Here is a 57,671-nt window from a genome sequence, read left to right as displayed (position 1 = left end):
AGAAGGACGGGGAATGCCAATTGATAAAGGAATTTACCTACGAGGATTTTAAAAATAGATTATCGTAAATACGAATTATGAAACTAGAGAATACACCGTCTAAAGATAAATTTTATATGCCTGCAGAGTTTTCAACCCATGAAGGTACTGTGATGATTTGGCCTGTACGACCAGGCTCATGGCCTTATGAGGGGAAGGAAGCGAAGCAGGCATTTGCACAAATTGCCAGAGCTATTGCGGATAGCGAAAAGGTATGGATGCTTGCTGATGAAGAGCATATTTCAGAAGTGCAATCAGAGTTCAATACGGATGTAAATATCATCCCACTTCAGATAAATACGGATGATGCCTGGGCAAGAGATGTTGGACCGACCTGTGTTGTAAATGGCAGTGTGGTGAGAGGTATCGATTGGTGCTTTAATGCCTGGGGCGGAGATTTTGATGGACTTTATGCGCACTGGGATAATGATGATAAAGCTGCAAGGATAATTTGTGATGCCCTTAATATGGATGTGTATGACGCCCACCCATTTGTTCTTGAGGGAGGAAGTATTCATGCTGATGGCGAAGGGACTGTAATTGTTACAGAGAGCTGCCTTTTGAGTAAGGGGCGCAACCCTGATTTATCAAAGCAGGAAATTGAGGATAAGCTTAAAGAATATCTTGGGGCGAAGAAGGTTATCTGGCTTCCTAGTGGAATATATAATGACGAAACAAATGAGCATGTGGATAATATCTGTGCATTCGTTAAGCCTGCAGAAGTAGTGCTTGCATGGACAGATGACGAGAGCGACCCACAGTATGCTATGAGTAAAGCAAACCTTGATGTGCTGGAAAAGGAAACTGATGCAAAGGGACGCAATTTTATAGTTCATAAGCTCCCAATTCCAAAGGCTCCTGTATGCATCACAGCAGAAGAGCTTGAAGGATACGAGTTTGAAGAGGGTGAGGATGTCCGTGAGGTGGGCGAACGCCTGGCAGCAAGTTATGTGAATTTTTATATTTCAAACGGTGGCGTAATTGTGCCACAGTTTGGAGACGAAAATGACTGTGTGGCTGTTGAAATCCTGACAAAGCTTTTCCCAGAGCGCAAGATTTACCCAATATATGCAAGAGCAATAATAGTTGGTGGTGGGAATATCCACTGCATAACGCAACAGATACCAAAAGGAGAAGAGGTATGCGAAATGTTACAGTAGCAGCAATCCAAATGCAATGCACTACAGAAGTTCAAAAAAACATCGCAAAAGCAGACGAAATGCTTCGCAAGGCGGCTTCACAGGGCGCTCAAATTATCCTGCTTCCAGAACTTTTTGAGCGTCAGTATTTTTGTCAGGAGCGTCAATACGAATACTATGCTTTTGCGAAATCAGTTTATGAGAACGATGCAGTTCAACACTTCAAAAAGGTTGCAAAAGAGCTATCAGTAGTTATCCCTGTTAGCTTTTATGAGAAGGATGGAAACGTGCTTTTTAATAGTGTAGCAGTGATTGATGCTGATGGAGAGATTCTTGGAGTATATCGCAAGACTCATATACCAGATGATCATTTCTATCAGGAGAAATTCTATTTTACACCGGGCAATACAGGCTTTAAGGTATGGGATACAAAGTATGGCAAAATCGGCGTTGGAATTTGTTGGGATCAGTGGTTTCCAGAAACAGCCAGAACTATGGCAATTGAGGGAGCTGAGATTTTATTCTACCCTACAGCGATTGGCAGTGAGCCTATTATCGAGTGTGACAGTATGCCTCACTGGAGACGCGCAATGCAGGGGCATGCAGCAGCTAACCTTATGCCAGTAGTGGCGGCAAATCGTATTGGCTTTGAGGAGGTTAAACCATCGAAGGAAAATGGTGGGCAGGAGTCGGCTCTTAATTTCTACGGTTCATCCTTCATGACAGATGAAACAGGAGAGCTTAAAGAGTCAGCCTCAAGGGACAAGGAAGAGATATTAATTCATACCTACGATTTGGATGAGATAGCAATCAATAGATTAAGCTGGGGAATCTTTAGAGACAGACGTCCGGACTGCTATAGGATTATAGCTGAAAAATAGGTGTATTTTACTATTCAAGAACTTCTTCAAAAATATTTGCGCTAAGACACAGATTGAACACAATTAGGCTGTATAATGCAACAAGTTTGTAATAATTTACATAAAAGTTTATAGTATTATGTATGCAACTTATTACAGTGGATAGAGTTAAATTAGAAAGAAAATATGAAGAAGAGAATTTATAGTATTATTTCATTTGCCCTGTTGTTAGTATTGTGTGCAGGTCCTGTTTATAGAACCAAGGCTGAAGAGATTCAGGTACAGCAGATTCCAGTCACTGAGGATGTGATTGTTACAGATAATTTAAATGCTGCTGATACAACGGATGTAAATGCTGAGGCAGATGCTCAGGCAGTATTGGCGCAACAGGTTGCAGCGGTAACAGCCGAGCAGCAGAGTCGCCAGATTGTTTTTATTGGTGATTCACGAACAGTCGGAATGAAGGGAGCAGTTGGAAAGGACAATAATGTCTGGTCAGCAAAGGTTGGCATGGGGCTAACCTGGATGAAGAGTACCGGAGTTCCAGCAGTTGAGTCGGATATTAATGCAAATACAGATGTAGTTATTCTGATGGGTGTAAACGATGTTCGCAGCCTTTCCTATACTAAGAAATATATTTCGTATTTGAATGAAAAGGCAGCAGTGTGGACTGCACTTGGAGCCAATGTATATTATGTTTCTGTTAATCCAATGGTTTTTGAGACAAGCTCATATCCAGGAATCACAAATGAGCTTATTGAAAATTGGAATGCTCGTATGCAGCAGGGGCTAAGCTCTGATATCAGCTATATCGATACATATTCACAGGTGCTCGGTCAGCTGTCATCCAAGGATGGAATCCATTACAATAACAAGAGTTATAAGCTGATTTATTCGCTGATTAATCAGGGAATAATCAACGATAAGGTTTTAAAAGAGTATTATTCGATTTAAAAATATGGGTCTAGTGAGAATGATTATCACTAGGCCCTTTGTTTTTAAATTAATTCACTTATTTCAAGTGTTTCGTGGTATTATAATAGGGCACTTGAGAATTGACCTAAAGATTGTAGGGTAATTGCCTCTGGCAGGGCATTATCCGTTGATACACATATAATAGAGGAGTACTAAAATGTTAGAAATCAAAAACCTTACTTACAGGGTTGATGACGAGGGTGATACCAAAAAGGAAATCATCGACGGCCTCGACCTAACAGTAGAAGATGGCAAGTTCATTGTCATTACAGGCCCAAATGGTGGTGGTAAGTCTACACTTGCAAAGCTTATCATGGGTGTTAATCAGCTTACATCAGGACAGATTATTCTTGACGGTGTTGATATCTCAGAGAAAAATATCACTGAACGAGCAAAAATGGGAATCAGCTTTGCTTTCCAGGCACCAGTTCATTTCAAGGGAATTCGAGTAATCGATTTACTTAGACTTGCAGCTGGAGAGCAGATTTCCGTTGCAGCAGCCTGCGAGTACCTTTCAAAGGTTGGCCTTTGTGCAAAGGATTATGTGGAGCGTGAGGTAAACGCATCACTTTCAGGTGGAGAGCTTAAGCGTATCGAAATCGCTACAGTTCTTGCTCGTGGCACAAAGCTTTCTATCTTTGATGAGCCAGAGGCTGGTATCGATCTTTGGAGCTTCCAGAACCTTATCAAGGTTTTTGAAAATATGAGAAAGACAGTTAACGGTACCATTATTGTTATCTCCCATCAGGAGCGTATTCTTAACATCGCTGACGAGATTGTTGTTATCGAAAACGGCAAGGTTAAGAAGCAGGGACCTAAGGATGAAATCCTTCCAGAGCTTCTTGGTACAGATTCCGCAGCAAGCATTGCCTGCGAGAAGTTAGGAGGTGACCAGTAATGGCTCTTGATGCAATTCAGAAGAATATATTACACGAGGTTGCTGACTTAGATAGCATTCCACAGGGCGCTTACAATATTCGTGCCAACGGAACTAGCGCTGGTCGCAATACTACAGCAAACATCGACATTGTTTCAAAGGAAGATAAGCCAGGTATTGATATAATCGTTAAGGCTGGCACAAAGGGCGAAAGCGTTCATATCCCAGTTGTTCTTTCAGAGAGCGGCCTTAAGGATATGGTTTACAATGATTTTTATATTGGCGAAGACGCAGATGTTACTATCGTAGCTGGTTGTGGTATTCACAACTGCGGAGATCAGGATTCTCAGCACGATGGTATTCATACATTCCACGTTGGAAAGAATGCCAGAGTTAAATATGTTGAAAAGCACTACGGCGAGGGCGACGGTAAGGGCGCTCGTATCCTTAATCCTGTTACAGAGGTTTACCAGGAGGAAGGCAGCTACGTAGAGATGGAGATGGTGCAGATTAAGGGAGTTGATTCTACAGTCCGCACAAATCTTGCTGAGCTTAAGAAGGGTGCTACTCTTCTTATTCATGAGGCTCTTATGACTCATGGTTCACAGACAGCTACTTCAGATTATAAGGTAGCTCTTAACGGTGAAGGCTCTAGCGCAGACGTTGTTTCACGTTCTGTTGCAAAGGATGATTCAGAGCAGATTTTTGAGGTTTCAATCGAAGGTAACACAGCTTGTAACGGACATGCAGCCTGCGATGCTATCATCATGGGCAATGCACACGTTGTAGCTATTCCAAAGCTTGACGCTAAAAATGTAGATGCTGCTCTTATTCACGAGGCAGCCATCGGAAAGATTGCTGGAGATCAGCTTATCAAGCTTATGTCTCTTGGACTCACAGAGGAAGAAGCTGAGGAGCAGATTGTAGCAGGATTCTTAAGATAGGCTTCTCCTTGAGGGCGAGAGAGGTCCAGTGGACCTCTGCCCCGAGCCGACCGGAGCGGCAGCGGAGAAGAAGCTGTCACCGAAGGTGACAGATGAGGTGTATATGTGGCTTCCCTTTGCGGGGAAGCCTTTTTTATGTCTTTTTTGTGAAATTTTTCCCACCATTATTGTACTGTCTATTTACGAGAACTATAATCAGCCTTAGAGAGGGTCCGTTGGGACATGTTAAAGAATGGGGGTGAATTATTGTATGATTAGCTTTCTAGTTTGTTTAGCAGTACTCATTGGTGGCTATTTTGTTTATGGCAGAATTGTGGAAGGGGTTTATGGTCCAGACGACAGAGAAACTCCTGCGGTGCGAATCAATGATGGAGTTGATTTCGTAGTAATGCCAAAATGGAAGTTGTTCCTTATTCAGCTTTTAAATATAGCTGGACTTGGACCAATTTACGGTGCATTGGCAGGCGCACAGTGGGGCACCTCAGTGTTCCTTTGGATTACTCTTGGTACCATCCTTGCGGGTGGCGTTCATGACTTTTCAGTAGGATTTATGAGTATGCGTCACGATGGTGCGAGTGTATCAGAGCTTACTGGAATGTATCTTGGAAATATTATGAAGACTATCATGCGTATTTTCAGCGTAGTTCTTCTTGTAATGGTAGGTACAGTATTTGCAGTAGGACCAGCAGGTCTTATTTCGCTTTTGATTGGCAATCAGGGTGGCTCAGGTCTTTTAACTAATACATATTTCTGGCTTGCAATTATATTGCTATATTACTTCATAGCAACATTTATTCCAATCGATAAGATTATTGGAAAGCTTTATCCAATATTTGGTATTTGCCTGATAGTCATGGCTGTTGGTGTTGCAATTGGTATCTTTACTCACGGCTATACTATTCCAGAAATTGAATTCGCAAATCTTCATCCATCAACTACACCTATCTGGCCAATGATGTTTGTATCAGTTGCCTGTGGTGCTATTTCAGGCTTTCACGCCACACAGTCACCTTTGATGGCTCGTTGCTGTAGCACAGAAAAGGAAAGCCACATGGTATTTTATGGTGCTATGGTAAGTGAAGGTGTCATCGCACTTATATGGGCAGCAGCTGGTTCAGCTGTTTATGCGAGAACTGGTGGATTGACTGTAGGATTAACAGAGATGCTTGCAAATGGTCAGGCAACCTGCGTATATGATATATGTACAAAGACAATGGGCGGTGTTGGCATCGTGCTTGCAATGCTTGGAGTTATAGCTTGTCCAATCACTTCAGGTGATACAGCATTCCGTTCTGCAAGACTTGTTATTGCAGACTGGTTCAAGATTGAGCAGAAGCATTATCTCAAGAGATTATATATTTGTGTACCTCTTTTAGTAGCAGGCGCATTAATTAGTCAGTTAAATTATGGTGTAATCTGGAGATACTTCAGCTGGTCGAACCAGACACTTGCTATGATAGCTCTTTGGACAGCTTCAATGTATCTGTTCCAAAATGAGAAGAAATACATTATTACATTGGTGCCAGCCGTATTTATGTCAGCTGTTTCTGTAACCTATTTCTTCTGCGCACCAGAGTGCTTACACTTATCAACGACAATTGCTTACCCAGTTGGAATAATTGCAGCATTTGTATTCCTGGGATTATTTATTCATGCAACAGCAAAGCATCATAGTCCCTCTAAAAACTTTCATTTGATGCATCATGCATAAGGAACAGGAAGTGGATTTTTCTACTGAAAAAGAGTCTATGTTGCTTTGTGTCTAATCTAAGATTTTAATATTTAAAGTTTGTGTATTTTGGTTTTTAGCCCTCCAAACGTGCTACTATTACGATAGTCATCTTTGGAGGGTTTTCTATGGCTATTGCACCTATTAGTGGAATAAGTTCATATGATCAGGTGGGAACTATTCAACCCATGAACTATGCTGTTGAGAACACAGCAGGTTTTTCTGATGTGTACAATGCTGAGACTACCAAGCAGACTGCTGGAGTCAATGGCACACATCCTGTCCAGTACCCGAATGCAAGGGTAGAAGAGGTTGAAGAAGCTGCGGATCCGGCGGCACTTCAGCAAAAGACACTTCAGGCAGCAAGTTCCTTTAATGATATTGCTGCAAAATTCATGAATACCACAGGTTATAGCATGAAAGGTGTTGGCAATACATATAACATGTCAGGAAGTAGATTTGATGCGTATGCATAAATATAGGTTGTAAAAGGAATCTATTAGAGAAATAATTAATAAAAGGAGTCGAGCAATTCGGCTCCTTTTGTGCTATTATAAGGATATTGTGGAATATTTTTCGAAGATGGGAGGTAGACATGAGTAAGGTATTAATCTTTATGGCAGAGGGACACGAGGAAATCGAGGCCCTTACAGTAGTAGATTTACTTAGACGTGCAGGAATAGAGATAGAGACTGTTTCCATTACAGGAGATAAGAAGGTAAAGGGAAGCCATGGAATCACAACTCTTTGTGATAAGTTTATTGAAAATGTAAATTTTGAGGAGGCAGACATGCTGGTACTTCCAGGTGGAATGCCAGGTACTCTGAATCTTGGCTTGTGTGAGCCTCTTATGGATCAGATTCATGGATTTAACACTTCTGGAAAGAAGCTTGCTGCAATTTGTGCTGCACCTACAGTTTTTGGAAAGGCAGGACTTTTGGAAGGCAAGAAGGCTACCTGCTATCCAGGAATGGAGGGCGATTTAATCGGAGCAAAGGTTTCTGCAGATTCTGTATGCCATGATGGAAATATTATTACAAGCCGAGGCTTGGGAACAGCTATTCCATTTGCTCTTGAGATTATCAAGACTTTCCAAGGGGAAGAGGCAGCAGAAAAGATTGCAAAATCTGTAGTATATAAATAAAAGGAGTATAGTATGAGATTAGGAATTATTGGTGCAATGCAGATGGAGATTGAGAATCTTCAACCATCCATCAAGAATTCGGTAAAGGAGACAATCAGTGGCATTTCATTCGTTAAGGGTGAAATCGACGGTATTGAAGTAGTTGCCGCAGTCAGTGGTGTAGGCAAGGTTTTTGCAGCAGTTTGTACAGAGATTATGATTCTTCATTTTGGTGTAGATCATGTGATTAATATCGGTGTGGCAGGCTCTCTTGTAAAGGATTTAAAGGTTCTTGACGTAGCAGTGGCAACCTCAGCTGTTCAGCATGATATGAACACAAGCGCTCTTGGAGATCCACTTGGTCTTGTTTCAGGAATCAATGTGATTAATTTCGAGGCAGATAAGGAGCTCAACGAGGTAGTATGTCAGGCTCTTACAGATATGGGTATTGCTCACGAAACAGGAGTAATTGCTTCTGGTGATTTATTTGTAGATACAGATAAACAGCGTAACAAGATTCACATGAACTTCAACGCTATGGCTGCAGATATGGAAGGCGGAAGTATTGCACATGTATGCTATATTAATAATGTGCCTTTCACACTTATTCGTTCTATCTCAGACGCAGATGGAAGTGCAATGGACTATAACACGTTTGCTGGAAAGGCAGCACAGCAGTCGATTGCAATTGTTTTAGAGGTTATCGAAAGACTCAAATAGATTTGGAATTAATAGGAGGAATAAAATGGATTTAATACCAAGTTTTTCAGTTGATCACAGAGAAATCGTCCCAGGTATCTTCATTAGCCGACAGGATGAAGTTGGAGGTAGCGTTATCACAACCTACGATATTAGAGTTACCAAACCTAACAGGGAGCCATTTGTTGATGTGGCTGCAATGCACACACTTGAGCATATCATTGCTACATTTCTTCGCAATGACCCTGATTGGAAGGATGAAGTAATTTACTGGGGACCAATGGGCTGCCTTACAGGATTTTACCTTATCTTAAAGGGCGGTCGCGCACCTAAGGAGATTCACGATCTTCTTCTTAGAGCATTCAAGTCTGTAGCAGATGCAGACAGTGTGCCAGGAACAAATGAGGAGAACTGTGGAAACTACCTTATGCACAATCTATGGCTTGCTAAGATGCATGCTGAAAAGTTTGCTAAGTACCTTGAGGAGAATGCAAACAATGATGCAATCTTTGAGTATCCAAAGTCTGATAGACTTGTTACTGATGATGGTCGTCAGTTCTTTGATTCATAAAATAGTTATCCTTGGGAGACCTGATTTTGTCGGGTTTCCCTTTATTTTTGTCAGGTTGACATGTCTAACTGAATTACTTAAAATTAAAGAAGTTTTTTAAGCAAATATGAGGAGATGAAGAGTATGTATATGGATGATTACAAGCGTTGGCTCGAGGCAGATCTTGAGGATTGTGATCTTAAGCCAGAGCTTAACAAAATCAACGGAAATGATGAAGAAATTAAGGACAGATTCGCTGTAGCACTTGCTTTCGGTACAGCAGGTCTTCGTGGTGTGCTTGGTGCAGGTACAAACAGAATGAATATCTATGTTGTTCGTCAGGCTACACAGGGCCTTGCAAACTGGGTTAAGACTCAGGGTGGCAACCAGACAGTTGCAATCAGCTACGACTCACGTCTTAAGAGTGATGTTTTCGCAAAGACAGCAGCTGGTGTTCTTGCAGCTAACGGCATCAATGTTCGTATTTACGATGCACTTATGCCAGTTCCAGCTCTTTCATTTGCTACTCGTTACTACAAGTGCAACGCTGGTATCATGGTTACAGCTTCTCACAACCCAGCTAAGTACAATGGATACAAGGCTTATGGTCCAGACGGATGCCAGATGACAGATGATGCAGCAGCTATCGTTTATGCTGAGATTCAGAAGACTGATGTGCTCACAGGCGCAAAGGTTATGTCATTTGCAGAGGGTGTTGAGAAGGGACTTATCAAGTTTGTTGGAGACGATTGCAAGGATGCTTTCTATGCAGCAATCGAGGAGCGTCAGGTTCGTCCAGGTCTTTGCAAGACAGCAGGTCTCAAGCTTGTTTATAGCCCACTCAACGGTTCAGGCTTAGTTCCAGTTACACGCGTTCTTAACGACATTGGTATCACAGATATCACAATCGTTCCAGAGCAGGAATATCCAAACGGCTACTTCACAACCTGTAGCTATCCAAACCCAGAAATCTTTGATGCGCTTAAGCTTGGTCTTGAGCTTGCTAAGGCTGAGGGTGCAGATCTTATGCTTGCTACAGATCCAGATGCAGACCGTGTAGGTATCGCTATGAAGTGTCCAGATGGAAGCTACGAGCTTGTTTCTGGTAACGAGGTTGGCGTACTACTTCTTGATTATATTGCAGCAGGTCGTATCGAAAAGGGCACAATGCCAAAGAATCCTGTAGCAGTTAAGTCGATTGTTTCTACACCGCTTGCAGATGCAGTTGCTGAGCATTATGGTGTTGAGCTTCGTTCAGTTCTTACAGGATTTAAGTGGATTGGTGATCAGATTGCCGGTCTTGAGGCTGATGGAGAGGTTGATAGATTTATCTTCGGTTTCGAGGAGTCATACGGATACCTTGCAGGCCCTTATGTACGTGATAAGGATGCTGTTATCGGTTCAATGCTTATCTGCGAGATGGCTGCTTACTATCGCAGCATCGGAAGCTCACTTAAGCAGCGTCTTGAAGAGATTTATGCAGAGTATGGCCGTTACCTCAACAAGGTAGACTCATTTGAGTTCCCAGGTCTTTCAGGTATGGACACAATGGCTGGTATCATGAACTCACTTCGTGAAAACCCACCAGCAGAGTTTGCAGGCATCAAGGTTTCTAAGGTTACAGACTACAAGAACACAGCTGAGACAGGACTTCCTTCAGCAAATGTTCTTATCTATGGTCTTGAGAATGGATGCACAGTAGTTGTTCGTCCTTCTGGTACCGAGCCAAAGATTAAGACTTACTTCACTACAAAGGGTAAGGATCTTGCAGAGGCAGAGGCAATGAAGGATAAGCTTGCAGAGGCTTTGAAGCCAGTATTAAGCTAATGAATGAATTAGACGAGAGATATACAACTTCAGAGGATGCTATAATTGAGTCCTTCTTCCTGCTCAGCAGGGAGAAGGACTTTGAAAAAATCTCAGTTGCGGATGTGGTGAAGAAGTCTGGAATTGTGCGAAGCACGTTTTATAATCATTATGAAAATGTGCCAGCACTTATTGCGGCAGCAGAGGACCGGACAATAGATGATATATTTAAGCTTATGGAGAGCTTTCATCCGAAAGATGATCATCAGCTTTGCCACTCCTATTTTTTGGCAATTTGCAATTACACCAGGGAAAATCATTTCCTTGCCAGTATTTTGCACAGCCCTCGAGGCGACAGTTTCCTTGAAAAGGCAATGATGATGTTTCATAGATATGTGGCAGAGGCCAGTGAAGGTGGTTCTGTGACCATCAAAAATAAGCAGCTGTTTTCGTATATGATTGCCAGTACTATAGGACTTACACTTGGCATTCTTCATAAATGGACAGCAGAACACTGCGAAACACCTGCTGAAGAAATTGCTGATATATTAACTCGAATTTTCTTAAATGGAATACTTCCGTTTATGGAAGGCGGATTAGATTCATAAGAGTCTAATCCGTCTTTTCATTTTATCAAACAGTATTTTGAAATATGTTTGATATCTTTTGGTCACTTCTAAAAGAAATGTCCATTAAGTCATAACCCCTATGGAACTTGTAAATTTATTGTGATATTTTCATTGGCAAAGTTAAACAACAGTTTATTGAACTAGGCAATGAAAGGGAAAGTTATGAAAAAATACGCATTAACGCCAGCTCAAAATCTTCATTACAGATGGATTCGTAAATACGGTACGCAACAGGTGTCAGGACTTAGTATTGTTGCATCGCTAAAGGCTGATTTAGATTTTAAGCTCCTTGAAAAATGCATAAAAATGGAAATTCTGAGATATGGATGCATGAGGGTACAGTTTACGAAGGCCGACGCCCAGGGCAACATCAGACAGTACATAACAGATAATGTGCAAAAACAGATTCAGATTAAAGATTTATCTGACCTGACCATGGAGAAAGCTGATGGAGTAATGCAAGCCTGGGCATACGAGACTTTTGATGGTAGCGATATTCCAATGTTTGAAATCTTTATGATGAAGTTGCCTGAGGGTTACAACGGATTCTTCCTGCACATGGATCATCGACTTATAGATTCCTGTGGAGTGGTTGTCCTAACCAATGATATTATGTCTCTCTACACTCATTTTAGATTTGGAGCTGATATGCCAATTGACTTGGCTGATTATGAAACTGTTTTACAGAATGATTTGGCTAAGCAGGAAAATGTGAAGCGTTTCACAAGAGATAAGAAGTTTTGGGATGACCTTTTAGATAAATGGGGAGAACCATTATATTCAGATATTCAGGGACCAATGGTGCTAGATAGAGCAAGGAAGCTTCACAACAATCAAAACCTCAGAGCTGCAGATATAGAGCTGAAGGATTTGTTCGTAGCAGTAAAGGATTACAGGCTGGATGGGGATGCCACAAAAAGGCTGATTGATTTTTGCCAGAACAATCAGCTTTCTATGACAAATCTTCTTCTATTAGGAATGAGAACCTATTTATCAAAAATGAATAACGGGCAGCAGGATATTTCCATCCAAAATTTCATCTCGAGACGCTCCACTAGGGATGAATGGACCTCGGGAGGAAGCAGAACGATAATGTTTCCTTGCAGAACCTGTATAAGGCCGGAAACGTCCTTTATGGATGCCGCATATATAATCCAGAACATGCAAAATCAGATTTATATGCATAGCAATTATGATCCTCAGCTGATTTACGATGAGATAAAGAAACGCTATGGCACTCCTGAGAATACAACCTATGAAAGCTGTTATCTCACCTATCAGCCGCTTCCTGTTAAAATGGAAAACCCATACCTGAAGGATATACCGATGCACAGCAAATGGTTTGCAAACGGCGCGGCCACTAAGAAGATGTATCTTACAGTTTCCTATACAGAGGATGGTGGAATGAATTTTTCTTATCACTATCAGACAGCGGATCTAAACGAAAAGCATGTGGAGCTGTTTAACTACTACTTGATGAAAATTATTTTTGAGGGAGTTGAAAAACCAGATATAAAGATAGGAGAGCTGTTATGTCATTAGAAAGAAAATTTAAAGAACTTATTTCACAGTATTGTCAGGCTACACCAGAGGCACTAACAGATAACATCAGATTTCGTGAGGATTTGGATTTCAGTTCACTTGATTTTATGTCTTTCTTGGGCGAGCTGGAGGATGAATTTGATGTTGAACTTCAGCAGGAGCAGGTAGTTCAAATACGCACAGTCGGAGAGGCGCTTTCAATGCTTCAGGATTTGCAGGAGGTGAGCTAACTATGATTAGACATTTGCTAAGAGTAATATGGTTTAGATTAGCGATTTCATTCCATACACTACAGGAGGTTTCTTAGCCATGAATAATTTACGCACCCTTTGGGATGATACTGCAACCAGCTTCAGTGCACTGCCTGCAGTTCGCTGGCTTGAAAAGAGAAATATTTCTGAGGCCAGCTACGGTAAGCTTGATGAAATGGTTAGATGTATAAGGCAGGGTCTTGTCAGCAATGGATTTACTGATTCACATATAGGACTCATTGGAGAGAGTAGCCTACAGTGGATAGCAAGCTACTTAGGTATTGTAACTGGTCAAAATGTGGCGGTTCCTCTTGATGCCCTTCTTCCAGCTGATGATTTAATTGATTTATTGAACCGAGCTGGGGTAGAAGTTCTTTTCCTTAGCCCAAAACTGATAGCTTTGGCTGAGCCTATATTAATTGGCTGTCATAAGCTTAAGCAGATATGGTTGCTTCAGGATTCCTATGAACTTACTATTCCTAATGCAAAAATTGGAGCACTGCCAGAACTGATTGACCTTGGAAAAGGAAAGGATGACGTTCAAGGAGCGGCGGAAGATTCTGTAGGCACAATAATTTATACATCTGGAACCACTGGAAAAAGTAAGGGAGTAATGCTTACACAACGCAATCTATTTGAAAATGTAAGGAATGTTGACTATGTAGTGGACCCAGGTTGTGTAATGATGAGCGTTTTACCAATTCATCACGCATACTGTCTGGTGATGGATTGGCTTAAAGGCTTTTCCTTGGGAGCTATTGTATGTATTAATGATTCACTTATGCATATGGTTAGAAATATAAGCATTTTTAAGCCTAGAGTTATGCTTATGGTTCCATTAATGATTGAGTCAATTTATAAGCGACTGAGAACACTTGGAGATACTCCAGAGGACATAGTCTATGAAACTGTTTTTGGCGGAAATCTGAAAATAATTTTCACAGGTGGAGCTCATTTGGACCCATTTTATATCCATGAGTTTGAGAAGTACGGTATCGATATATTGGAAGGCTATGGAATGTCAGAGTGCTCGCCAGTCATTACCACTAACACGGTGGATTGTCATAAGGCTGGATCAATAGGTAAGCCTCTTGCGAACGTGCAGATAAAATTCCAGGACGGCGAAATTCTGGTAAAGGGCTCCAGTGTTATGAAAGGATACTATGAGATGCCGGAGGAAACAAGTGAGGCATTTACCGAAGATGGATGGCTTCACACAGGTGATAAGGGTTATCTGGACGAGGAAGGATATCTATTCATCAATGGACGAGTTAAGAATTTGATCATTATGTCAAACGGGGAGAACATTTCTCCTGAAGAAATCGAAAACAAACTGGGATTGAATCCATTGGTGGGAGAGGTTATAGTAACCGGAAATGGAACTGGGCTGACAGCAAGTATTTACCCGGATCAGGATGAGATTTTTTCCAGAGGTGTTTCCCCTGAGACCGTTGAGAAACTTTTGCAGGAGTTTATCGACAGTTACAACAGTTCACAACCAAGTTATCGACATATCACATGCCTAGATGTTAGGACAGAACCATTCATCAGAAACACCACAGGAAAAATAAAAAGAACAGCTATAGCATAGAGTAGAGTGAACAGGCTAAAATCAATGAGATTTTAGCCTGTTTTCTTTTGGGTATGTTATGATATGAATAGAATTGGGTTGAAAATATCATGGGGGCAAAAATGGAAACAAAGCTTACGGTAATTGTGGATAATATTCCAAAGGATGAATTGTTGCAGGGTGAGTGGGGATTAAGTATTCTCATTGAATATGGTGAACTGAAAATATTATTGGATACGGGAAAGTCTGAGCTTTTTGCAGAGAATCTTAAGACACTTGGATTTGATATAAAGGATATTGACTATGGAGTGCTGAGCCATGCTCACTATGACCATGCAAATGGAATTCCAAAATTCATGCAGGAGAATTCTAAGGCAAAGTTTTATCTTAGAAAGGCGGTTGACGCAAACTGCTACCATCTTAAATTATTTGGAGCAAGGTATAATGGGATACCTAAAGATTTGTTGACTGATTATGCCAATCGAATTGAATTTCTTGAAGGAGATTATGAGCTCTGCAATGGAGTGTATCTAATACCCCATAAAACTAAGGGACTATCTTGGATTGGACGTCGAGAGATGATGTATAGAAAGACTGCTCATGGCTGGAAAGCAGATGATTTCTCTCATGAGCAGAGCCTAGTTTTGGATACTGATAAAGGGCTTGTAATTCTTAATAGTTGTTCCCATGGTGGGGTACTGAACATCATAAATGAAGTTAAAAGTACATTTCCAAATCAAAAGGTCTATGGCTATATTGGTGGTATGCATTTGTTTAATAAGAGTGAGAGGCATGTACGGAAAGTTGCCAAAGAACTAAAGGAATCGGAAGTGGAATATATTTGTACAGGGCACTGCACCAAGAATAGAGCGTTTGAGATATTGAAGGAGGAATTGGGAGATAGAGTGCAGCAGATGAGAGTCGGATTAGAAATAAAGATTTAGGCTGGGAAAGCTGACTGATGAGGTGGATAATTATTATCTACCTCTTTTTTTATTTCATTTAAGGGGGAAAAAGGGTTGACAGAAAACTTATATGGTGATATGGTTAATTACACAAGTAATTAACCGATGAACTAAAGGAGGTGAGTCACTTGCTTGATAATTTAGGGGAAGATAAATCAATTTATTTGCAGATAAGCGAAATGATAGAGGACGAAATCCTTCGAGGAATAGTAAATGAAGAGGAGCAGGTTCCCAGTACCACGGAGCTTTCAAAGTTTTACAAGATTAACCCAGCCACGGCGGCGAAGGGAATCAACATATTGGTAGACAAGGAGATTCTTTACAAGAAGCGAGGTATTGGTATGTTTGTACAAACGGGGGCAAAGGAAAGGATTATGGAAGCAAGGAAGGAAAGCTTCTATGACACTTTCGTTAAAAAGATAATTACAGAAGCAAAGCTTATCGGAATTAGTAAGGAAGACTTAAAGAAAATGATAGATTCAAGCAAAGAGATGTAATCATCAAATATAAAGGAGGCATTATGGGAACATTATCAGGTAAAAATATAGTAAAAAAATATGGGAAGGATACAGTTCTTAAGAATGTAAATGTTGAAATCGAAACTGGTAAGATTTACGGATTAATCGGTAGAAACGGTGCAGGAAAGACAACTCTTCTTTCAATTCTCACAGCACAGAATCCAGCCACAGAGGGAACAGTTACTTTGGATGGCCAGCCAGTGTGGGAAAACGAGGAGGCACTTTCACATATCTGCTACTCGAGAGAGATTTCTCAGGTCACAATGTTTGGTCCTAATACATTGAAGGTTAAGGATTATCTTTCTACAGCAAAGTCCTTCTATAGAAATTGGGATGAGGATTATGCAAGGGAATTAGTTGAGGCTTTCAACATCAATCCTAAGAAGCGTGTAAGCAAGCTTTCAAAAGGAATGCTTTCAGCAGTTACTATTATCATCGCTCTTGCCAGCAAGGCAGATATTACAATTCTTGATGAGCCAGTCGCAGGTCTCGATGTGGTTGCAAGAGAGCAGTTCTACAAGCTTGTAATTGAGGAATATGCAAACACAGGAAGAACATTTATCATCAGTACTCATATTATTGAAGAAGCAGCAAGCTTATTTGAGAAGGTAATCATCATCGATGATGGTGAGATTAAATTCGAGGAGAACACAGAGGAACTCCTTGCAAGAGCGTATCGTGTCAGCGGAGAGATAGAGGCTGTTGAGAAGGCAGTTGATGGCTTAAAGGTTTATCATCCAGAGAGCATTGGACGCAACAAGGTTGTCACAGTTCTTGCTGATGAGCCAGCAGTTGATTTTGGAGAGGCCGTTCAGGTTGAGCCAGTTCCACTTCAGAATCTTTTCTATGCAATGTGCGTAGACGAAAGAAAGGAGGCTTAAGAAATGAGCGAACTTTCTAAAAGATCAGCAAAGTACTTCTTTATTCAGGGACTTAAGATGATGCTGTTAATCTTAGGTATTCAGGCGATTCTTTGTGTTGAGTGGGCGCTAATGGCAGAAGATACTGCCAGTATGCTGGAACAGATTACAAGAATGTCATTGATGTGCGGAATAATGTTTATGATACTCTTTAATCTTATCTATGCAGTATATGGGCCTAACTGGCTTGATAGCCTGGTTCTTTCTATGGGAGCACGTCGTAAGGACGTATTTGTTGGAGAAATAATTAAGCAGTTCACATTTATTATCTTAAACACAATTATTTACTTAACAATTGCAGTTACAACAGATAATAAAAGATGGATACCAATTATTTTTATATCAGCAGTTGTTGCAGCTTTAACTGGTGCAATTGGTCAGGTGATCGGATACAAGATAAAGAAGTACGGTAAAGTATATCTGGTTATTATCGGTCTTATCGCAGGATGCTTCGGAGCTTTCGCATCTGTTACTACATTTTTAGATATAGATGTTTTGGAATCTTTTAACATGAGCACAGGATTGATAATAGCTCTGGCATTGGTACTGTTTGGATTATTTGAATTCTGGGCATATAAGCTGGGACAGAAGTGTATGGTTATGTAGGAGGGTTTATGAGTAGAAATATAAAAGCTATGGCTCAACTGAAGAAGAATACCGAGCTATATAATTTATTTATCATAATAGGTATTCTTGTTCTGGACGTAATACTATATGGTATTTTTCGTGTTACAGGAGTATCAGATGGTGAGTCTGCTAGTGAGTATATTTCAATGATGTATGGAATGACAGTTGGAATATTCTGCTCGGTTGTTGTGTTTATTAAGCTGTTTATGATGGTTGATGAAGTAACCAGAGGACTGTGCTTTGGAATGACAAGGCGCACACTTTTCACTTATAGCAGAATTGTAGATTTATTAGAAATCCTGATAGTTGCGGTGGTTTCAATTCTAGTTTTGAGAAGTATGAGTGCAGCACTGATTCTAAAAATAGCATTTGCTTTTTATGGATTATTAATGCTGATAGAAGGATTGGCTGGGAACAATATTCTTCGATATGGAAAGGCAGCTTACTGGGTATTCTACATAGCATTTATGTGCTTATTCCTTGGAGCACCACGTTTGATTGGAGTGATTCCGGGAGCAGTAGATTTCGTAGCAACTGTAGTAGAGATGTTTATAAATCCATTCTACAATCAGGGCATTGTATGGGCATCAATTTTGGGATTCATTGCTATTGGCGTAATCATTAATTGGTATACATTTAGAAAACTGGCAGTTAACACAAACTTATAGAGAGGGCAGAATATATGGAGACTAGAACAGTAGACAAAGTAGAATTAATAAAACTTATTATCGTATTTGCGATAGAGATAATCGTTGAATTAGCAGTATCATTTGCATTGCCAAAACTTGGAAACACTTCAGTGCTTGTTAGCACATTGGTTTTAGATGCACTTTTAATACTTGTTACTTTAATTTACACCTTCAAAAAGGGTGACAAGTTAGAGGCCTATGGCTTTAAGAAGATTAAGGTAAGCACATTCTTCTTTACAGTTTTACTCACGTTTGTATCAGCACCAATGTATATGTTTGCAAATGTTTTATCACAGCTTTTTGTACCAAACATCCTGGTGCAGAACATGGACAGCATTTTTGGAGATTCAATGGGCTTGCCACTTTTGGCAATAGTAGTGGTTGCTCCAATCTGTGAGGAGATTGTAATGCGAGGCTTCTTCCATAACCGCTTGAAAAATGTAATGCCATTCGGTGCTGCTGCAGTACTTTCTGGATTTATGTTTGGAGCACTTCATTTGAACCTTAATCAGTTTTGTTATGCATGGGTCCTTGGAGTATTATTCGCATATGCGAATAGAGCCAGTGGCAGCACAATTACTTCAGTTATTATGCATATGCTTACAAATGGCTTCAATATGGCTATAATGATAGCTGCAAATTATGCTTTAAAAATAATTGGCACAGATCTTGCAACTGCTTCAGAGGCAGCAAGAACTAATGGGACATCGGCATGGGTTAATGTAGTCGTCTATGGAATTCTTGCAGTTATTTCATTCTTCTTAAGTAGAAAGATTATTAGAGCCATTGCAAAGAGAGAAAACAACTAACCACCTTCCCCTTTACGGGGAAGGCTTTTTTTATTTTATTTTAAAGAGTACTTTGGGTATAATAGATATATATATTAATATTTATAATTTAGTTTTAATGGAGATTAAAGAATGACTAAGCCTAAGAAAAATGGACGGGTGGAGTTTTTACGTTTTATTTTTGCTTTAGCTATTTTGTTTTTTCATATCCATAAGAGATTTGCAGATGGTGGTGTGATTGAAATTGGTAACACTGGTTTCAATTTCTTCTCCAGAGGGTATATTGGGGTTGAGTTTTTCTTCCTGGTTTCAGGCTACTTGCTTGCCGCAGGAGCATATGCCAAGCGGGAGCAGTCTACGGAGTTTATAGGTACCGAGACAGCGCTGATGATGAAGAAAAAGTTCTGGAACATTTTCCCATATCATCTGTTTGCAATCATTCTTACAATTATCGCAAATGCGTATTTCTTAGAGAAGACGGCAATTGACAGGTATCATTATGTTATTGATTCCTGGGCTTCCATTTTCTTTTTGCAGGTATTTGGTTTTGACAGCAATTGGGTTAACAAGCTGACCTGGTACATTGATGTTTGGCTTATGGTTACATTTATTTTTTACCCATTGCTGCGCAAGCACTATGATATTTTTGTAAAGATAATATGCCCGCTACTGGCACTGTTCATCTTGGGATATATGGCTCATGAGTATGACAGCGTTGCAGGTGTTGATGGTTGGACAGGAATGTTTTATAAGTGCTTCCTGAGAGGACTTTCTGAAATGTCACTTGGATGTTGTACCTACAGTCTGACTCGTCAGTTTTCACGATATAATTTCTCCAAGGCGGGGAAGATTTTATTGGCCATACTTGAGGTTGTCTGCTATCTGATTGCTTTCAACTATGCCTGCACAGAGGTTGATGTAAACTATAGCTACCCAGTTATTTTCGTGCTTTGGGTAGGAGTAACACTTTCATTTTCTGATATTAACCCATGCCATGAGACTTTCGACAAGCCTATATTCGGATGGTTAGGTAAAGTCAGTCTCATGATTTATCTGAATCAGTTTTATGCTATTCGATTAGTTCAGGAGCTTATGGCTGATTCAAGTTTTGCAGTCAAAGCGGTAATGTGTACAGTAATCACATTTGCGGGGGCGTTTGCCTGCGACAAGGTGGTTGGATGGTTCAACAAAAATAAGCCATTCAGCAAGCTGATTTTTAACGATTCCAGGGGAGAATAAATTGGTTTTCAGCTCATTAATATTTTGCACAGTGTTTCTGCCACTTTGCCTTTTAGTTTACTATGGTGTTCCAAAGGTATTATGTGGTGGAACCGAGGGCAGAATCATTGTATCTAATTATATATTGCTGGTATTCAGCCTGATATTTTATGCCTTTGGAGGGGTGAAATATCTATTGCTGATTGCTCTGGTTATTCTTGTGAACTGGGGCGCCGGATTCTTGTGTTCTAAGGAAAGTCATGGGGATGGCCTTAGGCGAGTGGGGCTCATAGGGGCAATTCTTTGCGATATGGGACTGCTTTTTTTCTTTAAGTATTTCAACCTTTTTGTCGCTACAATTGAAAATTTGTTTTATGCTGGTGAACTCACTGATGCAGAAAGAACAGCAGGGGTATTATCTGGAACTGGTACAGGAGCTCTTGGAATTCCAGAGATTATACTTCCAGTTGGAATTTCATTTTTTACATTTCAGGCATTGTCTTATGTAATTGATGTCTACAAAGATGATGTAGATGTTCAGACAAATCCATTTTATTTTGCGCTATATATTTCTTGCTTTCCTCAGCTGATAGCAGGCCCGATTGTACATTACAAGGACATTGCGGGACAGCTTACAGACAGAAGTGTCGGTTCTTATGAGTTTGCAGAGGGAATAAAGCGATTCTGTTTTGGCCTGAGCAAGAAGGTACTGATTGCAAATACATTAGCGTCTGTGGTAGATAAGATCTGGGATATGGATATATCACAGCTAGATTGCACGGTAGCATGGCTTGGCGCTTTTTGCTATTCCTTCCAAATATATTTTGATTTTAGTGGATATTCGGATATGGCAATTGGACTTGGAAAGATGTTTGGCTTTGACTTCAAGGAAAACTTTAATCATCCATACAGATCTGAATCAATCCGGGAGTTTTGGAGACGCTGGCACATTTCACTTTCCACCTGGTTTAGGGATTATGTATATATTCCATTAGGCGGAAGCAGATGTTCTGCGGTGAAGATGTATTTCAATATCTTTGTAGTATTTCTTCTTACAGGAATCTGGCACGGAGCAAACTGGACCTTTCTGGTTTGGGGAGTAGTGTATGGCATACTTTTGATTCTTGAAAGATTGTTTTTGGGAAAGCTTCTTGAGAAGAATCCAATTAAGTTCTTCAATAGATTGCTGATTTTTATTATAGTAACGTTGCTTTGGGTAGTGTTTAGAGCCAATACGATTATGGCTGCAGCTACTTACATTTCAAGAATGTTTGTGGGTGGATTTAGACCACTGAATCTACTTAATTATCTGTCTGGAATGAGTGTGATTACCTTTGTGTTTGCATGCTTGTTTGGAGGATTTGTTCAGGCTCACATGAGTGTGAAGGCAGTGAAAGGAAACGCCTTTGTTTGTCTGGGTCTGCTTTTGTTGAGCTTGCTGTTTTTGGTGAACAACACCTATAATCCATTTATTTATTATCAATTCTAGAGGCGTGCCCATGAATTTCACTAATGTTAAAAACCGCATATTCATCCTGGTGTTCCTTGCCATCCTTGTTTTTCCATGGGTAGGAGGTAGTGCGCTGAGTTTATCAAATCATGAGTTGTTTAATAAGCTTTCAATCGTCGAAACCGAGAAACGTGAAATGCAGGAGATAGATTGGGGCAACCTGTTGAATACAGGTGAGAGTGTTTCAGGCTATATTGATGACAGAATTCCATTTAGATACACTCTGATTTCATGGTATAAGGCACTTAACGATGCAATAGAGGAAAAATATCAGGTGGTAGCCACAGCAGTTGGTCAGAAGTTCTATAGTGCCAAGGCGGAAGAAAAGAAGACTGTGGTGGACAGAGGAGAAACTAATAAGCCAATTGTACCTGGGGAAGAGGTTCAGGCTCCTGCAGCGGAAGAAGCAGAAAATGAATTCTATTTCCCACTTCATACTTATCAGGACATAATTATCGGCCGTGGTGGTTGGCTATTCCTGTATGGTGAGAATGAAATCGAATGCTATCAGGGAACAAATATATTAAGTGAAGATGATACAGTCCATTATATAAATCTGGTGAATCAGTTGAATTCGATTTGCCAGGCCAAGGGGAAGGAGCTTTATGTTTATATTGCGCCTAATAAATCCTCTGTGTACCCTCAGTATATGCCGACAGTGGAAATAGCAACCAGCTATCGTAGAATTCAGCAGCTTTACGAGAGAATGCAGTATGAGGCAACCGCTCCATTTATTTATCCTCTATTGGAGGAGATGGAGGCTTCCAACAATTATCAGATTTACTACAAATATGATAGTCACTGGAATTATCTGGGAGCTTTGTATGGCACAAATGCTCTTTATGCAAGGATGGGAGTTGAGCAAACAGATCCAACTCAGTGGATTACAGGTACGCAGGATGCTGAGAAGTATGAGCTTTATACCTACATGGGTATACCGGATTCTATGGTAAGTCATGATGACGTAGAGCAGACTGTGGATTATCGTCCTGAGATTACTGTTGAAGGTCTGAACTTGGAAAAGATGATTTGCCGCACTACAAGCAACGGAGCAAATCAAAAGAAGCTGTGCCTAATCGGCGACAGCTTCCGTGTAAATATGATGCCATATCTCTCCAAAGACTTCACGAACTGCACCTTCGCACACCGCGACTACATGGGCGAAATCCATGGAGACATTAAGAACGCCGATATCATCGTCATCGAAGCTGTAGAGCGCTACGACTACGAAGCCTTCCACACGATACAGCGTGTTATAAATGTCTTGAGTAACTAAGTCTATTAGATTAATACATGACAGATATAAGAGTTAGCTTTGAGCTGACTCTTATTTTTTTAACTAAATGGAAACATTGTAGTTTCTATTTTTGATTATTCTTTTGATGTTGAAAGTCTTTTATTCTTTAATCATCAAATAGATGAGTGAGGAACAAATAAGTGTACGATTTAGTAAATGCATATTTGGAAAATGGATTACGTATAGTGTTACATAGGATACCTCAAACCAGAACTACATCATGTGGTTTGTGGGTGAAACAAGGTAGTAGCTATGAGACTGATGATAATAATGGATTATCTCACCTTACAGAGCACTTGGCATTAAATCCTCACAATAGACTGAATAACAAATATCAAAACTTGATGGAAGAAGCTGCCGCAGAGGGAGTTATATATAATGCGGCAACTACGAAGGAGTATACCTGTTACTATTTCACAGGTTTAAGTAGAACGTTGGGTACGTGTTTACAGGCACTAGGATGTATTGCTAAAGAAAATCGAGAATTTGATTTAGATTTTTTTGAGAATGAAAAAAGTGTAGTAGAACAGGAAGCTATAGGTTTCTATTCTGCTTTTCAGCAAATAAAGGAACGAACCAGTTCGGCTCTATGGGGAAATACTGGAACTGGAAAAATAATAATGGGTGATATCCAAAATATAAGAAATGCAAAGAGAGAGCAAGTTGCAAGTATTATGGATAAAGCATATATACCTAATAATTCAGTTTTGGTTGTAATTGGAGATATTAAATATGCTGAGCTCTTAAATCAAATAGAAGATATTTTTTCTGATTGGGAGACTAAAAAGTTATTGATTCATGAGCAGGCAGTTGAAAGTACACCTGGTGTATATATAAACAAGGGACAGGGGGTAAGTGCAGTCTTATCACTAGGATTTAGAACAACAGGATACAGTGATTATAATAGACCGTCTATTGAGATGGCAGTAAGATTGCTTGGTCAAAGCGGGTTACACGCCAGAATGATAGAGGAAATTCGAATGAAACGTGGATTGTCATATAACTTAGGTGGATTCGATAGTTTTTATAGTAAGAGAGGTACCATAGGTTTTATGGCCGTCAGTGAAAAGAAAAATATAGTTGAAATTGCAAAAATTATGACTGCTGTTTTAAATGAGGCAAATGAAAAGGGTTTTTCCGAATATGAAATAGAAAATGAAAAGAAAGCAATGGAAACAATGTTGCTTTTATCGGTAGACAATATAACAGATCATTTAAGATGCATAGGAAAATGTGCTGTTATGGATAAAGATTTTTATATCGAAAATGAGGTTCGAGCGATTAGAGACATAACCAACGAAATGGTGAATGAAACATCAAGAAAGGTGTTTAATATGGATAATCTAGGCCTAGCTTGTATAGGCGAAGTAGATGTTGATGAGTTAGTAGAGAATGTACAAATAACTAGTTTAGTCAGCTAGAAAAATGGGAGAAGAGAATGAGTAGTCCAGAATTATCATGCATTTATGAAATGAATATGTTTCAAGAGGATAAAGAATTAAATGAAGATATTTTATCCGGTAGAGCCTTTGATGTTTTATTGACATTATTGGATTCAAAACAAACAAGTGAGAACATTTCTCGTAGATTGAAGATGCCAAATTTTTCAACACAAATGTATTTAAATCGCTTGGTATTAGCAGGTATTGTAACCGAAAAGAAAACTCAGTTAACAAATGGTCTACTTGAAAAAGAATATTCATTAGTATCTAAAGATTTATCAATTATTAATGATTTGAGCAAGAGTAAGTCTAGTAAGCAATGTGAAAATGAGCTTACAGCCCATCATTTTGCTGTAATGACAAAACAAGCAATCAAATGTGCAGGAACTCATAAAAACAAACCATATCAGATAGGCTCATATTTTATGAAAGTAAAATTAGAGGATATGGAAGCGTTCAAGCATGAGATAGATGCACTTTTTGATAAATTTAGGGCCTTGGAAGATACAGAACAAACTCAAACATACAGTTTGTTTACAGTTATGGCACCGTATGAGGAGGGAGGTGAATTAAGTGAGTAGTGAAACGGAAAATACGAATATGACCATTGTTCAAGATGGCGAAGTGCCAATTCAGATTTTAAACACAGAAGTAAATCCAAGCGAGCAAGAGGAGAATAACGGTATCAGTTATATTATTTCATTTGATTAGGAGGAAAAAATGATGAGAGATTATGAATTTAGTAAGGAAATGGTAGATGTAGTTGATGGTAAGGTAGTGATCAGTTCTGAGGAACTTGCAAATGCTATCCAGGCTGGAGAGATCGATTTGGTATCTGAGGATGAGGCTGGATGGAATATTATCTGCCAGATTTCAAGCACAAAGTTATAAGATGCACGATGAGGGAGCATAAAATGGATAAAGATACTAAAGAGATAGTAAATGATGTGAAGATTGACGCTGAGGAGATGGCAAACTTTATTCAGGGAACGGTTGATCTGAATGCGGAAGAATCAGCAGCGATGTTGTGTATATGTCGTGGTATCGGAAAAATATAATTAGAAAGGGAGAAAAAAATAATGAACAGATATGAAATCGCAGAGAATGCGGAAGTGGTAGATGGAAAGGTAGTAATTAGTTCTGAGGAACTTGCAAATGCTATTCAGGCTGGAGAGATTGATTTGGTATCTGAGGATGAAGCAGGGTTTAACATTATCTGCCAGATTTCCGGTTCAAAATTATAAAAAGTAGTAGAAACTAAAATTTTTAAACTGTGTCATACGAGCAATTGTATGGCACAGTTATTGAGGATAATACAATATGAAACTATCTAACTATGTGATTGATCAAGAAGTATGTGATGGTAATAGGATTTTATATAACGTAGCTAGTAGACGATACTATGCATATAGTAAAGAAGAGCAAGACTATATAAAAGAGTTATTGAAAAATATTAATAAAGAAAACTATACCCTCAAGGAAGCAGAAACTATTAAGAGCATGTATTCTAAGGGGATAATAATAGATGATAACATAGACGAGTTAGATGTCTTGGAGTATGAGGAAAAAAAATGTACTTGTAGAGATAGCATCTTAAGGCTGACGGTATATTTGACAAATGCTTGTAATTTTAGATGCACCTATTGTCAGCAGGAACATATCAATAAGAATATAGATGACCAGACAGTTAATAGTGTGATTCTTTATTTAATTAGGGAATCTAAGAAAAGGCGTAATATCAATATTAATTGGTTTGGAGGAGAGCCGCTATTACAATATGAAACAATTATCAAAATACTAAAGAAAGTGTTACCTGTTGCTCAAGAAAATGGGTGCGTGATTATTTCATCAGTAGTAACAAATGGATATTTGTTGGATGAAGCTAAAGCGAGGGAGCTCTATGAATTAGGAGTAAAGACTATGCAAATTACAGTTGATGGTAATAAAGCAAGTCACGACAGTCGAAGAGTATTGGTAAATGGACAGGGAACGTATGATAGAGTTTTATCAGGGGTAGAGTCTGCTTCGAGGAATGGAATAAAGGTCATTCTGCGAATGAACATTAATAAAGATAATCTTAATAATCAGACTCAAATTTTAGAAGATATAGACCCTCCTTTAAGAAAGAACATCCATATAAGCATAGCTAATATTTTTCAGGAGAACGAGAAAGTTAGTTCATTTGAAATAAAGATGTATGCATATTCATTAGGGTATAAAAATTGTGAACGATATAATAATTTTTATGGTTGTCAATCTTGTGGGCACAATGCTGTAGCAATAAATACCGATGGAAAAATACTTTTTTGTACAAACTGTGAAGGCGACGATGAGGTTGGTTATTTAAAAGATGATGGAAGGTTGATATATAAAAATAGGCAGTTATATGAGCAGCGATTAGATAAGTCTTTAATAAAGAATGTAGAATGTAGAAAATGTAAAGAATTACCTCTTTGTTTAGGCGGATGTAGGTATTATAATGCGTTTGCGGATGATGGAACATGTAGAGGAAAAAGAGCTGACGGCATGAGTTTGGAAGAAGTTGCATATTTGGATTATTACTATGATACATGTAACAAAAGGGAGGCATAGAATGGAGAAGCAACATTCGTATAAAGATGTTTTATCACAAAAAGAATATTTAAAAATGATGCTCGCAGCGTTGATAAATAGATTTGGAGATTCCATAGATGCAATTGCAAGTACCTGGATAGTTTATCAACTTACAAATTCTGCAGCATGGTCAGCTTTGATATTTGGAATTAATAATCTACCTACGGTTTTAATAACACCTTTTGCAGGAACGTGGGTTGAGGGACGAAACAAAAAGATAATAATGATTGTGACAGATATTATTAGGGCAATTGTTGTAGCTATGGTTGCTTCATTATTTCTTGCGGGATTGCTTAGACCATGGATGTTATTAGTATCTAATATTCTAATTTCGACTGTAGAAGCTTTCAGAGGGCCTGCAGATACAGCTTTGACACCTAAAGTTCTTGATGAAGAATTATATGAATATGGCATGTCTCTTCATAGTTCACTTTCTCAAATAGTTCAATTGGTAGGTATGGGATGTGCTGCTGGAATAATTGCATTAATAGGAATATCTGGAGCTCTATATATTGATATGGGTACCTTTATTATATCTAGTATCATTATTCTTTTTGTAAATATTAAAAATGATGAACTGGTAAAAAAGACTTTTCATATTAGTGGATATGTAGAGGATTTTAAGGATGGAATAAGATATGTGTCCAAGGAAAATGTAATTGTTTTCTTTTTACTATATACAGTCTTCATAAATGCTATTTTAGTTCCTATAAATGGTTTGCAGGCACCATTGGCAGATACGGTACTGCATAATGGGGTAGAAATACTATCAATTTTATCGGTTTCGGTTTCGCTGGGAATGTTGAGTGGCTCGATTACTTACCCTCATATATCTAAGTTCGTATCAAATAAAGGAATAAATGTAATTAATGGTCTTATAATAGGTTTATTCTATATATTAATAATATGTGCTAAACCACTATATTCCAATAGTTTAACTACTTGTTTGGTTGTAGCTATATTATCATTTGTTCTTGGTCTTGGAGTAGCTTATGGTAATTGTATGATGAATATAGTTTTTATGAAAAAAGTCGACAAGAAATATATAGCTCGCGCAGTTGCAATAGCTACATCAGTTGGAGTAGCGGCAATGCCAGTTGTATCATTTTGTATAAGTGTGTTAGCATCTGTAGTAAATGTAGAAGTCATATTTATAGTTGCGGGGCTTTTGGATTTTGTGGTAGTTTATTGTTTATCAAAGAATAATGCATTAGATGAAGATGATGCAGAAGAAATATTATTGGCGAATGATTAGTCATATTAAGGGGGAATTTATGATGAAAAGTGTGAAGGTAAAAGTAGTAGTATTGTTGTTACTTGTAATTGCAACGTTTGAATTACTGATGGTTCAACCTGCAAAGTATAACCAAGAATTTAAAATGGGGGCTGTTGAGGATTCAGTTGATCTAAATGAGGATAGGGATTTTATTATTAGAGCATAGCTAAAAAAACAAGCGCATTAGGCGCTTGTTTTTTTAAATATTAATGTTTGTAAGTTTATAAATGTCTTTTTTAAAATGATTTATAATCTCTAAGTCATTACAAATATATGAGTTCCCGATACTTGCTTTTGAATAGAAAATGAGCGAATCATCTTGACCAAGATTAGCTTTTGCCAATGCATAATAATACAATGCAAAATTTAAGCTATATGGATCAAAGTATTGTAGTTGATTATTCATGCTATCAATGAAAAAGATAGTTTCATTGAACAGCTTATTAATATCTAAAAAGATTAAGAATAAGCAAATAGTTGATTCGTGACATCTAGAGAAAAGCTTATTATTTAAAGGTGGTTTATCCGTATTGGATAGTAGCTTGTGGAAAGCGGTGTGGGTATGGAATATATCTGGAGCTGGATAAATGCATTTAAGAAGACCGTTAATGATGTTATATTCACTCCAAGATAAGATATAATTGTTAATATTCTCAAAATTAAAATCAATATATGTAAGTTTTATTGCATCGTAAAGAAGAGTATATGCTTCGTTTTTATCTTCGCATAACTGGGCTTCAAAACAGTATGCTTGCTGGAGAACGAGTTTGTTATTGATTTTGTTGGCAAAGGCGGCAAACTCTGAAACAGATTTTTTTAGCTGTTTTATATTATTAAGATGACCAGAAACAAAAATATTTGATTTAAGTCTATAATATTGTGTTTCTTCATCATTTCCGTAGAAGGTAAAATCCTTTTCGTTAACACCTAGTCTTCCTAGTAAAGCTTCTATAACATAAATGCTAGGAGATAAATCATTGTTTTCAATTTTAGAAAGCATAGATTTACTACAGATACCATTGCATAGTTTATCGATTGATATGCCTTGGGTTTTACGAAGATGATTAATGAGCCTTCCAATAGTTATAACATCTTTATCATAAATGTTATAAAGTCCATCAGATAAAATCATCTCACTAAAAGACAATTCAGGGAACATTTTTTTAAACACGTGATATCTTGATAAAATGGAAGCGTTTGAGAAGGTTCTTTGTGCATAGTCGACTACCCTATTTACAAAGGCGCATTTTTTAAATGTAGCAGCGGCAATAAAGTATTCAAATTTTGGCGAGAATTCTTTGCTGTTGCTATTTTTTAATGAAATAAGCTCAGCTAAAATGAACAGTTCATAGGACAAAAAAGCATCAATATTTTCAGAGTAATATATATCTAGTGCTTTATTTATCCAATCAGAGGCGTTTGAATAATCGCCTGTAAAATAAAAATATTTACCATAGGTTATAGCATGAATATATTCTATTTCTCTATTATGCTGGTTTCGCGTTTGGGAGGGAAAATTTCTGATAAAAGTATTAATCTCCGATAAGAGAACTACTGATGAGTCAAACTCCTTACAGTCAATTAGAATACTAATAATCAAAAGAAATCCCTTGTATTCTACATAGGATAGAGAAATATCTCGAATATCAAAAACACTAATACTAGGTTTTGTTATTCTCAATGCATTCTCTATGATAGATAATAGTGTTTGAGAGTCAGCATAACAGTTACTATATTGTAGCCAACAATATAGTAACATGGTTTGTTGACGATAGAATTTATTATCTGCATAATTGATATTTATAATTTCTTGAATATGAGAATATGCAGTATCTAACTGATGATGTGTTATGTCATTGTAGGTTTCCTTGATAAGTCGAAAACAGTTGTAATCATCAATATTCTTAAAGGTAGGAAGGACCTCTCGAGGGGAGCCAGTTTTCTCCATTAGTAATGAAAATGTAGATGGACTAACACCGAGCTTACCGTTTTCTATTTTACTAAGTGCAACAGTGGAACATATATCCTCTGATAAAGCTTCTTGAGTCAAGCCAGCTCTTTGGCGAGCCTCCTTTATTATTTGTCCAGCGCTTAGAATACTCATGATTCAGTGATTTAAACTCCTAATATATGAATATAAGACTAATTTTAGTATATGTGTATTAGGGGTTCAATAGTTAAGTTTAAAGTAAAAGCTTGATTAATGGCGCTTATATGCAGGCATAAGCTGTAGCTTGTGAAGATTAGCCACATGCTTCTTGTCAATGGATGCACGCACATCTGCAGGAATGTCAGCGTTTGAGTCTGAGATGTATTCATCGAGCTGTGCGTACTTAAAGCCAAGCTTGTCCTCGTCACTCATTCCGGAGAGACCATCAGATGGAGTTTTGTGAACAAGCTGCTCTGGCAGTCCAAGGTATTCTCCAATCTGAAGAACCTCTGTAACTGTGAAATCCTGAAGAAGTGAAACATCTCCAGCTGCATCGCCGTACTTTGTTGAGTAGCCAACGTAGTCTTCTGAGGCATTGCAGGTGTTTACAACAAATGATGTTACAGGCTGACCCTGAGCAACAGCATAAAGTGTAGACATGCGAAGTCTAGGAGCAAGATTGATTTTAAGATCCTTTGTAACTTCAAATTTCTCTGCTTTCTCAAAGGTTGAAATAGCAGCATTGTAATAGTCTGTAATTGGTACGATTTCGTTAGGAATGCCAAGGAAATTTACGAGGAGCTTTGCGTCATCCAAATCACTCATCTCACCATTTGGCATAATGATTCCAACTACTCTGTCAGCACCAAGAGCTTCCTTTAAAATTGCAGCAGTAACAGAAGAATCCTTTCCACCTGAAATACCAATGACTGCACGAGTGTTGTCACCGAACTTATTGAACCACTCTCTAGTGTATTCGATTAATTGTTTAGTCTGTTTTTCTACATCAAATTCTCTCATTTTTAATGCCTTTCTATAAAAAATAGATGCTCTACGAGGTTCGAAGAACGTCTTTATTGTGCAAGTATTTTATATCAACTCATGAATATTAGAAATGATATCACGAGCTAACAATCCCTTTATACCAACTTTCTTTGCGGCGATTGTACCTGCCTTTCCATGAACATAGCAACCAGCCACGGCGGCGTCCTCAGCGTCCATTTCCTGACCCAGTAAAGCACCGATAATGCCAGCTAAAACATCACCGCTACCTGGTGTGGCAAGGGCTTCATTTCCACTGGTGCAATAATATACACCTGATTCACTGGTAATAACCTCTGTGTGATTTTTCAGCACAACAATGCAATTATGCTCCTTTGCAAAGTTAGAAGCAATATTTTCCATGTCATAATTAATTTCAGATACAGGAATGCCACATAGACGCTCCATTTCCTTCAGGTGCGGAGTAAGAATGACAGGCACAACAGCTGAAAGCTCATCTAAAATGCTCAGGTCTTTTGCCAGAACATTCAGTCCGTCTGCATCGATAACAACAGGGACAGTGGCGGTCTTGCTCAAGGTCTTCAAAATTGAAGAAGCAGCCTTTGCGGTGCCAAGACCTGGACCTACAACTATTGCATCAGCCCAACTAATATCTGGAATCAGAGATACTTCATCATAATTCGTATATGCGGTATACATTGCCTCAGGCAGGCAGCTTTGAATAGTGCCAATGTTGTTATAGTGGGTGTATATTTTCACTAAACCTGAGCCGGAGCATAGGGCCGCTAATGCAGCTAGATAACAGGCGCCATAAATCTTGTCGCTACCAGCAATAATAAGGACCTTACCGCATGTTCCCTTATTGGCGATGGTTGGTCTCCAAGGAATGGTATCAAGTACAGTATCGTCAAGAAGCTTCGCAGTACTATTATCTTTACAATATATTCCCACATCGGTAACAATGATTTCTCCGGTAGCTTCTTTGCAGTCTCCAAGCACCAAGCCCTTTTTCATATAGGCAAAGGTGACAGTGATAGTGGCATTTACGCCAGCATCACCTAATAGTTTTCCACTGTCGGTATCAAATCCAGAAGGGATATCCACTGCTATGACAGGTTTATTCGACTGATTTATATATTGGCAGGCAGATTTGTAATTGCCATCCAGGCCGCGAGTGAGACCTATTCCGAACATGGCATCCACTATAAGGTCGCATTCTGAAAAAAAGCTGGAGAATTCTTTCGGGCTTATACTATCCCTATTTTTAATGTAGGAAAGCTCCACTCCGTAGTTTTTGGCAATCGAAAGCTCCTGCTTTAGACTCTCTGAAAATTTTTTAGACTCTCCAATGATTAATACCTTGGTACAGAATCCTTTATTATGGAGAATTCGCGCGACAGCAACACCGTCACCACCATTATTTCCGGGGCCACAGATAACACCGATGTTGTTACATTTCTCAAAACGACTGAGAATGACATCGCAAACACTTATGGCTGCTCGTTCCATGAGCACAAGTGATGGAACTCCCATTTTTTCAATTGTAGAATTGTCGCATGCCCGCATTTCAGCGGCAGAAAGTAGCAGCTTCATAACAGATTCCCTCAAAAATGACTTCTTAAATAAATCGTGCTATAATACATCTTACTAATGTCAATTATAGAATAGTCAACTTGTTTTTAATAGGAGAAATATTTTGAAGAAGAAGATAGTAATTGGACTTTGGATATCTCTTGTAGTTTTGGTTATTGCCTTTGGAAGCCTTGTGGTTTATCAGAACAAATTAGAGGCAGAGGCTAGAGCAGAGGCTGAGCGCATTGAGCAGGAGCAGATTAAAATGCAGGAAGAGGAAGCTGCGCAGGCTGCTAAGCTAAAGGAGAAAGAGAAGAAGGTTGTGGAGCCTGAAAAGGAAAAATATACTTTCACAGATTTCGAGGCTACCTACTATGCACAGTCGAAAGCAATTGTGCGTGAGGAGCCTTACGATACAGCCGAGGTAATTGGTACACTTTCTCTTGACCAGTATGTGAGCATTGTTGGAAAGTGCAAGCAGACTGACTATTACAAGATGAAGATAAATGGGGATTATGGATACATCGCTTTTGACGATGTTTCTAAAGATTACATAGATATTCCACTCCCTACATCAAGCACAAAGAGTGTTCCTACAGCGACAAAGGACATTTTATTTATCGGGAATTCCATCACCATGTATCCTGCTACCAAGGACTGGTGGGGTTCAGGCTGGGGATGCGGAGCCACTGCTCCAGAGAATGACTATGTTCATCAGACTGTAGCCGCAAAGGGTTACGGATCTTATGATTACATGTCACTTCGTGCATGGGAGTTCTCAAGCACAAGAAACTACGAGCTTGACGATTTGGATCCATACATCACAAATTATCAGTATGGAACAATTGTTATTGAGCTGGGAGAAAATGTAAAAGGTCACGAGAATCATTTCAAGGAAGACCTTACAGATATGATTAAGTACATCAAGACCTACAATCCTAATGCAAGAATTGTGATGCTGGACAATTTCTGGCCTTACAAGAGCATTATCAGCACAAAGAAGGCAGTTGCCTCTGAGCAGGGCATCACCTATGTAAGCCTTTCGGATATTCAGGGTGTGCAGGAGTACATGTTGCAGCAGGGTGACGAGTTTACCACACCTGACGGCACCGTATATACGATTGGCTCGTTCCTTGCAGGCCACCCCAACGATGCTGGTTTCGCAGCCATCGCACAGAGGTTAATCGCTGCACTTTAGTCCGGATGTTACGCCCACATCCTCATTTAACCTCCAAACACTTCTACTACTAAGTTTAGCTTACCCTTACGAGAAAGCCCGCCCTCGGATACGAGGGTGAATTTACCGAAGCCGCGTACGGATATGGTGTCGCCTGCAGCGAGCACCTTGTCGTTGTTTTCTACGATGCGTCCGTTGACGGAGACTTTCTTTTCGGTGAAGTAAGGAATGGTGTCCTTGCGGCTCAGGTTGTAGACACGGGCAATGACAGCATCAGCGCGAGGCGAAGCTACCTGAATAGTCATTTCCTTCAGGGCAGCACGCTTATAGGACTCAGGTAATTCTGAGATGGAGCATTTTACGGAGTTGCGTCCTACAGATACGAAATTTTCAAGAAGATAATCGGCGGTAGACTCGTCGGCATAGATATAAGCATCCATGCCATCCACGAAGATATCGCCGAATTTTTTTCGATCAATTCCAAGGCTCATGAGGGAGCCCAAGTAATCACGGTGGGTATATTCCTTAGCAAACTTCTTTGCAAGTGGCTCTACCTTGATGCATTTGATAGGAAATTCAACATCGTAACCAAAGTCTGACTCACTTCCAAAGCGCACCATTTTCCTCTCGCAGTTTTCATAGCCACCAAACAAATCATAACTGATTGGTGCAAAGGCTTTATTCCTTGCGGCCTGGTACAAAATATCCTGCTGGCTCAGACTGAGAAAGTCGCTGAAAGTATAGATATTATTTTTATAAGCTCTGTTGGAAAGCTCGATTAATCTTTTGAATAAAAGCTGTTCGTCGTCGTTCATAATAAATCCTTTCTGTGAGTTTTAATTATACGTGAAATAATGTAAAATAGCATCTAGTTGAACAATACTTAGGAGATAATGTTATGGGTTACAATGTTGATAAAATTTTTGAGGATGTTGCCTATCTGAGCAAGGTTCATAGCAAGAAGGAGTACGAGGCTCACACAAATAAATTCAAAGAAGAACGCTATGGAGAGCTTGCAGCACTTGTTAATGCTTCCGATTTGGAGAGTGAGTGTAAAGCTTTTTGCGAGGATGTTTTTACAGCATTCAAGAAGCTTGGTAGAGTACGTGGCGCTGACCAGATGAATCTTAATTACTTTATGATTTATTACGTATTTCCTACAATCCTTTCTGAGGAAAATGGTGCAGCTATCTGCGATACCTTAAAGGATGTATGGAACAGCCGCTTTAAATGCAATATCAGCTATACAGATTATGACAGCCTGATGGAAGGCTTTCAGACTAAAATTTTTGGAATACCAATTGGAAAGAACTAACTAGAAATGAAAAAGATTTTAATGATTGGTACAGGTGGTACCATTGCTTCAAAGCAGACAGATGCAGGACTTAAGCCAGGACTTACAGCTGAGGATGTCCTTGCATATATACCTGAGGTTGAAAAGGTTTGTCAGGTTGAAACACTTCAGGTGATGAATATTGATAGTAGTAATATGACCCCAGCCCATTGGAAGCATATCGTAAAGGCGATAGAGGACAATTACGAGAATTACGATGGATTTGTTGTTTGTCACGGTACGGATACATTGGCATACACAGCAGCTGCTTTAAGCTATATGATTCAAAACAGCGCGAAGCCAATCGTTGTTACAGGCTCTCAGAAGCCTATCAGCAAGGATGTTACAGATGCCAAGACCAATCTTTTAGATTCCTTTATTTATGCCAGTGATGATGTTTCTCAGAATGTTAGCATCGTATTTGACGGCAAGGTAATCTGTGGAACACGCGCGAAGAAGGAAAGAGCCAAGAGCTATAATGCTTTTTCAAGCATTAATTTCCCATATCTTGCAGTGATTCAGGATGGGGTGATAGTGCGATATATTCCAGAGGTTCCAGTGCGGGGGATTCCTAGCTTCTATTATGAGATGTCAGATAAGGTTACTCTTCTGAAACTATACCCTGGAATGAAACCAGATATTCTCAGCTATCTGTTTGAGAATTACGATATCATTGTTATCGAAAGCTTTGGAGTAGGCGGTATGCCAGAGACATTGATGGATACCTTCTATGAGGAAATGGAAAAATGGAAGGACACTGACAAGCTTGCGGTTATGACTACTCAAGTTGCTAACGAGGGCAGCAATATGACTGTCTACGAGGTTGGCAGACAGGTGAAGCAGGACTTCCACATGATAGAATCCTACGATATGACTCTTGAGGCTACAATGACAAAGCTTATGTGGCTTCGCGGAATGAACTACAGCAACAAGCGTTTGAGAGAGACATTCTACACCGAGATTAACAGAGATATCTTATTTAAGAAGAAATAATGAGAGGCTCTTGCGTCAATTAATGGAATGATTGGGCAAGAGCTATTTTTGAAAGAATGGAGAGGCTTATGAAAACAGTTGCACTATATGACGAGGATGCTTTTTTACGAGAGTTTGATGCCAAGGTTTTGTCCTGCGAACAGGTGGGGCAGAACAGCTATAAGGTTATATTGGACCAGACACTTTTCTTCCCAGAGCAGGGAGGACAGACTAGTGACTATGGCTTACTGGGCGAAGGACGAGTGACAGATGTTCAGGTGGAGAATGATAAGATTGTTCACTACTGCGATATCGTATATACGGTAGGAGAGGTGGTACACGGAACAATTGACTGGCATCATAGATTTGGAAATATGCAACAGCATACGGGTGAGCATATTTTTACAGGTTTGGCTCACAATATTTATGGCGCTGAGAATGTGGGCTTTCATCTCAGTGAAAACACGGTGACTCTTGATTTAAATATTGAGTTGTCTACAGAACAGGTCCGTTTGCTGGAACACTCAGCCAATGAATTGATAGCAGCAGATGTAAGTGTCAAAGCGTATTATCCTGATGCAGCAACTCTTGAGGCAACCAGTTATCGCAGTAAGAAAGAGATTGATGGTGCTGTCAGATTGGTGGAAATTGATGGGACTGATATCTGCGCTTGCTGTGCGCCTCATGTTAAATCAACCGGACAGGTAGGAATACTTAAGGTATTATCCTTTGAAAAATATAAGGGTGGAACAAGAGTCTATATTCTATGTGGTTTGAGAGCACTGGAGGACTACAATCATCGAATGGAAATACTGTCGGAGTCCTACCAGTCATTGAACTGCCGTGAGGAACAGGTGCCAGAGAAAATAAAGTCATTGCTTGAGGATAACAAGCAGTTGAAATATCGTATATCTGAAGTAAAAGCAAAAATCCTTATGGAGAGAATAGAAAGATATCCAACAGACCTTGTGGATGTGACAATATTCACAGAGGATTTGGATGCCAAGAATATGCGTGATGGTGTTAATGCACTAATGGAGAAGCACTCAGGATTATGTTCGATCTTTTCAGGTGATGATGACAATGGCTACAATTTTGTTATCGGAAGTACCACCAGAGATTGCAGCGCAATAGCAGTTGGACTGAGAGAGCTGCTTGGCGCTAAGGGTGGTGGTAGCAAGCAAATGGCCCAGGGATCTGTAAATGCTACAAGAAGTGCTATTGAACAAACTTTGTAATAATGGTGTAACACATGTAACAAAAACGACAATAATGTGTTATACTAAGTAACGGTACTAAAATATAGCACAGAAAAAGGGAAGAATATGGAAGATTTAAGAGAAAGATTATTGGATTTTGTTGATTGGGTGGTTGATCGTCATTACGACCTTAAGGATTTTCTAAGTGAACATCCTAGCGTGAAGAGATGGCTTATTGAAGGCGTATGCTGCGTGGCTGCAGGTATTCTGGTTGGAGTTATCACCTTTAATGTTCTCAATCATGAAAAGAAGTCATTGGCTGTTACTGAGGAGAATGCGGCAGCTCCAGTTGCCGAGGAAACTACAGGTGAGGAAGACATTGCAGCAGGCTCAGCAGTGGAAGGTACTACGGATGATTACAGCGATGTTGTAATTGAAGTGGTTGATCCAGGAGACTATGTTGGAGATTTAGCCAACTGGTCAAACGAGCAGATTGCAGCAGCAATTTCAGAAAGAGCAAGCTATCTTGAAGGGAATAAATATTGGAATGCAGTTCAAAGCTACTGGGAGTCAAAGGGTATCTCGGGTGATGCACGTTACTGCAAGTATCTTGCTGATACAGCAAATACAGTTTATTCTGCAGAGGATTTTCAGGGGCTTGCGCCAGAGGTTATTCATATTATAAAGAATGAAATGTACGCAAGACATGGTTATTCATTCAAGAATCCTGATTTATATAATTACTTTATGGGACAGATTTGGTATAGCCCATCGGTTATGCCTGCAGACTTCTCAGAAAAGACTTTTACAGAAACTGAAGTAAAAAACTTGGATTTATTGAATTCTCTTGATACAATGTAATCACGCAAAAACCAAGTGATTTTTTAAGGAGTTTAATAATGGAACATATCAGTTACACACCTAGCGGCGTATGCGCTAGACAGATTGATTTTGATCTTGAAAATGGCAAGCTTCACAACGTAAAGTTTACCGGTGGTTGTGATGGAAACACAAAGGCTATCGCAAAGCTTTTAGAGGGCGCTGATGCAGCAAACACTGTATCAATCCTCAAAGGAAACCTTTGTGGTGTGAAAGGCACCAGCTGCGCTGATCAGCTCGCGCGAGGCATCGAAGCAGCCATACACTAAGTGGTAAAAATATAGAGCCTGTAGCCGTAACTACAGGCTCTTAATATTTTTACCAACATAAACTGTCGTCGAAGTCTTCAAGTGAAGGATCAACCGGTTCTTCTTTTAATATCGTTCGCATATAGCGATTTACTTCGGTGCGCATATCTCTGCGGGTTCCATCCAATGGAACCATCAGGTTGTGATTAACCCAAATCCAATGGATGCCACGTTTTCGGGCTTCCTGTTCAAAGAGTCCTGTGTAGCCCGACATGGCCTTACAGCCGATATGAACATACATGATAACCATATCTACATTCATCTGTTCGCAGATTCTAAACAGGTCTTCGACACCTGTTTCATAGCCACCATTTGAGCGGCTTCTCATAATCATATTCTCGTAAAGATAACCTAAATCAAGAAGCGCCTGATGCTTGTCATTAGTGCTTACCATCTCTGTAGACACGCAGCAGAGCATATCGTTAATAGGGACGATACCCCAACAGTTCATAAGCCAGTTAGGAAATGCCGTGTAGTAGGCTGCCTGAACGCCCCAGAGGATGGCGCGGTGACGATATTCCTTGCAGGCCATTTCTTTATTTTGATATGCCTTTGTAGCAAGTGCGGTAATCTTTTTGCTGGTCTCTAGGAAGATAGGGCTGCGTCCACCTGCTGCCATGTATTCACCATATCTGTAGAAACCAAGTGTTGCACCTAAGAGCTGTGGATATGGAGACTTGTTAATTTCAAGCCATTCTAGGAATTCTCTGGTTTCCTTATTGAATCTATCCATATTTTCAAAGAGATAGTCCCAATCATATTTCTCCCCAGTGTGTTCCTCGATGAAATGGATGGCATTAAGGATTTCGTCGGCCGCATATTCCTGAACGCTGTCCTGACGATGACGGATTGGAGCGTAGAGCTGGAAGGTTGGTATGCCCATGCTTCGAGCCATTAGACCTCCGCCCATCAGGCTACCGTCACAGGTGGTGTTGCACTGGATGGCGCAGGCACCAATCTTTGGGAAATCATCTTCTAAAGCAGCACCAAGCTCAGCAGCAGGCATAGGACAAACATCACCAGGCACCCCGTATTCGTGGGTCTTGTCCACGTAGTGCATTACGCCGTCCTGACACATGAAGGAGCTTGTGTAGATAGCAGGGACCTCATAGCTCACCCATTTCAAATTGCGAAAGCCGCCCATAAGGGTGCTCATCATATTTTCATCGAAGATGACCATCTTCTTGGAAAGCTCTGTGTCATTTCCGATTTCAGGATCTGCTCTGAAGATTTCCGTAAGAGAAATTGTCATGTCGATGATGATAAGACCAATTCCTTCGTGAGCAAGACGAAGGGCAGTACCTCGAAGTCCCTCAGTGTGACGGTCCATGAAATCAGGAACTGCCAGATAGTTGCTCATCCATCGATATCGGAAGAAGCCTTTAAAATTGTTAGGCTTCATTATAAATTTTGCTAATATAAATAAGTAGTAGAGCCAGCGGGTGTAATCATACCAGGTGTCTTTCAGGCCACGCCACTCGCGACGTCTCCTTGGTCGTTTACCTGAGTAGAGTGTTGTTCCAAGTGGCTCACTTCCAAATGCTTTTCCCATTATTCAAGCCCTCCGTTCTCTTGCATTGCTGAATGCTTATCAGCAAGTTTTTTTATTTCAACACGTTCAACGAAGGCTTGAATTCTAGTGCGAAGCTGGCCAGAAGAACGAACTGAATAAGGACGATCTACGGAAAGCACTGGATATCCATATTCTTCATCCATAACATGAAATGCAGCTGCACGCTCGTAGCCCCAGTAATCACAGAATTTAATCTGCTCGTAGATAAGACCATCAGCATTATATTCCTTAGCAAGCTGATTAACATATTCTCTGCGCTCCATAACCTTTTCCTGATTGAAAAATCTTGGACACTTTCCCCATTGAAGATAGGTGCGACAGATTTGAGTCAGCACATCCTCATCATCGTTTAAGATGATGTCCTGTCTGCCAGGTAATGAACCAAAGCAGTATCTGTCGGCTACTACGAGAGCCCCGCATTCTTCAGCAAGCTGGATAAATTCAGGATCATCAATCTCAGAGCCAACCATTACAACACGAATACGATACTTTGAAGCATCGTCAGGCTCTCGGGTCTTGAGTTCTTCGAGAGTCTCCCCCAGCTTTTCCTTTATCAGATACTTCGGGCAACAGTAGCTTGCCAGGCAAAGTACTGCAAACTCATATCCAGTAATTCTAGGAGATTCATATTTACGATAATCTCCAATGGCAGTTAAAAGTCTGCTGATTTCATTTTGTTCTTCAACAGCTTTTCTTAAAGCTGCATCTGAGATATCAATTCCAAAATGTTCATGAAGTGGTTCGAGAACACGGATGCGCATCTGCTTTACATAATGCTTCAGAGCAGTTTCGTCATCCTTCATAGGGACATCAGAATAAGTAACAAAAAAGTTTTCCTTATTAATTAAATTGAGATGTTCAATATTCTCTACGCAGCGATTCATCTGTGCACAGGCATCTGGAGCAAGTATGCAATCAAGAAAATTGAAGCCGCCTTCGATTGCGCGTTCAAGATAAGCGCGGCAAGCCTCACATAAGGTTGAGCTCATATAGTAGGTTCCCATCTCAATAGAGCCTGTACGTGGAGCTCTTAGGCGTACGGAAAAGCAGCCCTGTAAATTAAGTAATGGCTCTGGAATCTGAAAGCATACATGACCTATGGCTTTGTTGCCGTCTGCTTGACCTTGACGTGCTAGATCGTTGTAGGATTCTTCCAGAAGCTTTTCAAAGTAGTATAAGTGTTTTAAGTCCTTCAAATTATTATTCCCCTCATATAATTGTGGTTTAAACCTCGTTTTTAATTCTACCATAACTTGCATAACTGACAAAGAAAAGATTTAGTATATTTTTATAAATAATCGCTAAATATTGCGCTTCTGTTGTCTAACTAACACAAAATGTGCTATTATTCAGTAAGGGTGGAGGATAATATTATGGTAGTAAATAATGTTTTGTTTAAAACTCATCTAAATTATCAAATTCAGGCCAGCATTGATGAGCAGAAGGATGATAATCTGGATGTCAATGATGTTAAGCATATTGATTTGCATAGATGCACTTTTGCTGATTTCAAGCAGGCGATGATTTATGTCAGGGAGAATAATTCTGATTTTAACTTCAGTGATTTCACCTTAGATGCAGTGAAGCCTGCTCCAGTTGATTTTAGCGAGGACAAGAAATATGATTTTGTTGAGCTGACAGATTATGCAAAGCATACGGCTATTACAATAGGAAATATGTCGTTGTTTAATGAGCTGCAAAAGGTAGCCAGTGCAGCAGAACGGTTTAATTACAACGTTTCAAGTGCTTCCGATAAGAAGATTCCAGGGATTGTATCCTTTGAGGATTATGACAGATTTGACGTAATAGAGCCTACGGATATCTTTCAGGAATTGGGTAGCTGCGTTATTGGAGGGGGCAACTCAGAGGCGATTAAGCTAACTGCAACATTTCATGACAGTAGTACTGAGGAACACCCAATTATCTCTGTGAGAGCTTTCGACCTTGGCACAAGCACTTACCTTCCTAATAGAGACATTATTGCACTTGACACGATTTATATGCCAAATGCATCTATTATGGAAGTATTTGCATTCATGAGCTACAGGGATTACAAGAACAACACATTCAATCATTCTTTTGACAAGCTGTTGTTTAGTGGACGTATATCGGTTGATTCGCTTGAGGATATGTATTCTCTTCATTATGATATATCACAATGGAAACTCGATTAAATTTGATTAGTTTCGAGCGGAATTGATTAAAAATGTGCAAAATAATTATAAAATAGTGAACAAATTGTGAAAACTATGTAGAATATAACAATTGAAGAAAATACTTTTAGCCTGTAAGATATACATCGTTGTTTAGGAAATGAATTGTTTTTTAGTTTAAGGAAAGGACAAACGATGTTAAATCTTATTATTCTTGTAGTATTTTCTGCAGTTACATTATTTTTCGTATACTTTATCGCTGTTAATGCAAGCTATGCAAAGAGATCAGCTAAGCTTGAGGATTCACATTGCTTGGTTAGAGCCGTTGGAGCAATCATTATGAGTGTTGCTGTAATCGTAGCTCTTTGGGTTGAAGCAGGATTTGTTCATTTCTTCGGTTAATAGCTTTTTATATATTGGATATTTAGACACCCCTTGTGGGTGTCTTTTTTTATGCCAACTACCGTCTTTATTTGTGGCGATTTTTTGTGCCTCACTTCTTGAAATAATCCCCAGTTTTCGGGTTATACCACACTCTATTAGTACTATTTCGCAAACCAGTGGCAATATACTCAAAAGTACTCAGCTATTTGATTATTTTGTCCTGTATAATTCGTTATATTTTTGTAATTTATGCTAATTCACACAATTGCTATAACGTGATATAGTTTTGAACACTGTGTTACGGACAGTTTATAGGTTTTATATACAAAAGGAAGGAAAATCAATGGAAGAGAAGTTTCTTTATTCAGACAGAAATGAACAGGTTAAAAGAATCAACCGCGTGTTAATATTTACATATGGTATTTATTTCACATTATTAACAACTGTTGTAGTCATTGCATACCTGCGTGGCTTCAGAACACTTGGCTATTTACTCATGACACTTGGTCTTGAGATTGGATCATTGGTAGGGCTATCAACAATCTACGCCAAGAAGCCAAATTCAGAAAAGCTAAGATGGATTGCTCTTGTTGTACTTACATTAGTAGGTATTAGCGGATGCTATGCTTTCACAAGCTATTATCTTCGCTTTGCAATGGTAGGACCATTGGTTCCATTCGTTCTATATTATGATAAGAAGTTTTCAAGAATTTCTGGATTGACTGTTGGGATTATACAGATTGGAACATTTATTGCTAGATGCTACGGACCATCAGCTTACACAACAGAGGAGGCTATCGATTGTGCAGCTGGTATAGGTTGTGTGTTTGCAGTTGTAGCTTTGTGCGTATATTTGGAAAGCATTCTTGAAAGATTCCAGGGAGATACAATTGGATTAATTCAGTATCGTGCAGATATGCAGGCTGAAATGCTTGAAGAGGTTATGAATGTCGCTGAGGAAGTAAGATTTGGTGTTGGCCGTGCAATGGACAATATGAACGTGCTCGATGAAACTACTACAACAATGAGCAATGCTATGGATGATATTTCAAGCAGTACTCTTTCAAATGCTGAAAACATCCAGGAACAGACTGTGATGACACAGAACATCCAGGACCTTATAGAGGAAACTGTTGCCCGTGCGGAGGAGATGGTTGCTATCGCTTCAGAGGCTACAGATATCAACAAAGACAATTATGATATGATGATTGAGCTGAAGGCAAAGGCTGAAGACATTACTACTATTAATAATCAGGTTGGCATTGCAATGCAGAATCTTGTTGCAAAGGGTGAGGAGATGAAGCAGATTACAGATGTAATTCTTGCAATCAGCACACAGACAAACCTTCTTGCACTTAATGCTTCTATCGAGGCAGCACGAGCTGGCGAATACGGAAAGGGATTCTCAGTTGTTGCAAATGAGATTCGTGATCTTGCAGAGAAGACAAAGGTTGCAACAGAAGATATCACAAAGATGATAGTAGAGCTTGGAAACAATGCGCAGGATGCCGAGACAGCAGTTACCAGTGCCTGTGTTGCATCAACAGCTCAGGGTGAGTTGATTGAGCAGGCAGCTGCAAGCTTTGTAAAGATGAATGAGAATGTTGAAAATCTTACAGCAAACATCTCAGGTGTTGAGGAGATGGTGGAAAACCTTGCCACTTCAAACAACAAGATTGTGGATAACATATCTCATCTTTCGGCTACAACTGAAGAGGTTACTGCAGCTGCAGCTCAGGCCGCTGAAATCTCTTGCAACAACAAGAACCTCTCGAACAACACAAGAGAACTTCTCGAAAAGGTTCAGAATACAGCGGCTGCGCTTGATAAATACAACTCAGGAATCACTGCAGAACCTGAGCATGTTCACAGTGACAATATAATAAAGTTTGCTTAAATATCTTTAGTCCACTGGTTACGGCTACAAGCCTTAGAGTCTCTTCCTTCGTCTACATGCCTCATACAGAGACCTAAGAGCTTGATGCCTACCAGTTCACTTAATAATTCATTAGATAATATGGACTAATTTGTATTTTTCGTCGAGGACGAGGATATCGGCGCGAGCCCCTACTTCGAGGGAACCGATGAGTGGATATGCTCCGATGCTTCGCGCAGGTGTTGCCGTAGCCGCGGTAATTGCATCCTCGGGAGTGATTCCGAATACTATTGCTTTTAGCATACAATCAAATAAGTTAGTAGCAGAACCGGCAATTGTGCCATCCTCCAGGGTGGCAAGATTGCCTTTTTTTATTACATGCTGTTTTCCTAATTCGTAGTCGCCATCAGGCATTCCGGTGGCTTCCATGGAGTCGCTGATTAGTGCAATGCGTTCAGCACCAAAGAGCTTGAAGAATGTGCGAATCATGGCAGGATGAATATGTATGCCATCACAGATTAGCTCGATAATAACATTTTCATTTTCAATGGCAGCACCTATAACACCAGGCTCACGATGGTTGAAAGGTGGCATACCATTGCACAGGTGAGTTACATGATTGAATCCAGATTTAAAAGCACGGTCTGCTTCATCGTAGCTTGCAGCAGTGTGCCCAACGGAAATAGCGACTGCATCTTTTAGCTCACGGATGAATTCTTCAGAGCCTGGTTCCTCAGGGGCTAAAGTAACGAGCTTGATTAGGTTGCCAGATGCAGTATTACATTCATTGAAAAAGGCAGTATCTGGGCAGGTAATATACTTGCCATTTTGCGCGCCTTTTTTTGAGTCAGATATAAATGGCCCTTCCATATTTATACCTGCAATGCTGGCAAGTTCCTCAGATGGCTCAATTTCTGTTGCGGTTTTGAAAATATCCAAGAGCATTTCTTTTGAAAGGGTCATAGAGGTAGGGCAGTAGCTTGTGATGCCACAGGACTTTTCATATTTTAATATTTCCCTCAGGCCATCTGCTGAAGCGTCACAAAAATCATGACCCACAGCGCCGTGAGAATGAATATCTACAAGTCCAGGAATAATAAATTTCCCATATGCGTCAAATACCCTGCCATCGGAACTCGCAGCAGAAAGGTCTTCTGTAATTATTCCATCTGCGATAAGCAAATCTTTTTTTTGAAAGCTTCTGTCAGGGCAAAATACATTTCCATTTTTTATAATCATAGGATATGACCTCCAGAGGTGATTTTGTGTTTCTGTAATATTATTGCAAGAGCAGCCTCATCTGCAACTACAGTCACATTGTTGTGAAGCTGAAGGATAGAGCCGGGACATGATGGTGTGATAGGCCCGTAAAAAGCATCGTACATAGCCTGCGCCTTTGCTTCGCCTGAGGCAATCAGCAAAATGCTTTTTGCCTGCATAATATTTTTAATACCCATTGTATAAGCATATTTTGGTACATCTTCAATTGAATCAAAAAATCTGGAATTGGCCTGAATGGTATTCGCGGTAAGAGCTACGCAGTGAGTACTCTTATCAAAGTTGTTTCCGGGTTCGTTAAAGCCAATATGACCATTTCCTCCTATGCCAAGAAGCTGTAAATCGATGCCACCCAGGTTTTGAAGGACAGTATCGTATCTTGCACATTCTATCGCCGCATCGAACTCCAGACCGTTTGGAATATTTATATTATCAGAAGGGATGTTTACATGATTAAATAGATTGGTATACATGTAGTGGGCGTAGCTCTGTGGATTGTCAGCGGCCAGACCCTTATATTCATCCAGGTTTACAGTACGGATCTCAGAAAAATCCAAATCGCCCTTTTCATACCATTCAATAAGCTGCTTATATGTACCGATAGGAGAGGCACCTGTAGCCAGGCCTATGACTGCATCAGGCTTCATAATAATCTGTGCTGAGATAATGTTAGCAGCTTTTCTACTTAATTCATTATAGTCCTTAGCCCTGTAAATTCGCATGGTTCGCCCTCCTTTATATTATATTTTCATTATAGCATTTTTCAGTGTGACATTATTGTGATAATTCAATCGTTAAATGATATAATTGTATTATCATTTAACGAAGGGAGATAGAGTATTATGATGAAGTATTTACAAAAAATCGGTAAATCACTGATGCTACCAGTAGCAGTACTGCCTGCTGCTGGTATTCTTTATGGAATCGGCTATTGGATTGATCCAACAGGCTGGGGTGCTAATAGCATCATAGCAGCATTCTTAATCAAAGCTGCTTCTGCTATTATTGATCAGATTCCAATTCTTTTCGCAGTAGGTGTTGCTGTTGGTATGGCAAAGGACCATGACGGTACAAGCGCATTGTCAGGTCTTGTTTCTTTCCTTATGATAACAACGATGCTTAGCACAGGTGCTGTTGCAATGTATCGTGGAGTCGATGCATCAGAGGTTCCAGCAGCATTTGGTAAAATTAGCAATGCCTTTATAGGTATCCTTGCTGGTATCATCGGTTCCAGCTGTTACAACCGGTTTAAAAGTACTCAGCTTCCAGATTGGCTGGCGTTCTTCAGCGGCAAGCGGTGCGTTGCCATTGTAACTGCTCTCGCGTCATGCGTGGCCTCGTTAGTGCTTTATTTCATTTGGCCACTTATCTTTGCAGGATTCGTAGCATTTGCTACAGCAATCATCGGTCTTGGACCTGTAGGAGCAGGAATTTATGCAATGCTTAATAGAGCATTGATTCCACTTGGATTACATCACGCATTGAACGCAGTATTCTGGTTTGATACAGCAGGTATTAATGACCTTGGTCTTTTCTGGTCAGGTGCTGATGGAGCAGTAAAGGGTGTAACTGGTCAGTATATGACAGGCTTCTTCCCTGTAATGATGTTTGGTCTTCCAGCAGGTGCTCTTGCTATGTATCACACAGCAAAGGATTCTAAGAAGAAGGTTGCAGCTTCACTCCTTTTTGCTGGAGCTTTAGCTTCATTCTTTACTGGAATTACAGAGCCACTTGAGTTTTCATTTATGTTCCTTGCTCCAGGGCTTTATCTTGTACATGCAGTCCTTACAGGTATTTCTGCAGCCGTTTGTACTTTGCTTCCATTCAGATTAGGCTTCAATTTCTCAGCTGGATTAGTTGACTGGATACTTAGTTTTAAGGCTCCAATGGCAGTAAATCCATTACTGTTAATTCCAGTAGGCCTTGTCTTTGCAGTAATTTACTATGTCTTATTCAGATTCGTAATTACGAAGTTTGATCTCAAGACTCCAGGTAGAGAGGATGACGAAGAGGATGAAGTAAATATCGAAATCGGAAATTCTGATTTTGCAGCAATGGCTGCTACAATCCTTGAGGGATTAGGAGGAAAAGGAAATATCACTGAGCTTGACTATTGCGCAACCAGAGTTAGAGTAGAAATAGCAGACTATACTGCAGTTGATGAAAAGAAAATCAAGAGCGCAGGCGTACCTGGTATCGTACGACCATCAAAGAACACAGTTCAGGTTGTTGTAGGACCTAAGGTACAGTTTGTGTTTGATGAGATTAAAAAGTTGATGAAATAAAGCAAATCTTAAATAATTATAAATTATTAGCACTCTCGGTTGCAGAGTGCTAATTTTTATGTTACAACGTAATTAGTAAGGAGGTTGAGGTTATGAACATCCAGAAATTTACACAGAAATCCATAGAGGCCATTAATGGCTGTGAAAAGATAGCGATGGAGTATGGCAATCAGGAGCTGGAGCAGGAGCATTTGTTGATGGCACTGATGCGTCAGGAGAATGGTCTGATTCCTTCACTGATTAGTAAGATGGAGATTGACACTACTCAATTCGTAAATGCGATAGACAGTGCCCTTCAGGCAAGAGTAAAGGTTCAGGGCGGTCAGCTGAGAGTGGGACAGAATTTGAATTATGTTCTTACGTATGCTGAGGATGAAGCTAAGGCAATGCGAGATAGCTATGTTTCGGTTGAGCATCTGATGCTTGCAATGATAAAGAAGCCTAGCACTCCAATTAAAAATATTTTTAAGCAGTTTGGAATTACAAGAAATGCATTCCTTACAGTGCTTGCAACAGTTCGAGGAAATCAAACCGTAAATACGGATAATCCTGAGGCAACCTACGATACACTTGAGAAGTATGGATATGATTTGGTGGAGCGTGCTCGCGAGAATAAGCTTGATCCAGTAATTGGACGTGATGAGGAAATCAGAAATGTAATTCGAATTCTTAGTCGAAAGACCAAAAATAATCCAGTGCTTATTGGTGAGCCTGGTGTTGGTAAGACAGCTGTAGTAGAGGGATTAGCCCAGCGTATAGTTCGTGGTGATGTTCCAGATGCCTTAAAGAACAAAAAGGTATTCTCACTTGAAATTGGCTCAATGATTGCAGGTGCAAAATATCAGGGTGAATTCGAAGAGAGATTAAAGGCTGTTCTTGATGAGATTAAGAATTCTGACGGTGAGATAATCCTCTTCATCGATGAGCTCCATACCATCATTGGCGCAGGTAAAAATGGAAGTGGTGGACTTGATGCTGGAAATATGTTAAAGCCTATGCTTGCCCGCGGTGAGCTTCACTGTATCGGTGCTACAACACTCGATGAATACCGTGAATACATTGAAAAGGATGCTGCTTTGGAGCGTCGATTCCAGCCAGTCATGGTGGACGAGCCAACAGTGGAAGATACCATCTCAATCCTTCGTGGACTTAAAGAAAGATACGAAGTATTCCATGGCGTAAAGATTACAGATGGTGCTCTTGTTTCAGCAGCCACACTTTCAAATAGATATATTTCAGACAGATTCCTTCCTGATAAGGCAATTGACCTTGTGGATGAGGCCTGTGCACTTATAAAGACAGAGCTTGATTCAATGCCAGCAGAGCTTGATGAGATGAATCGTCGAGTAATGCAGCTTGAAATTGAAGAGGCTGCACTTAAGCGTGAAACAGATAAGCTTTCTCAGGATAGATTAGCTGATCTTCAAAAGGAGCTTTCAGAACTTCGCGACGAGTATAGCACAAAGAAAGCCGCTTGGGACAATGAGAAAAAGCTGGTGGAGGATGTGGCAAAGGTCAAAGAAGAGCTTGAGGAAGTTCAGGGTCAAATAAAAATTGCTCAACAGAAGTATGATTTGGAGGAGGCTGCAAAGCTTCAGTATGGTCGTTTGCCAGAGCTTCAGGCAAAGCTTGATGAGGCAGAGAATCGATTGAAGGAGCGTGATGCAAATCTTGTTCATGAAAATGTTTCTGAGGAAGAGATTGCAAGAATAATATCACGATGGACAGGAATTCCTGTTTCAAAGCTGAACGAATCAGAGCGTAATAAGACATTGCATCTTGATGAGGAATTACATAAACGTGTTATGGGACAGGATGATGCTGTTAAGCTAGTATCAGAAGCCATCATCCGTTCAAAGGCAGGTATCAAAGACCCTAGCAAGCCAATTGGTTCCTTCTTGTTCCTGGGACCAACCGGTGTTGGTAAGACAGAATTGGCTAAGACTCTTGCCCAGGCACTTTTTGATGACGAAAATGCAATGGTGCGTCTTGATATGTCCGAATACATGGAAAAGTTTAGCGTAAGTCGACTTATTGGAGCACCTCCAGGATACGTAGGTTACGATGAGGGCGGCCAGCTTACAGAGGCAGTTCGCCGTAAACCATATTCGGTAGTATTATTTGATGAGGTTGAGAAGGCTCATCCTGATGTGTTCAATGTTCTACTTCAGGTACTTGATGACGGACGAATCACCGATTCACAGGGACGTACTGTAGACTTCAAGAATACAATTATTATTCTGACGAGTAATATTGGTTCTCAGTATCTGCTTGAGGGTATTGATGAAAATACAGGAGCCATCACCAAAGAGACTGAGGATATGGTAATGAATGATTTGAGAAATTCCTTCAGACCAGAATTCCTGAATCGACTTGATGAGACTATCATGTTCAAGCCTCTCACAAAGAATAACATTGGTGGAATAGTTGACCTGATTATGAAGGAACTCAATGAACGACTTGCAGACAGACAGCTTAGAATTGAGCTTACACCAGCTGCGAAGCAGTTTGTAATTGATGCAGGCTATGACCCAGTCTATGGTGCCCGCCCACTAAAGCGATACATCCAAAAGAATGTTGAAACCATGGCTGCGAAGATTATATTGGGTGGAGACATCCACGAAGGCAGCGTAATCACAATCGATTGCGACGGTGAATCGTTAAAAGTAGGCTCGTATTCGTAACGGGCTGGGCATGAAAATAGACTTCAGTGGATAAATACACTGAAGTCTATTTTTGTGTATAAATAGACAAAAATTGATAAATTTCGCGCAACTTTTAGTAAGTTGCGGAATTGTTAAGTAAGTTACAATAATATTACTTGAGGGAGTGAGGAGTTAAGAAAAATAGCAAAAATTCTTATTCTAAATTATGGGGGAATAATACAAATGAAAAGAAAAATGCTCAAGAGCTTTGCGGCAAAGCTCCTTGCTGTTGCATGTGCATTTACTATGCTTGCATCAGCAACAACCCTCGATGCTAAGGCAGCCGAGGCAACCCTCCTGAACACCTATGGAAGCACATATGGTTATTCAGGAACCTGTATCAATCTCTATCAGCTTAGAGATTCTAGTCAGCTTTCTATTTTAAAGAAGCACTACAATTCTATTACTCTCGAAAATGAGATGAAGCCAGATGCATTACTTGGCGGCTCAGCAAGACTTATCTCAGTGAGCCAGGCTAAGAATCAGGGCTACTACATCCCAGATAATTACAGAGAGTCTTACGTACCTCAGATTAACTTCAACACAGTTGATGAGGTTATGAAAATCTGTTACAACAATGGTCTCAAGATGAGAGCTCATACATTAGTATGGCACTCACAGACACCTTCATGGTTCTTCAGAAACAACTTCTCAGGAAACAGTGGATTTGTAAATTCATCAACAATGGATGCCCGTCTTGAAATGTACGTGAAGACAGTTATGAATCACGTTTACACAAATCAGTACGGCAGCGTTGTTTATGCTTGGGATGTTGCAAATGAAATTCTTCATGCACAGAACTCAGGTTGGGAAGCAGTTTACGGTAGCAACAAGACAAATGCTACATACGTAAAGAAGGCTTTCAACTTCGCTTATGAAACACTTGAGTACTTCAAGCTTACAGATTCTGTAAAGCTTTTCTACAATGATTACAACACTTACATGGAAGTTAACGATGTAATTAAGCTTGTTAACTACATCAACCAGGGCAAGAAGGTCTGCGCAGGCGTTGGTATGCAGTCACACCTTGGAACAGGCTTCCCTTCAGTTGATTATTACACAACAGCACTTAAGTCATTCTTAAATGCAGGCTTTGAAGTTCAGATTACAGAGCTTGATGTTACAAACAAGGGTGATAGCGATATGGCAAACTACTGCTACAACCTCTTCAAGAACATCAACTCAGCTAAGAAGAATGGTGGAAAGATTACTGGTATTACATGGTGGGGTCTTTCAGATCAGACAACATGGATCAACAACTCTAAGCCACTCCTTTTCTCTAGACCAGGCGTAACTAAGCCAGCTTACGATAAGGTTATCCAGGCTTACACAGAGGTAATTGGTCAGCCAGGCTCACAGAAGCCAACACCAACACCTACTCCAGTTGTAACACCTACACCAACTCCAACACCATCACAGAACGTAGATAGCAATTCTACAGCAAACATCTCTGATGGATGGTATTACCTCAAGAATACACTTTCGCAGAAGTACCTTACAGTTGAAGGCAACACAGCAAAGGCTGTTACAAACGTTTGCATCAGCAAGGGTACAGGCGTAGATGGCCAGAAGTGGTATGTTGAAAACAGAGGAAATGGATATATCACATTAAAGTCAGGTCTTGGCAACTTCATGCTTGATGTTGCAAATGGTGTTGATGAGGATGGCGCTAACCTCCAGATTTATGATGGATATGCAGGAAACGCTCAGCAGTTTATCGTAAAGAATACAAACAAGAGCGGTGTTTACACAATCGCTACAAAGGCTTCAAACGGAACAAAGTATGTTGATGTTTATGAGCACAAGACAGCTGATGGCACAAACGTATGCCAGTGGACATATTATGGAAATCCAAATCAGCAGTGGCAGTTCGAAAAGGTCGGTTCTTCACAGCCAACACCAACACCAACTCCACAGCCAACAGCTCAGCCAACTCCTACACCTACACCAGTTCCAACACAGCAGCCAACACAGTCTGCTTCAGGCTTAACAGCTAAGGTTACAATCAACAGCTGGGGCTCAGGATATACAGCAACTGTTAAGGTCTCAAACAACACAGGAAAGTCTGTTAACGGTTGGACATTAAAGCTCAAGAAGAGCGAGGTTAAGATTGACTCAAGCTGGAGCGTAAATGTTAAGGAGTCAGGTGATTACTATGTAATCACTCCAATGGATTGGAACTCTACAATCGCAAATGGACAGAGCGCTGAATTTGGATTTAATGGCGTAGGCAGCGCAAGCGACAACATCTACGTTGACGTTCAGTAATTTGTAAATAAAATCCTATCTCCCTCAAGTAACTATTAAACCAACAAACATTGCTGGCAATATTATTGATTGCCAGCAATAATCTTATAACTGAAAATAATGATGAGGGATTTTATGAACAAAATAATTAAGAGAATGTTAGGGTTAGCATTAACCGCAGTTCTTTTAGTGGGAGCTACCGAAACTGTTTCAGCGGCGACAGTTGTAAACGGTAGCTATGTAAAGGGTGATAATGAGAACAATCCTCTTGTTACCCAAAACTATGGCGCAGACCCTGCAGTATTGGTTTACAACAACAGAATATACGTATACACAACAAACGATAGCCAGGAATATGAGGCTACTCGTGCAAAAAATACATATGGAAAAATCAATCAGTTGAACTGCTATTCTTCAACAGATATGGTTAACTGGACTGATCATGGTCAGATTAACGTTGCAGGAAGCAATGGCGCAGCTAAGTGGGCAAGTAATTCATGGGCCCCAACTGTATGCTGCAAGAAGATTAATGGCAAGGATAAGTTCTTCATTTACTTTGCTAATAATGCTAGCTCAATCGGCGTACTTACAGCAGATAGCCCAACAGGTCCATGGAAGGATCCAATTGGTCGTGCGTTTATCACAAAGTCTACTCCAAATTGCAATGTAGAGTGGCTCTTTGATCCAGCTGTACTCGTAGACAGCGATGGAACAGGATACCTCTACTTTGGTGGTGGTGTTCCTTCGGGACAGGCTGCACATCCAAAGACAGCCAGAGTTATCAAGCTTGGTAACGATATGATTAGCACATCAGGCACAGCTGCTATGATTGATGCTCCATACCTCTTTGAGGATTCAGGAATTAACAAGATTGGTAACACATACTACTATTCATACTGCACAAACTGGAACTGCAGCAATGGATATAGAAATGCTACAATTCATGTAATGACGAGCTCAAACCCAATGGGACCATTCACACATCAGGGTGAGATTATGGCAAACCCAGGCTCATTCTTCAGGGGTTCAGATGGAAACAACCATCACCAGATTTTTGAGTTCAAGGGAAATTACTACATTGCTTACCATACAATGACAGTGCAGAATGCAGTAATGAGCAACCTCGGCTACAGAACAACTCAGATTGATAAGGTCAATGTTTCAAATGGAAGAATCCAGACAATCAAGCAGACAATGTCTGGCGTTTCTATGAATCCTTCAGTTGACCCATATAGCTGGGTTGAGGCTGAAACAATGTTTACACAGGCAGGCATCAAGGTTAAGGGTAACGGCGATGGAACAGCATGGGTAACAGATATCAACAACAACGATTTCACAAAGGTTAAGGGTGTTCAGTTCTCTAAGGGTGTTTCTTCAATCACAGCTACAGTACAGAGCTCAGGAAGCGGAAGCATCGAGGTAAGAGAAGGCTCACAGAGTGGTTCATTACTTGGAACAATCAATATTTCAAACACAAATGGTTCTTTCAAGGATTTCACAGCTAATGTAAAGAATGTTAGTGGTTCAAAGGATATCGTATTTGTATTCAAGGGTTCATTTGGATTTGATAGATGGAAGGCTAATACAACAGGAAGTGGTGAGGCTACACCAACTCCAACACCTACACCAACTCCAACTCCAAGCCAGAACGTAGATAGCAATTCTATAGCAAACATTGCAGATGGTTGGTATTATCTCAAGAATACACTTTCACAGAAGTACCTTACAGTTGAAGGCAACACAGCAAAGGCTGTTACAAACGTTTGCATTAGCAAGGGTACAGGCGTAGATGGCCAGAAGTGGTATGTTCAGAACAGAGGAAATGGATATATTTCACTTAAGTCAGGTCTTGGTGAGTTCATGCTTGACGTAGCTATGGGTGCTGATGAGGATGGTGCAAACCTTCAGATTTACAACGCATATGCTCATGATCCACAGCAGTTCATGGTAAAGAACACAAACAAGAGTGGTGTTTATACAATTGCTACAAAGATTTCTAAAGAAACAAAGTATGTAGATGTATACGAGCACAAAACAGCTGATGGCACAAATGTATGCCAGTGGACATATTATGGAAATCCAAATCAGCAGTGGCAGTTCGAGCCAGTTAATGGTTCTTCACAGGCACAGCCAACACCAACACCTACTCCAACAACAACAACAGCTCCACAGCCTACACCTACACCAAAACCACAGCCAACTCCTACACCAGCTACAGCTTCAGGCTTAAAGGCTACAGCTACTATTAACAGCTGGGGAAGCGGATACACAGCTTCTATCAAGGTATCCAATGATACAGGAAAGACTGTCAACGGTTGGACATTAAAGCTCAAGAAGAGCGAGGTAAAGATTGATTCAAGCTGGAGTGTAAATGTAAAAGAGTCTGGTGAGTATTATGTAATCACTCCAATGGATTGGAATTCTACTATTGCAAATGGCGCAAGCACAGAGTTCGGATTTAATGGAACAGGTAGCGTTGTAAATAACATTTATATTGATATTCAGTAATTTTTGATGCTCAGTAATTAGCGCTAAAAATGATTAGTGTCTTTAGCTTTGGCTGGAGACACTAATTTTTTGTGTTAACAGGTGTCTTGTCAGTAGACTATACATGTGCTATATTTGTGTAAATTGACACTTCATAAGTCGGCAAATGCTGACGGCTTTCTGTAATAGGGAAGCCTTTGTAAAAGGAGAAATATGTTATGGAGACACTTGTTGAAGAGATTCAAAGACTAAAAAAAGAGAAGAATGCTGTGATTCTTGCTCACTATTATGTGAATGACGAGGTCCAGGAAATTGCAGACTACATTGGTGACAGCTACTATCTGGCTAAGGTGGCTGTGGGATTGAAGGAGAGTACAATCGTATTTGCCGGTGTAAAATTTATGGGAGAATCAGCAAAGATTTTAAATCCTGAAAAGACAGTGCTTATGCCTGATGCAAAGGCTGACTGTCCAATGGCTCATATGGCGGAGATTGAGCGTATTGAAGAGGTTAGAAAAGAGTATGAGGACCTTGCTGTTGTTTGCTACATCAACTCAACAGCAGAGTTGAAAATGCATTCAGATGTCTGTGTTACAAGTTCAAATGCAATGAAAATTGTAAAGGCCTTACCTAACAAGAATATCTTTTTCATTCCAGATGAGAACCTGGGAAGATATATTGCAAGTAAGGTTCCTGAAAAGAACTTTATTTTTAATGATGGCTACTGTCATGTTCACAAGGCAGTTACCCCAGATATGATTAAGTGTGCGAAGGAATCACATCCTGATGCAAAGGTATTGATTCATCCAGAGTGTACATTGGATGTACTTGAGCTCGCTGATTATATCGGAAGTACCTCTGGCATCATCGACTATGCGACGGAAAGCGATGCCAAGGAGTTTATTATTTCTACAGAGCTTGGAGTACTTTACCAGTTAAAGAAGAATAATCCGGATAAGCAGTTCTTTGCAGCAGGCTCTGTACAGATTTGTCCTAACATGAAGAAGGTAACATTGGAGAAGGTGCGTGACTGTCTTCGTGATGGAAGTGGAGTTGTGGAACTTGATGATGAGAAACGAGAGCGTGCGCTCGCTCCACTTCAGCGGATGCTAGAACTTGCTAAATAGGGGATTTAGATAGATGGATAAGAAATATGATGTAATTATAGTTGGAAGCGGTGTGGCAGGTTTATTCTGTGCACTAAGCTTACCAAGGGAAAAGAAAATCCTTATAATTTCAAAGGATGCATTAGATGGATGCGATAGCTTCTTGGCTCAGGGAGGCATCTGTGTATTAAGAGATGAAGATGATTATGATGCATACTTTGAAGATACAATGCGTGCAGGTCATTATGAAAATCGAAAAGAGTCTGTAGAGATAATGATTAGAAGCTCTCAGGAGATAATCAGCGACCTTGTGGGCTATGGTGTTGAATTCGAAAAGAAGGATGGGCAGTTCGTATATACGAAGGAAGGGGCTCATTCAAATAATAGAATTTTGTTCCATGCTGACATCACTGGGAAGGAAATTACAAGCAAGCTTCTTGCCAGAGCGCAGGAACGTGACAATATCACTATGATGGCTCACACTACCATGGTTGATTGGGTCTGCAAGGATAATGTTTGCTATGGAATTGTTGTGGCGGACATGGATGGAAAGACCACAGCAATTGAGGGTGATGTGACAGTACTTGCCTGTGGTGGACTTGGTGGTGT

Annotated in this window: 56 protein-coding genes and 1 pseudogene (2 of these 57 cut by a window edge); 49 read left to right on the top strand and 8 right to left on the bottom strand. The window is 40.0% G+C overall.

Annotation, left to right across the window (positions count from 1 at the left end):
• The 34 genes and pseudogenes from nspC to FXF36_RS16285 form a co-directional block, all read left to right on the top strand.
• Positions 1 to 2: pseudogene (gene nspC, locus FXF36_RS08550) on the top strand (carboxynorspermidine decarboxylase); its annotated part reaches 1,078 nt to the left of the window's first position; the annotation flags it as partial.
• A gap of 75 nt (positions 3 to 77) precedes the next feature.
• On the top strand, positions 78 to 1,199 hold the full coding sequence (aguA, locus tag FXF36_RS08545; protein WP_151623358.1) for an agmatine deiminase: 1,122 nt from the start codon (positions 78 to 80) through the stop codon (positions 1,197 to 1,199).
• Positions 1,181 to 2,059 carry an N-carbamoylputrescine amidase gene (gene aguB, locus FXF36_RS08540; RefSeq protein WP_151623357.1) on the top strand — a complete coding sequence of 293 codons (879 nt, stop codon included), beginning with the start codon at positions 1,181 to 1,183 and terminating at the stop codon, positions 2,057 to 2,059. Before aguA ends, aguB begins: the two co-directional genes overlap by 19 nt.
• Before the next feature lie 165 nt (positions 2,060 to 2,224).
• Positions 2,225 to 2,992 (top strand): SGNH/GDSL hydrolase family protein, encoded by a 768-nt coding sequence (locus FXF36_RS08535; protein WP_151623356.1) that lies wholly within the window; start codon positions 2,225 to 2,227, stop codon positions 2,990 to 2,992.
• Between the two features lie 178 nt (positions 2,993 to 3,170).
• Positions 3,171 to 3,911, top strand: coding sequence for an ABC transporter ATP-binding protein (locus FXF36_RS08530; RefSeq protein ID WP_151623355.1), 741 nt, complete (start codon positions 3,171 to 3,173; stop codon positions 3,909 to 3,911).
• Positions 3,911 to 4,834, top strand: a complete 924-nt coding sequence (locus FXF36_RS08525) for a SufB/SufD family protein (protein ID WP_151623354.1) — start codon at positions 3,911 to 3,913, stop codon at positions 4,832 to 4,834. The genes FXF36_RS08530 and FXF36_RS08525 overlap by 1 nt, the downstream gene beginning before the upstream one ends.
• Before the next feature lie 250 nt (positions 4,835 to 5,084).
• Entirely contained in the window at positions 5,085 to 6,545 is a 1,461-nt protein-coding gene (locus FXF36_RS08520; RefSeq protein ID WP_151623353.1) for a carbon starvation CstA family protein, read from the top strand.
• A 146-nt stretch (positions 6,546 to 6,691) separates the two neighbouring features.
• Complete coding sequence (locus FXF36_RS08515; protein WP_151623352.1) at positions 6,692 to 7,039, top strand: hypothetical protein; 348 nt, start codon at positions 6,692 to 6,694, stop codon at positions 7,037 to 7,039.
• A gap of 119 nt (positions 7,040 to 7,158) precedes the next feature.
• A complete protein-coding gene (locus tag FXF36_RS08510; RefSeq protein WP_151623351.1) occupies positions 7,159 to 7,707 on the top strand; it encodes a DJ-1 family glyoxalase III in 549 nt (182 codons plus the stop codon).
• A gap of 12 nt (positions 7,708 to 7,719) precedes the next feature.
• Complete coding sequence (locus tag FXF36_RS08505; protein WP_151623350.1) at positions 7,720 to 8,406, top strand: 5'-methylthioadenosine/adenosylhomocysteine nucleosidase; 687 nt, start codon at positions 7,720 to 7,722, stop codon at positions 8,404 to 8,406.
• 25 nt (positions 8,407 to 8,431) lie between these two features.
• Positions 8,432 to 8,956, top strand: a complete 525-nt coding sequence (locus FXF36_RS08500; protein ID WP_151623349.1) for an S-ribosylhomocysteine lyase — start codon at positions 8,432 to 8,434, stop codon at positions 8,954 to 8,956.
• A gap of 123 nt (positions 8,957 to 9,079) precedes the next feature.
• On the top strand, positions 9,080 to 10,762 hold the full coding sequence (locus FXF36_RS08495; protein ID WP_151623348.1) for a phospho-sugar mutase: 1,683 nt from the start codon (positions 9,080 to 9,082) through the stop codon (positions 10,760 to 10,762).
• A complete protein-coding gene (locus FXF36_RS08490; protein ID WP_151623347.1) occupies positions 10,762 to 11,349 on the top strand; it encodes a TetR/AcrR family transcriptional regulator in 588 nt (195 codons plus the stop codon). The genes FXF36_RS08495 and FXF36_RS08490 overlap by 1 nt, the downstream gene beginning before the upstream one ends.
• A gap of 183 nt (positions 11,350 to 11,532) precedes the next feature.
• Positions 11,533 to 12,912 (top strand): condensation domain-containing protein, encoded by a 1,380-nt coding sequence (locus tag FXF36_RS08485; RefSeq protein ID WP_151623346.1) that lies wholly within the window; start codon positions 11,533 to 11,535, stop codon positions 12,910 to 12,912.
• The gene (locus FXF36_RS08480; RefSeq protein WP_151623345.1) at positions 12,903 to 13,142 is read left to right on the top strand and encodes an acyl carrier protein; all 240 of its coding nucleotides are present in this window, start codon (positions 12,903 to 12,905) and stop codon (positions 13,140 to 13,142) included. Before FXF36_RS08485 ends, FXF36_RS08480 begins: the two co-directional genes overlap by 10 nt.
• A 79-nt stretch (positions 13,143 to 13,221) precedes the next feature.
• Complete coding sequence (locus FXF36_RS08475) at positions 13,222 to 14,754, top strand: AMP-binding protein (protein WP_151623344.1); 1,533 nt, start codon at positions 13,222 to 13,224, stop codon at positions 14,752 to 14,754.
• A gap of 101 nt (positions 14,755 to 14,855) precedes the next feature.
• Positions 14,856 to 15,677 (top strand): MBL fold metallo-hydrolase, encoded by an 822-nt coding sequence (locus FXF36_RS08470; RefSeq protein WP_151623343.1) that lies wholly within the window; start codon positions 14,856 to 14,858, stop codon positions 15,675 to 15,677.
• A 149-nt stretch (positions 15,678 to 15,826) separates the two neighbouring features.
• Entirely contained in the window at positions 15,827 to 16,195 is a 369-nt protein-coding gene (locus tag FXF36_RS08465; protein WP_151623342.1) for a GntR family transcriptional regulator, read from the top strand.
• 23 nt (positions 16,196 to 16,218) lie between these two features.
• Positions 16,219 to 17,097 carry an ABC transporter ATP-binding protein gene (locus FXF36_RS08460; protein ID WP_151623341.1) on the top strand — a complete coding sequence of 293 codons (879 nt, stop codon included), beginning with the start codon at positions 16,219 to 16,221 and terminating at the stop codon, positions 17,095 to 17,097.
• A 3-nt stretch (positions 17,098 to 17,100) separates the two neighbouring features.
• Positions 17,101 to 17,742 (top strand): hypothetical protein, encoded by a 642-nt coding sequence (locus FXF36_RS08455; RefSeq protein ID WP_151623340.1) that lies wholly within the window; start codon positions 17,101 to 17,103, stop codon positions 17,740 to 17,742.
• Positions 17,743 to 17,750: 8 nt separating this feature from the next.
• Positions 17,751 to 18,431, top strand: a complete 681-nt coding sequence (locus FXF36_RS08450) for a hypothetical protein (RefSeq protein ID WP_151623339.1) — start codon at positions 17,751 to 17,753, stop codon at positions 18,429 to 18,431.
• A gap of 14 nt (positions 18,432 to 18,445) precedes the next feature.
• Positions 18,446 to 19,261 carry a CPBP family intramembrane glutamic endopeptidase gene (locus tag FXF36_RS08445; RefSeq protein ID WP_151623338.1) on the top strand — a complete coding sequence of 272 codons (816 nt, stop codon included), beginning with the start codon at positions 18,446 to 18,448 and terminating at the stop codon, positions 19,259 to 19,261.
• Between the two features lie 111 nt (positions 19,262 to 19,372).
• On the top strand, positions 19,373 to 20,479 hold the full coding sequence (locus tag FXF36_RS08440) for an acyltransferase family protein (protein WP_151623337.1): 1,107 nt from the start codon (positions 19,373 to 19,375) through the stop codon (positions 20,477 to 20,479).
• Between the two features lie 31 nt (positions 20,480 to 20,510).
• Positions 20,511 to 21,947 (top strand): MBOAT family O-acyltransferase, encoded by a 1,437-nt coding sequence (locus tag FXF36_RS08435; protein WP_202880046.1) that lies wholly within the window; start codon positions 20,511 to 20,513, stop codon positions 21,945 to 21,947.
• Positions 21,948 to 21,957: 10 nt separating this feature from the next.
• Positions 21,958 to 23,244 (top strand): DHHW family protein, encoded by a 1,287-nt coding sequence (locus FXF36_RS08430; RefSeq protein WP_151623335.1) that lies wholly within the window; start codon positions 21,958 to 21,960, stop codon positions 23,242 to 23,244.
• Positions 23,245 to 23,405: 161 nt separating this feature from the next.
• Positions 23,406 to 24,686, top strand: a complete 1,281-nt coding sequence (locus tag FXF36_RS08425) for a M16 family metallopeptidase (protein ID WP_151623334.1) — start codon at positions 23,406 to 23,408, stop codon at positions 24,684 to 24,686.
• Positions 24,687 to 24,703: 17 nt separating this feature from the next.
• Entirely contained in the window at positions 24,704 to 25,288 is a 585-nt protein-coding gene (locus FXF36_RS08420; protein ID WP_151623333.1) for a hypothetical protein, read from the top strand.
• The gene (locus FXF36_RS16305; protein WP_167511335.1) at positions 25,281 to 25,418 is read left to right on the top strand and encodes a hypothetical protein; all 138 of its coding nucleotides are present in this window, start codon (positions 25,281 to 25,283) and stop codon (positions 25,416 to 25,418) included. The genes FXF36_RS08420 and FXF36_RS16305 overlap by 8 nt, the downstream gene beginning before the upstream one ends.
• Positions 25,419 to 25,427: 9 nt before the next feature.
• Entirely contained in the window at positions 25,428 to 25,598 is a 171-nt protein-coding gene (locus FXF36_RS16300; protein WP_167511334.1) for a hypothetical protein, read from the top strand.
• A 23-nt stretch (positions 25,599 to 25,621) separates the two neighbouring features.
• Positions 25,622 to 25,765, top strand: a complete 144-nt coding sequence (locus FXF36_RS16295) for a hypothetical protein (protein ID WP_167511333.1) — start codon at positions 25,622 to 25,624, stop codon at positions 25,763 to 25,765.
• A gap of 21 nt (positions 25,766 to 25,786) precedes the next feature.
• Entirely contained in the window at positions 25,787 to 25,951 is a 165-nt protein-coding gene (locus FXF36_RS16290; RefSeq protein ID WP_167511332.1) for a hypothetical protein, read from the top strand.
• A 76-nt stretch (positions 25,952 to 26,027) separates the two neighbouring features.
• A complete protein-coding gene (locus FXF36_RS08415) occupies positions 26,028 to 27,299 on the top strand; it encodes a radical SAM/SPASM domain-containing protein (protein ID WP_151623332.1) in 1,272 nt (423 codons plus the stop codon).
• Between the two features lies 1 nt (position 27,300).
• Positions 27,301 to 28,575, top strand: a complete 1,275-nt coding sequence (locus FXF36_RS08410; protein ID WP_167511331.1) for an MFS transporter — start codon at positions 27,301 to 27,303, stop codon at positions 28,573 to 28,575.
• A 19-nt stretch (positions 28,576 to 28,594) separates the two neighbouring features.
• Positions 28,595 to 28,762, top strand: a complete 168-nt coding sequence (locus FXF36_RS16285) for a hypothetical protein (RefSeq protein ID WP_167511330.1) — start codon at positions 28,595 to 28,597, stop codon at positions 28,760 to 28,762.
• A gap of 33 nt (positions 28,763 to 28,795) precedes the next feature.
• Here FXF36_RS16285 and FXF36_RS08405 read toward each other — a convergent pair whose 3' ends face one another.
• From FXF36_RS08405 to FXF36_RS08395, 3 genes are all read right to left on the bottom strand, one after another.
• The gene (locus FXF36_RS08405) at positions 28,796 to 30,700 is read right to left on the bottom strand and encodes a helix-turn-helix domain-containing protein (RefSeq protein WP_151623330.1); all 1,905 of its coding nucleotides are present in this window, start codon (positions 30,698 to 30,700) and stop codon (positions 28,796 to 28,798) included.
• A gap of 96 nt (positions 30,701 to 30,796) precedes the next feature.
• Positions 30,797 to 31,546, bottom strand: coding sequence for an NAD(+) synthase (gene nadE / locus FXF36_RS08400; RefSeq protein ID WP_151623329.1), 750 nt, complete (start codon positions 31,544 to 31,546; stop codon positions 30,797 to 30,799).
• Between the two features lie 69 nt (positions 31,547 to 31,615).
• Positions 31,616 to 33,121 carry an NAD(P)H-hydrate dehydratase gene (locus FXF36_RS08395; RefSeq protein ID WP_151623328.1) on the bottom strand — a complete coding sequence of 502 codons (1,506 nt, stop codon included), beginning with the start codon at positions 33,119 to 33,121 and terminating at the stop codon, positions 31,616 to 31,618.
• A gap of 103 nt (positions 33,122 to 33,224) precedes the next feature.
• On the opposite strand from FXF36_RS08395, the gene FXF36_RS08390 reads away from it, so the two are divergent.
• The gene (locus FXF36_RS08390; RefSeq protein ID WP_151623327.1) at positions 33,225 to 34,298 is read left to right on the top strand and encodes an SGNH/GDSL hydrolase family protein; all 1,074 of its coding nucleotides are present in this window, start codon (positions 33,225 to 33,227) and stop codon (positions 34,296 to 34,298) included.
• Between the two features lie 26 nt (positions 34,299 to 34,324).
• On the opposite strand, the gene FXF36_RS08385 is transcribed toward FXF36_RS08390, so the two are convergent.
• Positions 34,325 to 35,092, bottom strand: coding sequence for a YlmH family RNA-binding protein (locus tag FXF36_RS08385; protein WP_151623326.1), 768 nt, complete (start codon positions 35,090 to 35,092; stop codon positions 34,325 to 34,327).
• A gap of 83 nt (positions 35,093 to 35,175) precedes the next feature.
• Here FXF36_RS08385 and FXF36_RS08380 point away from each other — a divergent pair, with 83 nt between their 5' ends.
• The 5 genes from FXF36_RS08380 (at position 35,176) to FXF36_RS08360 (ending at position 38,929) form a co-directional block, all read left to right on the top strand.
• Complete coding sequence (locus FXF36_RS08380) at positions 35,176 to 35,592, top strand: hypothetical protein (RefSeq protein WP_151623325.1); 417 nt, start codon at positions 35,176 to 35,178, stop codon at positions 35,590 to 35,592.
• Positions 35,593 to 35,598: 6 nt separating this feature from the next.
• Positions 35,599 to 36,603, top strand: coding sequence for an asparaginase (locus FXF36_RS08375; RefSeq protein WP_151623324.1), 1,005 nt, complete (start codon positions 35,599 to 35,601; stop codon positions 36,601 to 36,603).
• Between the two features lie 68 nt (positions 36,604 to 36,671).
• Positions 36,672 to 37,820, top strand: a complete 1,149-nt coding sequence (locus tag FXF36_RS08370) for an alanyl-tRNA editing protein (protein WP_167511329.1) — start codon at positions 36,672 to 36,674, stop codon at positions 37,818 to 37,820.
• Positions 37,821 to 37,907: 87 nt separating this feature from the next.
• Positions 37,908 to 38,642: a YARHG domain-containing protein gene (locus FXF36_RS08365; protein WP_151623322.1), complete on the top strand. Its 735-nt coding sequence runs from the start codon at positions 37,908 to 37,910 to the stop codon at positions 38,640 to 38,642.
• A 38-nt stretch (positions 38,643 to 38,680) separates the two neighbouring features.
• Positions 38,681 to 38,929 (top strand): TIGR03905 family TSCPD domain-containing protein, encoded by a 249-nt coding sequence (locus FXF36_RS08360; RefSeq protein ID WP_151623321.1) that lies wholly within the window; start codon positions 38,681 to 38,683, stop codon positions 38,927 to 38,929.
• A 49-nt stretch (positions 38,930 to 38,978) separates the two neighbouring features.
• Here FXF36_RS08360 and FXF36_RS08355 read toward each other — a convergent pair whose 3' ends face one another.
• Together FXF36_RS08355 and FXF36_RS08350 are read right to left on the bottom strand one after the other, a co-directional pair.
• On the bottom strand, positions 38,979 to 40,520 hold the full coding sequence (locus FXF36_RS08355) for a 2-hydroxyacyl-CoA dehydratase family protein (RefSeq protein ID WP_151623320.1): 1,542 nt from the start codon (positions 40,518 to 40,520) through the stop codon (positions 38,979 to 38,981).
• The gene (locus FXF36_RS08350; protein WP_151623319.1) at positions 40,520 to 41,737 is read right to left on the bottom strand and encodes a 2-hydroxyacyl-CoA dehydratase family protein; all 1,218 of its coding nucleotides are present in this window, start codon (positions 41,735 to 41,737) and stop codon (positions 40,520 to 40,522) included. Before FXF36_RS08350 ends, FXF36_RS08355 begins: the two co-directional genes overlap by 1 nt.
• Before the next feature lie 177 nt (positions 41,738 to 41,914).
• On the opposite strand from FXF36_RS08350, the gene FXF36_RS08345 reads away from it, so the two are divergent.
• The 3 genes from FXF36_RS08345 to FXF36_RS08335 all read left to right on the top strand — a co-directional run bounded on the left by FXF36_RS08345 (position 41,915) and on the right by FXF36_RS08335 (position 44,975).
• The gene (locus tag FXF36_RS08345; RefSeq protein WP_151623318.1) at positions 41,915 to 42,715 is read left to right on the top strand and encodes a hypothetical protein; all 801 of its coding nucleotides are present in this window, start codon (positions 41,915 to 41,917) and stop codon (positions 42,713 to 42,715) included.
• 174 nt (positions 42,716 to 42,889) lie between these two features.
• Positions 42,890 to 43,096, top strand: a complete 207-nt coding sequence (locus FXF36_RS08340) for a hypothetical protein (RefSeq protein WP_151623317.1) — start codon at positions 42,890 to 42,892, stop codon at positions 43,094 to 43,096.
• A 325-nt stretch (positions 43,097 to 43,421) separates the two neighbouring features.
• Positions 43,422 to 44,975, top strand: a complete 1,554-nt coding sequence (locus FXF36_RS08335; protein WP_151623316.1) for a methyl-accepting chemotaxis protein — start codon at positions 43,422 to 43,424, stop codon at positions 44,973 to 44,975.
• Between the two features lie 111 nt (positions 44,976 to 45,086).
• Here FXF36_RS08335 and nagA read toward each other — a convergent pair whose 3' ends face one another.
• Positions 45,087 to 46,193 (bottom strand): N-acetylglucosamine-6-phosphate deacetylase, encoded by a 1,107-nt coding sequence (gene nagA / locus FXF36_RS08330; RefSeq protein ID WP_151623315.1) that lies wholly within the window; start codon positions 46,191 to 46,193, stop codon positions 45,087 to 45,089.
• Entirely contained in the window at positions 46,190 to 46,954 is a 765-nt protein-coding gene (gene nagB, locus FXF36_RS08325; RefSeq protein WP_151623314.1) for a glucosamine-6-phosphate deaminase, read from the bottom strand. Before nagB ends, nagA begins: the two co-directional genes overlap by 4 nt.
• Positions 46,955 to 47,074: 120 nt before the next feature.
• Here nagB and nagE point away from each other — a divergent pair, with 120 nt between their 5' ends.
• The 6 genes from nagE to FXF36_RS08295 form a co-directional block, all read left to right on the top strand.
• Positions 47,075 to 48,517 (top strand): N-acetylglucosamine-specific PTS transporter subunit IIBC, encoded by a 1,443-nt coding sequence (nagE, locus tag FXF36_RS08320; protein ID WP_174819729.1) that lies wholly within the window; start codon positions 47,075 to 47,077, stop codon positions 48,515 to 48,517.
• A 92-nt stretch (positions 48,518 to 48,609) separates the two neighbouring features.
• Complete coding sequence (gene clpB, locus FXF36_RS08315; protein WP_151623313.1) at positions 48,610 to 51,201, top strand: ATP-dependent chaperone ClpB; 2,592 nt, start codon at positions 48,610 to 48,612, stop codon at positions 51,199 to 51,201.
• Between the two features lie 204 nt (positions 51,202 to 51,405).
• Entirely contained in the window at positions 51,406 to 53,490 is a 2,085-nt protein-coding gene (locus tag FXF36_RS08310; protein ID WP_151623312.1) for an endo-1,4-beta-xylanase, read from the top strand.
• A gap of 114 nt (positions 53,491 to 53,604) precedes the next feature.
• Entirely contained in the window at positions 53,605 to 55,977 is a 2,373-nt protein-coding gene (locus FXF36_RS08305) for a family 43 glycosylhydrolase (protein WP_151623311.1), read from the top strand.
• Positions 55,978 to 56,174: 197 nt separating this feature from the next.
• Positions 56,175 to 57,083, top strand: coding sequence for a quinolinate synthase NadA (nadA, locus tag FXF36_RS08300; protein WP_151623310.1), 909 nt, complete (start codon positions 56,175 to 56,177; stop codon positions 57,081 to 57,083).
• Positions 57,084 to 57,096: 13 nt separating this feature from the next.
• Positions 57,097 to 57,671: the beginning of an L-aspartate oxidase gene (locus tag FXF36_RS08295; RefSeq protein WP_151623309.1), read on the top strand. It continues 733 nt past the right edge of the window; only the first 575 of its 1,308 coding nucleotides appear in the window; it begins with the start codon at positions 57,097 to 57,099; its stop codon lies beyond the right edge, outside the window.

The sequence above is a fragment of the Pseudobutyrivibrio xylanivorans genome (assembly GCF_008935055.1).
Taxonomy (GTDB): domain Bacteria; phylum Bacillota; class Clostridia; order Lachnospirales; family Lachnospiraceae; genus Pseudobutyrivibrio; species Pseudobutyrivibrio xylanivorans_A.
The sequence above is the reverse complement of the archived record's forward strand: the minus strand, read 5'-3'. Positions and strand labels throughout refer to the sequence as shown.

Coding starts and splice junctions, on each gene's coding strand:
- aguA (WP_151623358.1), top strand. CDS start 78: ATGAAACTAGAGAATACACCGTCTAAAGATAAATTTTATATGCCTGCA.
- aguB (WP_151623357.1), top strand. CDS start 1,181: ATGCGAAATGTTACAGTAGCAGCAATCCAAATGCAATGCACTACAGAA.
- FXF36_RS08535 (WP_151623356.1), top strand. CDS start 2,225: ATGAAGAAGAGAATTTATAGTATTATTTCATTTGCCCTGTTGTTAGTA.
- FXF36_RS08530 (WP_151623355.1), top strand. CDS start 3,171: ATGTTAGAAATCAAAAACCTTACTTACAGGGTTGATGACGAGGGTGAT.
- FXF36_RS08525 (WP_151623354.1), top strand. CDS start 3,911: ATGGCTCTTGATGCAATTCAGAAGAATATATTACACGAGGTTGCTGAC.
- FXF36_RS08520 (WP_151623353.1), top strand. CDS start 5,085: ATGATTAGCTTTCTAGTTTGTTTAGCAGTACTCATTGGTGGCTATTTT.
- FXF36_RS08515 (WP_151623352.1), top strand. CDS start 6,692: ATGGCTATTGCACCTATTAGTGGAATAAGTTCATATGATCAGGTGGGA.
- FXF36_RS08510 (WP_151623351.1), top strand. CDS start 7,159: ATGAGTAAGGTATTAATCTTTATGGCAGAGGGACACGAGGAAATCGAG.
- FXF36_RS08505 (WP_151623350.1), top strand. CDS start 7,720: ATGAGATTAGGAATTATTGGTGCAATGCAGATGGAGATTGAGAATCTT.
- FXF36_RS08500 (WP_151623349.1), top strand. CDS start 8,432: ATGGATTTAATACCAAGTTTTTCAGTTGATCACAGAGAAATCGTCCCA.
- FXF36_RS08495 (WP_151623348.1), top strand. CDS start 9,080: ATGTATATGGATGATTACAAGCGTTGGCTCGAGGCAGATCTTGAGGAT.
- FXF36_RS08490 (WP_151623347.1), top strand. CDS start 10,762: ATGAATGAATTAGACGAGAGATATACAACTTCAGAGGATGCTATAATT.
- FXF36_RS08485 (WP_151623346.1), top strand. CDS start 11,533: ATGAAAAAATACGCATTAACGCCAGCTCAAAATCTTCATTACAGATGG.
- FXF36_RS08480 (WP_151623345.1), top strand. CDS start 12,903: ATGTCATTAGAAAGAAAATTTAAAGAACTTATTTCACAGTATTGTCAG.
- FXF36_RS08475 (WP_151623344.1), top strand. CDS start 13,222: ATGAATAATTTACGCACCCTTTGGGATGATACTGCAACCAGCTTCAGT.
- FXF36_RS08470 (WP_151623343.1), top strand. CDS start 14,856: ATGGAAACAAAGCTTACGGTAATTGTGGATAATATTCCAAAGGATGAA.
- FXF36_RS08460 (WP_151623341.1), top strand. CDS start 16,219: ATGGGAACATTATCAGGTAAAAATATAGTAAAAAAATATGGGAAGGAT.
- FXF36_RS08455 (WP_151623340.1), top strand. CDS start 17,101: ATGAGCGAACTTTCTAAAAGATCAGCAAAGTACTTCTTTATTCAGGGA.
- FXF36_RS08450 (WP_151623339.1), top strand. CDS start 17,751: ATGAGTAGAAATATAAAAGCTATGGCTCAACTGAAGAAGAATACCGAG.
- FXF36_RS08445 (WP_151623338.1), top strand. CDS start 18,446: ATGGAGACTAGAACAGTAGACAAAGTAGAATTAATAAAACTTATTATC.
- FXF36_RS08440 (WP_151623337.1), top strand. CDS start 19,373: ATGACTAAGCCTAAGAAAAATGGACGGGTGGAGTTTTTACGTTTTATT.
- FXF36_RS08430 (WP_151623335.1), top strand. CDS start 21,958: ATGAATTTCACTAATGTTAAAAACCGCATATTCATCCTGGTGTTCCTT.
- FXF36_RS08420 (WP_151623333.1), top strand. CDS start 24,704: ATGAGTAGTCCAGAATTATCATGCATTTATGAAATGAATATGTTTCAA.
- FXF36_RS16300 (WP_167511334.1), top strand. CDS start 25,428: ATGATGAGAGATTATGAATTTAGTAAGGAAATGGTAGATGTAGTTGAT.
- FXF36_RS16295 (WP_167511333.1), top strand. CDS start 25,622: ATGGATAAAGATACTAAAGAGATAGTAAATGATGTGAAGATTGACGCT.
- FXF36_RS16290 (WP_167511332.1), top strand. CDS start 25,787: ATGAACAGATATGAAATCGCAGAGAATGCGGAAGTGGTAGATGGAAAG.
- FXF36_RS08415 (WP_151623332.1), top strand. CDS start 26,028: ATGAAACTATCTAACTATGTGATTGATCAAGAAGTATGTGATGGTAAT.
- FXF36_RS08410 (WP_167511331.1), top strand. CDS start 27,301: ATGGAGAAGCAACATTCGTATAAAGATGTTTTATCACAAAAAGAATAT.
- FXF36_RS16285 (WP_167511330.1), top strand. CDS start 28,595: ATGATGAAAAGTGTGAAGGTAAAAGTAGTAGTATTGTTGTTACTTGTA.
- FXF36_RS08405 (WP_151623330.1), bottom strand. CDS start 30,700: ATGAGTATTCTAAGCGCTGGACAAATAATAAAGGAGGCTCGCCAAAGA.
- nadE (WP_151623329.1), bottom strand. CDS start 31,546: ATGAGAGAATTTGATGTAGAAAAACAGACTAAACAATTAATCGAATAC.
- FXF36_RS08395 (WP_151623328.1), bottom strand. CDS start 33,121: ATGAAGCTGCTACTTTCTGCCGCTGAAATGCGGGCATGCGACAATTCT.
- FXF36_RS08385 (WP_151623326.1), bottom strand. CDS start 35,092: ATGAACGACGACGAACAGCTTTTATTCAAAAGATTAATCGAGCTTTCC.
- FXF36_RS08380 (WP_151623325.1), top strand. CDS start 35,176: ATGGGTTACAATGTTGATAAAATTTTTGAGGATGTTGCCTATCTGAGC.
- FXF36_RS08375 (WP_151623324.1), top strand. CDS start 35,599: ATGAAAAAGATTTTAATGATTGGTACAGGTGGTACCATTGCTTCAAAG.
- FXF36_RS08370 (WP_167511329.1), top strand. CDS start 36,672: ATGAAAACAGTTGCACTATATGACGAGGATGCTTTTTTACGAGAGTTT.
- FXF36_RS08365 (WP_151623322.1), top strand. CDS start 37,908: ATGGAAGATTTAAGAGAAAGATTATTGGATTTTGTTGATTGGGTGGTT.
- FXF36_RS08360 (WP_151623321.1), top strand. CDS start 38,681: ATGGAACATATCAGTTACACACCTAGCGGCGTATGCGCTAGACAGATT.
- FXF36_RS08355 (WP_151623320.1), bottom strand. CDS start 40,520: ATGGGAAAAGCATTTGGAAGTGAGCCACTTGGAACAACACTCTACTCA.
- FXF36_RS08345 (WP_151623318.1), top strand. CDS start 41,915: ATGGTAGTAAATAATGTTTTGTTTAAAACTCATCTAAATTATCAAATT.
- FXF36_RS08340 (WP_151623317.1), top strand. CDS start 42,890: ATGTTAAATCTTATTATTCTTGTAGTATTTTCTGCAGTTACATTATTT.
- FXF36_RS08335 (WP_151623316.1), top strand. CDS start 43,422: ATGGAAGAGAAGTTTCTTTATTCAGACAGAAATGAACAGGTTAAAAGA.
- nagA (WP_151623315.1), bottom strand. CDS start 46,193: ATGATTATAAAAAATGGAAATGTATTTTGCCCTGACAGAAGCTTTCAA.
- nagB (WP_151623314.1), bottom strand. CDS start 46,954: ATGCGAATTTACAGGGCTAAGGACTATAATGAATTAAGTAGAAAAGCT.
- nagE (WP_174819729.1), top strand. CDS start 47,075: ATGATGAAGTATTTACAAAAAATCGGTAAATCACTGATGCTACCAGTA.
- clpB (WP_151623313.1), top strand. CDS start 48,610: ATGAACATCCAGAAATTTACACAGAAATCCATAGAGGCCATTAATGGC.
- FXF36_RS08310 (WP_151623312.1), top strand. CDS start 51,406: ATGAAAAGAAAAATGCTCAAGAGCTTTGCGGCAAAGCTCCTTGCTGTT.
- FXF36_RS08305 (WP_151623311.1), top strand. CDS start 53,605: ATGAACAAAATAATTAAGAGAATGTTAGGGTTAGCATTAACCGCAGTT.
- nadA (WP_151623310.1), top strand. CDS start 56,175: ATGGAGACACTTGTTGAAGAGATTCAAAGACTAAAAAAAGAGAAGAAT.